Genomic DNA, 57,671 nt, shown 5'->3' on the forward strand with positions numbered 1-57,671 from the left:
AAGCCGTAACGCGGCCGTTCGGCGATCAGCGACAGCAGGCACAGATCGAGCACTCCGCGCAGCAGCTGACTACGACGCTGGTCACCGGTAGCGGGCAGCCCCTTTGTCATGCGGTACAAGATAGTCAGTCATTGTCATGCGCCGCAAGATACTTGCGGCGCATGACAAGGCTCCGACGGTGCAGGTACTCGTGACAGGTCTGGCTCCGCACATGATCGGCCGGACAAGTCCTAGGGCTCGGGCTCGACCCAGGCCAGCCCGTCCTCCGACGCCACCAGACCGCCGGGCCGCAGCGGCGCCTCCGACTCCAACGGCCCGCCGAACAGCCCGCGTTCCTGTAGGACGGTTCCCTCCTGGAACACCTGCCGGAAGGTCTCGGACTCGTAGAGGGGATTGCGCAGGTCGTCGGCGTCGGGGAGGCGGCGCACGGCTCGCTCGAAGTCGTCGGCGGCCGCGGTGAGCCGTTCGCCCGCGGGCCCGGCGCCGGTGAGCGACGCGTCGCCGGAGGCCAGACCGCCCACCAGCTCGACGAATGCCTGGAGTTCCGTCGTGCCGACGTTGGTGACCTTGCGGGCCTTCCAGAAGTACGACCGTTCGTCCTGGTGCATGTCGTAGAAGGAGACCAGGAACTCGTGGAACAGGCCGTACTCGTGCCGGTAACGGGCCTCGAACTCGGCGAACAGCCGGGTCTCGTCCGCGCTTCCGGCGAGGCAGCTGTTGATGGACCGGGCGGCGAGCAGCCCGCCGTAGGTCGCGAGATGGACTCCGCTGGACAGTACCGGGTCGACGAAGCACGCCGCGTCTCCGACGAGTGCCATGCCGGGCCGCCACAGCCGTGACTTCCAGTACGACCAGTCCTTGCGGACGCGGACCTGGTCGTAGGGCGCCTCGGTGGCCTGTGGGACGCCGTCGAGGAAGCCGCGTACCTCCGGGCAGGCGTCGATCAGGCGGCGCCAGGCGGTCGCCGGGTCCCGCTGGACGGCCTCGGCGTTCTCGCGGGCGACCACGGCTCCGACGCTGGTCAGGTCGTCCCGGAGGGGGATGTACCAGAGCCAGCCCTCGTCGAAGGCGGCGCAGAAGATGTTGCCGTCGTTCGGTGCAGGGAGCCGCTCGCCGCCGGCGAAGTAGCCGAACACGGCGATGTTGCGGAAGAAGTCGGAGTAGATCCGCTTTCCGCCGACGTGCGGGTGGATCCTGCTGCCGTTGCCGGAGGCGTCCACGACGTACCGGGCGGCGGCCTCACGGGGCTCACCGTCGGGGCCGGTCCAGCGCACCCCGCGGATCCGCTCCTCGTCGGCGAGTACGCCGGTCACCCGGCAGCCTTCCCGTACGTCGACGCCGACCCGGCGGGCGTTGTCCAGGAGGATCGCGTCGAACCGCGACCGCTCGACCTGGTAGGCGAACGACGTCGGGTCGGCCAGCCGGGGCGACAACGCGAAGGAGAACTGCCAGGGGTCCCGGTTGCGGCCCCAGCGGAACGTGCCGCCGCGCTTCGGCTTGAAGCCCGCACGCGCCATCTCCTCCTCGACGCCGAGGATCCGGCACACTCCGTGCACCGTGGAGGGGAGCAGGGACTCGCCGATCTGATACCTGGGGAACGTCTCCTTCTCGACGAGGAGGACGCGATGGCCGTGCAGGGCGACGGCCGCCGAGACGGTGGCCCCGGCCGGGCCGCCGCCGACCACGATGACGTCGAAGTCCTGCGTAGGCTCGGTGTAACTCACCGGACTCCCTTCGCCGTTCGGGCGTCGATCCACGTGCGGATCGCTGACACGGTTGTCTCCGCGTGTTCCCGCATCATCGTCAGATGGTCTCCGGGGACGTCCACGACATCGTGAGCCGCGGGCCAGGACGTCCGCCAGCCGTCCGCGTCCGCGGCGGCCGCCATGGCGGGCGTGGGCCGCTGCGCGCGCACGAGGAGCGCGGGCGTGACGATCGGCTCGGGGGACCAGCCGAGGAAGATCCGGTTGTAGGCGCCGATCGCGGCCAGAGTGCCGTCGTCGTCCCCGGTGACGAGGGGTTGTCCGGTGTCCTGCGGCGGTGGAGCGGCCAGGGACAGCAGCCAGTCCTTGTCGCTGTTGTCCGGCGTGATGTGGTAGGTGTCCAGCAACACCAGACCGGTCGGTGCCCGGCCCGTGTTCTCCAACTGGTGCGCCACCAGATGCGCCACATTGCCGCCCGCCGACCGTCCTACGACCACGAAGGGCCGGTCCCCTACGTGCCGCAGCACGTTCTCGGCCTGCGTACGCGCCAGCGCAGCGGGGTTCTGCGGTATGGAGGACCCGGCGCCGATACCGGGGTGCGGGAACTCCAGGACTTCCAAGGGCTCGGGGTTGTCCTGGAAGGCGCGGTGGAACCGGGGGAAGTCTCCGCCCTCCGACATGGGCGACGGATGGTAGGCCGGGAAGTAGACAACCGTCGGCCTTCCGGAGCCGGAGCCAGAACCGGAGCCGGAGCGGCCGGGGGAACGGCGGATCGGGGGCAGCGCGTGCTCGCGGCCCCGAGCGGCGGTGAAGGTGGGCAGCGCCCAGGACGCGGTGACGAGCAGGTGCATCGCCGCCACCGGTTGTCCGGCGGCACTGACCGATCGGAACAGCGACGAGAGGGTGTATGCGGGCCGCTCGGGCTCCGTGGCCCCTGCGCCCTCGGCGGCGCTTGTGGCCTCGGGGGCCGCCGCGGTGGCCGGTTCGCCGTCCAGCAGGCCGAGCAGGTGGCGTGCCAGTTCCTCGGCCGTGCGATGCTCGAACACCACCGCGGCCGACAGCCGGAGCTTCAGCGCCATGCTCAGCCGGTTGCGGATCTGCACGGCCGTGAGGGAGTCGAACCCCAGGTCGGCGAGGGACTTGCCGGCCGGGAGCGCGTCGGCGTGTGGGTAGCCGAGTACCGCCGCCACGTCGGCCCGCAGCAACTCCACGAGCGCCGCCTCATGTTCTCCCGGGGGCATGGCGGCCAACCGCTTCCGCCAGGCTCCCGGCTCCAGCATCTGCCCAGGGGAGCCGGCGGAGCCGCCGGAGGCCGCGGTCGCGGCGGGTGGCCGGTATTGCCGGACGAGTCCGCGCAACGGCGGTGGCAGGTACCCCGCACCGGATCGAAGCGCCGCCCGGTCCAGCGGTATCGGTGCCAGGACCGGCTCCGTCGAGCGCAGCGCGGCGTCGAACAGGGCCATGCCTTGCTGTGTGGACACCGGCACCAGCACCTCACGCGACGGGCGCTGCGGGTTCTGCCCCGCCGCCATGCCGCCCGTGTGCTCCCACGGGCCCCAGGCCAGCGAGAGCGCGGGCAGCCCCTCGGCGGCGCGGCGGTGGGCGAGGGCGTCGAGGAACGAGTTCGCGGCCGCGTAATTGCCCTGGCCCGGCCGGCCCAGCAGTCCGGAGACGGACGAGAACAGGACGAACGCCGAAAGATCCATGTCCCGGGTCAGTTCGTGCAGGGCCCAGGCCGCGTCGGCCTTCGGACGCAACACGGCCGCCATCCGTTCGGGGGTCAGCGAGTCCAGCACGCCGTCGTCCAGGATCCCGGCGGCGTGCACCACAGCGGTCAGTGGCGGCTCGCAGCGCTCGATCACCTCGGCCAGCGCGGCACGGTCGGCCGCGTCACAGGCGACGATGCCGACCCGTGCCCCCAACTCCTCCAGATCGCCGCGCAGTTCCGCCGCTCCGGGTGCCTGCGGACCACGGCGTCCGGTCAGCAGCAGATGCCGTACGCCGTGTTCGGCGACGAGGTGGCGTGCCAGCTCCGCGCCCAGCGCGCCCGTGCCTCCGGTGATCAGAACCGTGCCCTCCGTGTCGAAGGCAGCCCCCGCGCCAGAGGTACCTCCGGCGGCGGCCAGTCGCGGAACCGTCACCCGTCCGCCCCGCACCCGGAGTTGCGGCTCACCGGTGGCGACGGCCGACGGCAGCACCCGAAGCGACTCGGGCCGCCCGTCGACATCCACCAGGACGACACGACCGGGCAGCTCCGACTGCGCCGTCCGCACCAGCCCCCAGACCGCCGCGCCCGCCAGGTCCGGCACCGGCCCGGTGGCGTCCCGCGTCACCACGACCAGCCGTGAGCCCGCCGTGCCCGGATCGTCCTGCCAGTCCTGGAGCGTCTTGAGTACGCGGCCCGTCAGCTCGTGAGTGGCGGAGAGCGGATCGGACCCACGGGCGATGGCGGTGACGGCGACGACTTCGGGATTCACGCCGCCGGGCAGGAACTCGGCGAGGTTCAGCTCGTCCGGCCCGTGCAGCGTCCAGGCGCGCTCACGGGCGTCACCGGAGCCGTCTCCGGGGAGGTGGAGGGCGGCCCACTCCGGGTACAGCAGGGCCTTTCGTACGATGTCCTCCGTCGTGTCTGCCCGGTCGGCCGGGAGCTCCCGGGTGGCCAGCGAGTCCACGCGTGCCACGAGCCGGCCCGACGGGTCGGCGAGGGACACCGAGACCGTGTCCGGGCCCGACGAGGTCACCCTGACCCGCAACTCCGTGGCTCCCGAGGCATACAGGCTCACCCCGCTCCACGCGAACGGCACCCGGACCGTGCTCGTGTCGGTGGACCCGGACAGCAGCGGCGCGTGCAACGCGGCGTCGAACAGCGCCGGGTGGAGTCCGAAGCGGCCCGCTTCCGATGTGTGCGAGGCGGGCAGCCGGACCTCCGCGAAGACGTCGTCGCCGCGCCGCCAGACCGCGCCGACCCCCTGGAAGGCAGGCCCGTAGGCGAGCCCGGCGTCGGCGAGGGCGGCGTACGCGCCGGTGAGGTCCACCGCCTCGGCGCCCTCAGGCGGCCAGTGGGTCAGTTCGTCCTGCCGGGTCTGGTCGTCATGTACGGTGCGACGACCTCGGCCCAGTTGCCCGGAGGCATTCCGGATCCACGAGGCGTCCTCGGCGGACTCCTCCGGCTTCTCCGGCTCGTCCGGTCGGGAGTAGACGTCGACGGGCCGCCGACCCGAGTCGTCGTCCCGCGCACCCACCACGACCTGTACCCGCACCCCCGCGGAACCGCGCAGGGCGAGCGGCGACAGCATCACGAGTTCGTCGACCGCGTCGCAGCCCACCTCCTCGCCCGCCCGCAAGGCCATCTCCACGAACACCGTCGCCGGCACGACGACCCTCCCGGCGACGACATGGTCGGCGAGCCACGGGTGGGCCGCGAGGGACAACACCCCGGTCAGCAGCGTCCGCTCGGTGCCCGGCACCGGGAACGCCGGGCCCAGCAAGGCACCGGCGCCGGTCGCTGTCGGCCGCGGCGCGTCCAGCCAGTAACGCTGCCGCTGGAAGGCGTACGTCGGCAGGTCCACGCGGCGCGCGCCGGAACCCGCGTACACCGCCGCCCAGTCGACCGCGGCCCCGGCAACGTGCAGCCGCGCCACGGCCGACAGGAGCGTCTCCGGTTCGTACGCACCGCCTCGTGTGGCCACGGCGAGAACGGGGCCCCTCGTGGGCGCGTCGGCCAGACAGTCGGTGGCAGCCGCGGTGAGAACGGGTCCGGGACCGAGCTCCAGGTAGGCGGAGACCCCGTCGTCCGCCAGCCGGCGCACGGCGTCGGCGAAGCGCACGGGCATCCGGGCGTGCCGGGCCCAGTAGTCGGGCGAGCACAGTTCCGACGGCTCGGCGACTCGGCCCGTCACGGTGGAGACGATCGGTATGCGCGGCGGCCGGAAGTTCAACTCTCGTGCTATGGAGAGGAATTCTCCGAGCATCGGCGCCACCAGAGGCGAGTGGAAAGCGTGACTCACCCGCAGTCGTACGGCCCTGCGCCCACGCGCCTCGAAGTCGGCCGCGACCGCGAGCACCGCGTCCTCAGCGCCCGAGATCACCACCGAACGGGGCCCGTTGACGGACGCGACGGCCATGTCCGCCGCCTGCGCCTCGGACTTCGCCAGCGCCGCGACGACTTCCTCTTCGGTCCCGTCCAACGCCACCATCGCTCCACCGTCGGGCAAGGCCTGCATCAGCCGGCCGCGTGCGGCGACGAGCGCGGCAGCGTCGGGCAGATCGAGTACGCCGGCGACGTGCGCGGCCGTCAGCTCGCCGACGGAGTGGCCCACGAGGCGGTCGGCTCGCACGCCCCACGACTCGAGCAGCCGGAACAACGCCACCTCGAAGGCGAACAGTCCGGCCTGGGTGAAGTCCGTACGGTCGACCAGAGCCGCTTCCGGCGAGCCCGGCTCGGCGGACAACACCTCTCTCAGCGGCCGGGGGAGACGGTCGTCCAAGTGCCCGCAGACCTCGTCGAAGGCGTCGGCGAAGACGGGGAAGGCGGCGCGCAGTTCGGCGCCCATCCGGTGGCGCTGGGCGCCTTGTCCGGTGAACAGGAAGGCCGTACGGACCTCCGGGTCCGCAAGTCCTCGAACGACTCCCGGTGCATCCCGGCCCTGCGCGAACGCGTTCAGCGCGTTCAGCATGCGGGTCCGGTCACCGGCGGGGACGAGTGCGCGATGGGTGAGGGTGGAGCGCGACACCGCCAACGAGTAGGCGACGTCGGTGGGGGACAGGCCCGGCCGGTTCACCGCCTCGGCCGCGAGCCGTCGGGCCTGGGCGCGCAGGGCGGTTTCGTCGGCGGCGGAGAGCAGCCACGGAAAGGGCGGAGCCGCGGGTGTCTTCCGGGAGCGCGCCACATCCGGGGAGCCCGTCGCATCCTGGGAGATCGCCGCTTCCTGGGAGATCGAAGTGAAGCCCGCCGTCTCCGTGGAGCCCACGGCTTCCGGCCAGCCCGTGGCCTCCTGCGAGTCTGCCACTTCCGGGGAGTCTGCCGTCTCCGTGGAGCCCGCCGTCTCCGTGGAGCCCACCGTTTCCGGCGAGTCCGCCGCCTCCTGCGAGTCTGCCGTCTCCGTGGAGCCCGCCGCCTCCTGCGAGTCTGCCGTCTCCGTGGAGCCCGACGACTCCGTGGAGCCCACCGCTTCCGGCGAGTCCGCCGCCTCCTGCGAGTCTGCCGTCTCCGTGGAGCCCGCCGTCTCCGTGGAGCCCACCGTTTCCGGCGAGTCCGCCGCCTCCTGCGAGTCTGCCGTCTCCGTGGAGCCCGACGACTCCGTGGAGCCCACCGCTTCCGGCGAGCCCGCGGCCTCCCGCGGGTCTGCCGCCTCCGGAGAGACCGCCGACCCCCGTGAGGCCACACTTCCCTTCTCCGGCGCCTCTTCCAGAACCACATGCGCGTTGGTCCCGCCGATCCCGAAGGCCGAGACCCCCGCCCTCCTGGGCCGGTCCGAGGCCGGCCAGGGCCGTGGGGTGGTCAGCAGTTCCACGCGGCCGGCGGACCAGTCGACGTGCGGTGTCGGCGAGTCGGCGTGCAGCGTTCGGGGCAGTTCGCCGTGCCGCATGGCCTGCACCATCTTGATGACCCCGGCGACACCGGCCGCCGCCTGCGTGTGTCCCAGGTTGGACTTGACCGATCCCAGCCACAGCGGCTGCTCCCGGCCCTGTCCGTATGTGGCCAGGAGGGCCTGCGCCTCGATGGGGTCGCCCAGCCGCGTGCCCGTACCGTGGGCCTCCACCACGTCCACGTCACCGGGGCGCAGCCCTGCGTCCGCCAGCGCCCGTGTGATCAGCCGCCGCTGTGCCGGCCCGTGGGGCGCGGCGAGCCCGTTGGACGCGCCGTCGGAGTTCACGGCGGAGCCGCGGAGAACCGCCAGGACCGGATGGCCGTTGCGCCGAGCGTCGGACAACCGCTCCAGAAGGACGAGGCCCACACCCTCGCCCCAGGCCGTACCGTCGGCCGCCGCCGAGAACGACTTGCAGCGCCCGTCCGGCGACAGCCCGCGCTGCCGACTGAACGCCAGGAACGGCTTGGGCGTCGCCATCACCGTGACCCCGCCGGCCAGGGCCAGCGAGCACTCGCCGGAGCGCAGTGCCCGCGCCGCCCAGTGCAGCGCCACCAGCGAGGAGGAGCACGCGGTGTCGACCGTGATCGCGGGACCGCGCAGGCCGTACACGTACGAGATCCGCCCGGAGGCCACGCTGCCCGCCGAGCCCAGCCCCAGGTGCGCCTCCAGCTCGTGGTAGCCGGTGAAGCGGGCGGAGTAGTCGGCGTACATCACGCCCACGAACACGCCGGTGTCGCTCTCGCGCACCGACGCCGGGTCGATCCCGGCCCGCTCCCACACCTCCCAGGACGTCTCCAGGAGCAGCCGCTGCTGCGGATCCATCGCGAGTGCCTCGCGCGGCGAGATCCCGAACAGCCCGGCGTCGAACTCCGCGGCCCGGTGCAGGAATCCGCCGTGTCGCGTGTACGACGTGCCGATCCGGTCGGGATCGGAGTCGTAGAGGGCGTCCAGGTCCCAGCCGCGGTCGGCCGGGAACTCCGAGATGGCGTCCCGTCCCCGCGACACCAACTCCCACAAGTCCTCAGCAGAGTTGACGTCACCGGGATACCGGCAGCCCATGGCGACGATGGCGACGGGATCGTCCTCGGCGGACGGGGCCTGTCCGCCGTATGCCTGCGGCCGCCGTACGGGCTCGCGCTCGAAGAGCGCCGTGCGCAGGTAGCGGGCCACCTCGGCCGGCGTCGGGTGGTCGAAGACCAGCGTCGACGGCAGGCTCAGACCGGTCTGCGCGGCGAGCCGGTCCACCAGTTCGACGACGCCGACCGATGTCATGCCGAGGTCGACGAACGGGCTGTCCGCGCCGGGCGGATCGCCCGGGGTGTGCCGGCAGACCTCGGCCGTTTCGCTGAGCACCGTTTCGCGTAGCGCGCGCTCCTGGCCGGCGCGCGAGAGGGGCAGGAGCCGCTCACGCAGGCTGGTACCCGCGGCGTCGGCCGCGGCCGGGGCGGGGGCGACCAGCTGATGCCGGGCGATCTTGCCGGACGCGGTGCGCGGGACGGCGGCGATCTCGCGGATCTCGGTCGGCACCTTGTAGTCGGCCAGCCGGGTCCGGCACTCGGCGAGCACCTGCCGTGCGTCGATCCCGTCCGGACCCGGTACGACGAAGGCGACCGGCACCTCGCCGAGCACGTCGTGCGGCACACCCACGACCACGGCCTCGGACACGCCGGGACACTGCGCCAGGACCTGCTCGATCTCCGTCGGGTGGATGTTCTCGCCGCCGCGGATGATCAGCTCACTGACCCGGCCGGTGAGCCGGAGATGGCCGTGCTCGACGCGGCGGCCGAGGTCGCCGGTGCGGTACCAGCCGCCCCGCAGCGCGGCCGCCGTCGCCTCGGGCTGCTCGTGGTACCCGGTCATCAGGCTCGGCCCCCGCACCCAGACCTCGCCCTCGGCGCCGTCCGGGACGGTCTCGCCGCTCCCCGGGTCGACGACGCGCACGTCCATGCCGGGAACGGGCGGACCGCAGGAACCGTCGACCCTGGGCCCCCCGGGACGGTTCACCGCGATCATGCCGCAGGTCTCGGTACTGCCGTACGCGTCCAGCAGCGGCGCCCCGAGGGTCTCCTCCACGGCCGCGCGCAGTGCGGGGCCGCTCGGGGCCCCGGCCACGACGCACATCCGCAGTGCCGGCGCGGTCTCGCCGTCCGAGTCGAGCATGTGGTGATACGTCGCGGGCACGCCGGCCATCATGGTGAAGGGCCCGCCGAGCCCCGCGTGCGCGGTGCGCAACTCCCGCCGCAGACCGCCCGGCGGCAGCAGTTCACCGGCGATCCGGGCGCTCGCCCCCACGGCCGTCACGCCCAGGATCGCCAGCGAGTGGCTGAAGCTGTGGAAGAGCGGTAGCGGCCAGAGCAGCCGGTCGTCGGGCGAGAGGCCGAAGATCGGGGCGTAGCAGGCGGCCACGGACCACAGCGCGGCCCGCTGCGTGGACAGCACGCCCTTGGGCCGGTGCGTGGTGCCGGAGGTGTAGAGCATCCAGGCCGGATCGTCGAGGCCGAGCATGTCGATCTCCGCGGGCCCGTCGCTCTCGGCCGCCCTCCGAAACAGCTGGGCGCCCTCCGGCACCGGGCCTCTCCCGGTGACCAGGACACCCAGGCGGTCGTACGACGGTCCCAGGCGTCGTAACTGTGCGAGGTGCGGGGCGTCCGTGATGACGAACGCGGCACCGCTGTCCTGGAGGAAGTGGGCCAGCTCGCTGTCGGAGGACCGTGGATTGAGCGGCACGCCGACCATCCCGGCCCGCAGGACGGCGAGGCAGCTCTCCACCATCTCCACGCAGTTGCCGAGGCAGATCGCGACGCGGTCGCCGCGGCGCAGTCCTGTCCGGGTGAGGTATCCGGCCAGCGAGCGCGTGCGCCGCTCCAACTCGGCGTAGGTGACGCTCCGCGCGGAGTCGGAGTAGGCGACCCGGTGCGCGGCCACCTCGGCGTGCCGCCGTAAGTGCTCCGGCACCGGCCGGACGAGCTCGTTACGCCTCATGTCTCCGCCTTCCACGTCCATCGGGCCGTAATGATGTTGAGCGTAGAGGTTGCCGACCGTCGAGGGGGCTACCCGTACGACCCGCCGCAGCGGCCTACGGCAGCAAGGAGGTACCACCATGGCCGTCAACGGAGCACACGTGACCACCGTCCGGAGTCCTGTCCCCGAGCAGGAGCTCTCCGGGATCGTCGGCCACCGCTTCATCTACACGTACGCCAACGGCTGGCAGTACGAGATGTACGTGAAGAACCCGACCACGATCGACTACCGGATCCACTCCGGCATGGTGGGCGGCCGCTGGGTCAAGGACCAGCGGGTCGACCTCGTCCAGCTGGACGACGACCACTACAAGGTCTCCTGGAACGAGCCCACCGGCACGTCGGTCTCCGTCAACGTCATGCCGGGCAAGCGCCGCCTGCACGGCGTGATCTTCTTCCCGCGCTGGGTCGAGGAACACGGCGAGCTCACCGTCCTCTACCAGAACGACCACCTCGACGAGATGCGCAGGTACCGCGACGAGGGCCCGACCTATCCGGTCTACGTAGTCCCGGAGTTCGCGGAGATCACCCTCTTCGAATACGTGGGCCCCGACGACGAGACGGTCATCGCCACGGCCCCCGGAGACCTGCCGCAGGGCTGGTCCGACCGCACCAACTGACCGAGGCCCGCACCGACTGACCGAAGCCGCACCGACTGACTGAGGCGAACGGGTCGGCTTCCCCGTCACCACGTCACACGCGAGGAGGAGCGCGCCGCCCGGGAAGTCCTGGCGCGCTCGCGCTCGGATCAGACCTGGCCTAGATCAGGACGAGGAGGCCGTCGCCGCCGAGGTGAACCCGCCTCAGTGGTGGTGGCCGTGCCGACCGAGGGTCTCCACGGGGGTCGCGCCGGGGCGCGTCCACTGCGGTACGGGGCGGCTGGTCGGACCCCAGGTGGGGTTACCGTCCGCGTCCGAGCGCCAGGACCAGCACGGGCCGCGCCCCTCGGGCCGGCCCTCGGGGTTGTCCTCCCACGCCTCGCCGCGGCCGTAGGGCGTCATGTCGAGCAGGCCGAGGGAGCCGTTGACCCGCTCGTTGCCACGGCCCGTCGTGGAGTAGGTGAGGAACACGCGGTCGCCGTCGCGCAGGAAGCAGGTGAGGTAACCCATGTCGCCCCCGACCGGCGCGTCGACGTCGCGCACCGAGTACCAGGGCTGCGTGTAGCCCATGAACTCGACGTAGGAGGCCACCTCCGCCCACCGGCCCGTGGTCAGGACGGCGAACGAGACGCCGCGGGCGTTGAGGTAGACGGCGTCCTTCAGATGCCAGGCCGTGGTGGTACAGCCCTCGCACTGCCCCTGGTGCGGCGCGCCGTCGTACCACATGTGCTTGTAGACCACGAGCTCGTCGCGGCCCTGGAACAGGTCGAGGAACGGGACCGGCCCGTCGGGCCCGACGACCTCGACCGTCCCGTCGAACTCCACCATCGGCAGCCGGCGGCGGGCCGCGGCGAGGGCGTCGCCCTCGCGGGTGTGGGCCTTCTCGCGGACCAGGAGCTCGTCCCGCGCGGCCTGCCAGGTGGCCAGGTCGGCGACGGGCGGACGGCCGCGCCGTGCGGTGGTGGGGTCACTCGGCGTGGTGGCCATGGCGTCCTCCGGGTGGCTCGTGCGGGGCAGCGTCGTACGGCGTCGTACGACGCTCACCAGAACAGACTCAAGACGCGGCCGGAACTCATCGCGGCACTGGCGCGTAGCGCGCGGCCCGTCATTCCTTCGGGTGGCTATTTTGCTCCGGACGCGGGAAATGCCCTGGTAGCTGTCACGATGAGTGATCTGCGAAGGCCGGTCGTGATCAGGGGGCGCCGGCACCACAGGAGGTTCCTCGTTGTCCCGTCGTCAGCTTCCCGCACAGCATGTCGATGACCAGACGCAGACCCCGGACCAGACACCTGATACGCCGACGGAGATCCTTCCGGTGACCGCGGGACAGCGCGAGGTCTGGCTCGCCGAGCAGCACTCCCCGGACGTGAGCCCGGCCTTGCGCCTGGGCGAGTACCTGGAGATCCACGGACCGGTCGATCCACCCCTCTTCGAGGCGGCACTGCGTCAGGTCGTCGCCGAGACCGACGCGCTGCGGGTACGCCTCGTGCCCGGCGAAGACGGCCCGGTGCAGATCCTGGAGCGCGAACTGCCCTGGTCGCTCTCGTTCGTCGACGTCTGCGACGAGCCCGACCCGGAGGCGGCCGGCCGCGCGTGGATCACCGCCGACCTGGCCCGGCCCATGGACCTGGCCTCCGGACCACTGTTCAGCTACGCGCTGGTCCGGCTGGCCCCTGACCGGTTCTGGTGGTACCACACCTACCACCACGCCGCCGTGGACGCCTTCGGCTACGCGCTCGTGGCCCGGCGGGTCGCCGAGGTCTACACGGCCCTGGCCCTGGGGGACGAGGCCGGCCCCTGTCCCTTCGGCCCGTTGTCCGCGCTGGTCCAGGCCGACCGGGACTACCGCGAGTCCCGGGAGCGTGCCGAGGATCGTGCGTACTGGATGCGGGAGCTGGCGGGATGGACGCGCCCGCAAGCGGCGTCCCCCACCGATTCGGCGCACGGGCCCGTTCCGCGGACGGACCTGCTTCCGCTGCCGCGCCCGCAGGTGCTGAAGGCGGCGGCCGCGCGCGCGGGAGTCTCCCGCTTCCGTTTCGTGTTCGCCGCCGTGGCGCTGTACGCGCATCGTCTGACGGGCGCGCGGGACGTCGTGGTCGGCCTGACCGTGGCCGGTCGGGTGGGGGAGGCCTCCCGTGCCACGCCGGGGATGCTGGCCAACAGCGTTCCCGTACGCCTCACCGTCCGGCCCGACATGCCGCTGCGGGAGCTGCTCGCCCAGGTCGACGAGCGGATGCGCGAAGCGGTGGAGCACCAGCGCTACCGCGCCGAGGACCTGCACCGCGACCTCGACCTGACCCGTGGTCCGGGCGTGGCGTTCTCGCCGATGGTCAACCTCATCGGGTTCGACTACGACATCTCCTTCGCGGGCCACACGTGCACGGCGCACAACCTCTCCTTCCCGCTGGCCGCCGACCTGATGATCATGGTGTGGGACCGCCGGGACGGCTCCGGTCCGCACATGAGACTGCACGCACCACCCGGCGCGCCCGGCGCGGCCGAACTCGCGGAAACCCAGCGGCGGTTGCTCGACTTCCTCGCGGACATGGCCGATTCGGACCCCGATCTCCCGGTCGGCAGGCTCGATGTTCTGACGGCCGGCGAGCGACATGACCTGCTCGCGATGGGGGACGCCACCGCCGCGGGCGTGCCCGCCGTCTCGATTCCGGCGCTGTTCGAGGAGCAGGTGCGCCGGGCACCGGAGGCGACCGCGGTGGTGTCCGGCGGCATGACCGTGACGTACGGGGAGCTGAACGCGCGCGCGAACCGGCTCGCGCACGCGCTGACGGCCCGTGGGATCGGCGTGGAGGACATCGTCGCCCTCGTCCTGCCGCGCTCGGTGGATCTGATCGTGGCCGAGCTCGCCGTGCTCAAGGCCGGGGCAGCCTACCTGCCGGTGGACCCCGAATACCCGGCGGCACGCAGGGAGTTCATGCTCGCCGACGCCGGCCCGGCCTTCGTCCTGGACGATCCGCGGACCGTGGCCGAGCTGTCGGAGGGACAGCCGGGCACCGACCCCGGCATCACCGTGGACCCGCGACACCCGGCGTACGTCATCTACACGTCTGGCTCGACCGGGCGGCCCAAGGGCGTGATGGTGCCGCACACGGGCATCGCCTCCCTGGTCGCCTTCCACACGGAGCGTCTGGAGATCACACCCGGCAGCAGGTTCTCGCAACTGGCCTCGCCCGGCTTCGACGCCTCCACGTGGGAGATGTGCGTCAGCCTGCTGACCGGGGCGACCCTCGTACTCGCCCCCAGAACCGATCCGCTGTCGGTCCTCACCGACCCCGACGCCCGTATCACCCATGCCTTCGCGCCGCCGTCGGCCCTGGCGGTCGTGGCCGAGAGGGACAGCGCCGTTTCGACGCTCGTGGTGGGCGGAGAGCCGGTGCCGCCGGCGCTGGTGCAGCGGTGGGCTCCGGGCCGTCGCTTCATGAACGTCTACGGACCGACGGAAACGACCGCGATCGTGACCACGAGCCGGCCGCTGCCGCCCGCCGGCACGACCCCGCCGATCGGGGAGCCGCACTCCGGCAGTCGTGCCTACGTGCTGAACGGCAGCCTGCAACCCGTACCCGTGGGGACGGCCGGAGAGCTGTACCTCTCCGGTGTGTCCCTGGCACGCGGCTATCTGCGCCGGCCGGCGCTGACGGCCGAGCGGTTCGTCGCCGACCCGTACGGGCCTCCCGGGACACGGATGTACCGGACGGGTGACGTGGTGCGCTGGCGGGCGGACGGGCAGCTGGAATACGTCGGCCGCGCCGACCGCCAGGTCAAGATCCGCGGCTTCCGCATCGAGCAGGACGAGGTCGAGGCCGCGCTGATCGCGTGCCCGGGCGTGGCGCAGGGCGCGGTGCTCGCCCGCCGCCACCGGCAGCAGGGCGATCTCAGGCTCGTCGCCTACGTCGTGGCGGACGGGAACGGGACCCGGCCGCAGTCGCTGCGTGAGCACCTGCGCGAGCGGCTGCCCGACTTCATGGTGCCGTCGGCGTTCGTGATGCTCGACGAGCTGCCGCTGACCCCGAACGGAAAGACCGACCGCGACGCCCTGCCGGACCCGGACGACGACACCGGCCCGTCGACCGGGCGGGCACCGCGCACACCGCGGGAACAACTGCTGTGCGAGCTGTTCGCGGAGGCGCTCGGCCTGCCGCGGGCCGGGGTGGACACGAACTTCTTCGACGCGGGCGGGCACTCGCTGCTGGCGCTCCGCCTGGTGTCCCGGATCCGCGCCGTGCTCGGGGCGGAACTGAACCTGGGCGAGCTGTTCGAGGCGCCCACGGTCGCCCTCCTGGCAGCGCGGCTGGACCGAGCGGACGGGGCACGCCCGGCGCTGACCGTCCAGCAACGGCCGGACCTCACCCCCCTGTCGTTCGCGCAGCGGCGGCTGTGGTTCCTGCACCGAGTCGAGGGACCCAGTGCCACCTACAACATTCCCCTGGTGCAGCGCCTGACCGGCGAGCTCGACCGAGGAGCGCTGGAGCGCGCGCTGGGGGATGTGGTGGGCCGGCACGAGAGCCTGCGCACGGTCTACTCCGACGTCGGCGGTGAGCCCTTCCAGCGCATCCTGGACACGTCCGCGGTGCGTACGCCGCTGCCCGTCACCGAGGTGGACGACGAGGAGGCGCTGCACGCGCGGTTGCTGGACGCCGTCCGCTACCCGTTCGACCTGGCCGTCGAGACGCCACTGCACGCCGAGCTGTTCGCGCTGGGGCCCGCCGAGCACGTCCTGGTGATCGCGGTCCACCACATCGCCGCCGACGGCTGGTCCATGGCCCCGCTGGCCCGCGACCTGGCGACCGCCTACACAGCCAGGAGCCACGGCGAGGAGCCGGCCTGGGAGCCACTGCCCGTCAGGTACACCGACTACGCACTGTGGCAGCGTCGGCTCCTGGGTGACCACGACGAGTCCGACAGCCTCCTCAGCCGCCAACTGTCCCACTGGACCACCACGTTGGCGGGACTCCCCGAGGAGCTCACGCTTCCCTGCGACCGGCCCCGCCCGGCCGTCCCGTCCCACAGCGGCGCCCGGGTCCGCCTGCGCATCGACGCGGAACTGCACACGGCGCTGAGCGAGCTGGCGCGCCGGTCGGGCGCGAGCCTCTTCATGGTGCTGCACGCGGGACTGGCGGCGCTGCTGACGAAGCTGGGCGCGGGCACCGACGTGCCGGTCGGCACCGTGATCGCCGGCCGTACGGATCAGGCCCTGGACGACCTGGTGGGCTTCTTCGTCAACACGCTGGTGCTGCGGACCGACACCTCGGGCGATCCCGCCTTCACCCGGCTGCTGGACCGTGTCCGCACCGCCGCACTGGCCGCCTACGCGCACCAGGAGGCGCCGTTCGAGCAGGTCGTGGAGGCGCTGAACCCGACCCGGTCACCAGCCCGCCACCCGCTGTTCCAGGTCGCGCTCTCCCTCGACGCCGACGAGGCCGCGGTGTTCGGGCTGCCGGGACTGGAGAGCTCCAGAATGCCGGTGCCGACCGGGACCGCCAAGTTCGACCTGGACATCGGCGTCTACGAGAAGCGCTCCGCGCAGGGCGATTGCCTCGGCCTGGACGGCACCGTCGACTACGCCACCGACCTGTTCGACCACGGCACGGTCGAGGACCTCGCGGCACGCTGGGTGCGCCTGCTGGAAGCGGTCGTCCGGGACCCGGACCGACCGATCAGCCGCATCGACGTCCTGTCCGGCAGCGAACGCCGCGACCTCCTCGGCGACACCGGCCGGCCCGTGGCGGAGGGCACGATTCCGGAGCTCTTCCAGGCACAGGTGCGTGCCACGCCCGACGCGGTCGCCGTCGTGGCGGACGGCGCCACCCTGACATACGGGGAGTTGAACGCGCGGGCGAACCGGCTCGCTCACGCACTGGGCGCCCGCGGCGTCGGCCCGGAGGACGTGGTCGCCCTCGCCCTGCCCCGCTCGCACGATCTCGTCGTGGCCGTGCTCGCCGTGCTCAAGGCGGGGGCCGCCTACCTGCCGCTCGACCCGGAGTACCCGGCCCCGCGTCTCGCGGCCATGGCCGAGGACGCACGGCCCGCGCTGCTGCTCGCGAACACCACCACCGCCCGGATTCCGGGTACTCCGTCCCTGCTGCTGGACGCGCCGGAGACCGCGGAAGAGGTGAACGGCCTGCCGGACAGTGATCCGGTGACCCGGCTGTCGCCCGACCATCCGGCCTACGTGATCTACACCTCGGGATCGACCGGGGTGCCCAAGGGTGTCGTCGCGTGCCACGCGAGCCTGGTCAACGTCGCGGCCCAGTACGGGGGCCAGGTCTTCGGACCGGCGGCCGAACGCCTCGGAAACCGGCGTCTGCGGGTCGCGCTGACCGCCTCGGTGTCCTTCGACGCCTCGTGGAGCCAGCTCGCCGCCCTGACGGCCGGTCACGAGCTGCATGTGCCCGACGCCGCCACCTGGGTGGATGCCGACCGGTTCATGGCCTGGCTGATCCAGCGCCGGATCGACTCGGTCGACGTCACGCCCTCGTACATGCGCGTCCTGTACGACCGCGGCCTGTTCACCGAGCGGCGATGGCGACCGAGCGTGGCCGTGCTCGGCGGCGAGGAGCTGCCGGACCGGCTCTGGAGAGAACTGCGGGCGGTGGACGGGCTGGCGGCCCACAACATGTACGGGCCGACCGAGTGCACCGTCGACTCGCTCCAGGCGCGGCTCGACGCCGCCGCGCACCCGGTCCTCGGCCGGCCGGTCCCCGGCACCCGCGCGTACGTCCTGGACGCGGCGCTGCGACCGGTGCCGCCCGGGGTGACCGGCGAGCTGTACGTGGCCGGCGCCGGACTGGCGCGCGGTTATCTGCGCCGCCCGGGCCTGACGGCCCAGCGGTTCGTCGCCGATCCTTACGGCCCGCCGGGGGCGAGGATGTACCGCACCGGCGACCGGGCCCGATGGCGCCGCGACGGACAACTCGTCTTCGCCGGGCGGGCGGACGACCAGGTCAAGATCCGCGGCCACCGCATCGAACCCGGTGAGATCGAGTCCGTCCTCTCCTCGCACCCCCGGGTCGCCCACGCGGCCGTCCTCGCCCGCGACGACCACCGCGGAGAGACCCGCCTGGCCGCCTACGTCGTACCCGTCGCCGGCACCGGGATCGATCCGGCCGAGCTGCGGTCCTTCCTCCGGGAGCGCGTGCCCGTCCACATGGTGCCGTCCGCGTTCACGGTGCTCGACGCCCTGCCGCTGACCTCGAACGGCAAGCTCGACCGCCGTGCCCTCCCCGCGCCGGACTTCACCACCGGCGCCGGCGGCGGCCGTGCCCCCGACACCTCCGAGGAGCGGGCCCTGTGCGACCTGTTCGCCGAGGTACTGGCCGTGCCCGCGGTCGGCGTCGACGACGACTTCTTCGCCCTGGGCGGCCACTCCCTGCTAGCCACCCGCCTGGCGAGCCGGATCGGCGAGACCCTGGCCGTCCCCTTCAGCCTGTCGGCGCTCCTGGAGGCACCGACCCCCGCGGGCCTGGCCAGGCGTCTCCGTGCGGGCGGCCCGGACACCACGACGTCGTGGGTGCCCGACACAGAGGCGAAACTCGCTCCCGCCCTGCGCTTCGCCCCCGCCCCGCGCGTCACCTCCGACCCCCGGCGAGCCGGTGACCCACGCGAGGTCCTGCTGACCGGAGCCACCGGATTCGTCGGAGCCTTCCTCCTGTCCGAACTCCTGCGGAGGACAACCGCACATGTGCACTGCCTCGTCCGCGCGCGGACCGACGCCGAGGCGCGCGAGCGGCTGGCCGGAGTCCTGCGGACCTACGGCATCACGGCGACGGTGGACGATCCACGCCTGCACATCGTGCGCGGGGACCTGGCCGCCGCCGGTCTCGGTATCGGCCGGACACACTGGGCGCGGCTGCGCGAGACGATCGACACGATCGTCCACAGCGGCGCGTACGTCCACCACCTCTCGCCCTACGCACGGCTGAAGCCCGCCAACGTGGAGGGCACCCGGACCCTGCTGCACCTGGCGGGCGAAGGCCGTCCGAAGGCGTTCCACCACCTCTCCACCCTCGGAGTGTTCCGACCCGGCCAGGAGTCCCGGCTGGTCACGGAAGACTCGCCGATCGACGGTGAACGGCACCCGTTCGGGAAGGGCTATGCGGCGAGCAAGTGGGTGGCCGACCGGCTGGTGGAGCGTGCCTTCGAGCGGGGAGCCGGCGGTGGCATCCACCGCCTCGGCCGCATCTGGGCCCATTCCTCGACCGGTGCGGTCAACCGGGACGACATGTTCTCCCGGCTGCTCACCAGCTGCGCGGCGCTCGGCTGTCATCCGGTGGATCCCGCACTGGAGGAGACCCTGCTGCCCGTCGACGTCCTCGCCGCCGCTCTCGTGGAGCTGCTGCGCGACAGCGACGGGACCGGCCGCGTCCACCACCTTCACGACACGCGCAGGATCGGACCGGGCGCCTTCATGGCCGCCTACGACCGCACGCACGGGACGCGCTCGGAACAACTCCCGCTGACCGACTGGCTGCGACGCCTGCGTCGCGCGACCGAACGGGGACAGGAGCTGCCGATCCTGCCCTACCAGGCCTACCTGGAGGAGCATGCCGGGAAGGAGCAGGCCGCACAGGGGCCGACCCTGGAGTTCGGGAACGACAGGACGGTCCGGCGGCTGCGGAAACTGGGCGTGGTGATCCCCGAGATCGGCGATGCCGCGATCTCCGGCTACTGGAGCTTCATGGAGAGCAGTGACTGACGCGATGGCCTTGCTCGAAAGTCCCCCGGGCGACCGCCCGACGACACGACGTACCCCCACCAGAGCGAGGATGCGGCCACGCTCGATCGTTCCCGGCCGTCAGCGCTGGGAGGTGGACCTCCTGCGCGGCAGACCCGCCTCGGCGCGGTTGACCGAGACGTCACTCCTCGAGACCCCGGGCATCGAGGAAGTGCACGCCAGCCCGGTCACCGGCCGGGTGCTGGTGAGGCACGACCGCACCCTCACTCCGCGCGAGGCCGCTCGGTTGCTGCGGCAGGCGATCGCCCGGACGCTGGCAGCCCTGCGCGCCACCGCGGCGAACCTGCCGTGGCCCGACACCACCGCACGGCCCGGCGTGGGCGTGCCGGAGGACCGGGGTGACGGCGCGGGCGCCGGACGCTGGCTGCCGAGGATCCTCGGGGCCTCGGGTGCCGTGGCGGCGGCCATCGTCGGCGGGCCCTTCCTCCTGACGCTGCTCAGCAAACCCCTGCTCACCCTCGGACTGACCGCCGTCGCCACGACAGCCGTGGTCCGAAGAGCGTGGCGCAGGTCCGACAGCGCGAAACAGCCGGCGGACGAGGCCGCGGCGCGCCGCCGCCCTTTGCGCCGCATCATCGGCCCGCACAAGCGCAAGTTCGCTCTCGCGGCACTGCTCTCGGGACTCTCCCAACTGGCGGAGATGGCGCTGTTCGCCCTCAGCCCCTCGATCGTGCTGCTGGTCGCCAAGGGCGGCAGCGCGACTCTCGCCAAGTACGGGGTGGCCGGAGTCACCGCCCAGTTGTCGCTTCTGGTGGGCGCCGCCGGAACGGCCTGCCTCGCCATGGCGGCCTTCGGCTACGGGGCCAGTGTCGTCTGGCGCCAACTGGCGCAGACCATCGAGGACGACTGGCGCACCCGTACCTACGAGCACGTCCAGCGCGTGGCACCGGCCGACCTGGAGAAGGAACGCGTCAGCAGGGTCAACGCCGTCCTGTCCGAGGACATCGGCCAGATCAGCACCTTCGTCGGCACCAACATGAACGACGTCGTCCAGATGTGCGTCAGCCTGGCGCTCCTCATCCCGGCCTTCCTGCTGCTCGCTCCGCAGATCGCCTGGATCGCCCTCGCACCGATCCCGCTCGTCGCCTGGCTGTCCTTCCGCTTCCACGAACGCGCGGTGGCCGGCCACGCCGCCTCCGACGCCCGTCGAGCACGGTTGAACGGCCGCGTGACCGAGAACCTCCACGCCCACACCACCATCAAGTCCGCCGTCACCGAAGAGCACGAGATCGCCCGTATCACCGAGCTGAACCGCGAGTGCAGCGAGGCCGACCGCGCCGGCGGACGCAGCTCGGCGATCCCGCCGCAGATCCTGCGGCTGGCCGGTGGCTCGGCACTGGTCGGCACGGTGCTCCTGGGCGGCAGGGCCGTCCTGCGGGGCACCCTGTCGACCGCGGCCTTCGGCCCGCTCATCGAGATGCCGGGCATGGCCATGCTGAAGCTGTCCCGACTGGGCAGCACCACCGACCAGTACCAGCGCGCGGTCACCGCCCTGGACCGGGTGGAGCGGCTGCACGACCTCCCCCTCGAACCGTTCGCCGAGGGGCGCCCGATGCCCAGACAGCAGGTCAAGGGTGAGATCGAACTGCGGAACGTGACCTTCGCCTACCCCGGTCGGCCGCCGGCCCTGCGCGACACGTCCCTGGTCGTCCCACCCGGCCGCACCACCGGAATCGTCGGTACCAGCGGCGCCGGCAAGACCACCATCGCCAAACTGCTGATGCGCTTCCACCACCCCGACCACGGACGGGTGTTGCTCGACGGCGCCGATGTGCGCACCCTCGCGCTGCCCGACCTGCGCCGCGCCATCGGATACGTCACCCAGGAGCCCTTCCTGTTCGACGCGACGATCGCGGAGAACATCCGCTACGGCACCTTCGACGCCACCGACGAGCAACTCGTCACCGCTGCCCGCACAGCAGGCGCCGACGCGTTCATCGACAGCCTGCCCGACGGCTACGCGACCCGCGTCGGCGAACGGGGCGCCGCGCTGTCCGGCGGGCAGAAGCAGCGCATCGCGCTGGCCCGGACCATCCTGCGCGACCCCCCGGTCATCATCCTCGACGAGGCCACCTCCGCCGTCGACAACGAGACCGAGGCCATCATCCAGCAGGCCCTCCAGGTGTTCGGGACGGACCGGACGATGGTCGTCATCGCCCACCGGCTGTCCACCGTGCAGCACGCCGACCAGATCTACGTGATGGGACCCGGGGGAGTGGTGGCCGAACACGGCACGCACGAGGGGCTCGTGACACGCGGCGGCACCTACACCACCCTGTGGCAGCTCCAGGCCGGCAGTCCCGCACCCGCCTGACGGACGGCCATCAGCCGCTTGTCATTCGTTCGGGTGGCAGCGGCGGACAGCGTCCCGAAAACCGCCACTGACCTGGCAGGATGGCTGTCTGATTCCCCGCCTGTCCGATGATCGGCGCCAACCGGTCACTCGACATCGCTGATGTGCGGGTGACCGACCCCAGGCCCTCGCCGTGCCCGCTCCGATCGAGGAGCGGGCACGCCGAGCCCTGTACCGCGCGGGCGCGCTCATGACGCCCTTCCGTTCCTCCCCACTCGACCCGCCGACGCCTCGCTCACCCGGACCCGGCCACGAGAACCAGGAGAACCGACATGACGCATGCGACCAACCCGTTCGAGGACGACGACGCCCGTTTCCTGGTGCTCGTCAACGACGAGGGCCAGCACTCGCTGTGGCCGGTCTTCGCCGACGTACCCGAAGGATGGGCCGTCGCGCACCCGGAGGACACACGTCGGGCGTGCCTCGACCACGTCGACCGGGTGTGGACCGACATGCGGCCGCGCAGCCTCGCCGAAGCGACGGACGGCGGAGCGTGAGACCCACCGGGCGGCACCCGTCCGCGCCCCGGCGGGCGAGTGCCGCGTCCGCGTCCCCACCGCGCACGACCGGGGAGCCCGCCCCCGGACTCCGCCAGGTGAACCCCCCTCATCCCACGAGCCGTTAGGACACCGCACGTGTTTCTCTCGGAATCCTGCGCCGTTCTCGCCCGCCATCCCGCCCTGAAGGACTTCGCCTCCTCCGTCACCGACTTCCTCGACATGCACCTGCCCGAGCCGGTCACGGAGGAGGCGGCCCGGCCGCCGTGGCTCGATCTGCGCAAGCGCGCCGCCCAGGCCGGACTGACGGGGTTCGACCTACCGCGCGCCAAGACCGGGCCGGCGCACGCGTGCGGTGTCGCGGGGGACCGGGCGACCCGGACTGTTCCCCCGCACCTCGAACGAGTGGCCCAGGGGCTGGCCATGTTCCTCGCCGGGCGCCGGGACTGTGACGCGCGGGAGATCTTCAGCTCGGGACACGGCGCCATGGCCGTGCGGTACGGCAGGCCCCTCGTCGCCCGCACGGTCCATGACAGGATCGTGGGCTGCGGAGAGCTGGCGGGCGTGGCGTCGAGCGAACCGCACTCCGGTTCCGATCTGCGCGGCTTGCGCACCGTAGCGGTCGACCAGGGCGACCATCTGCTGCTCTCCGGCACGAAGGGTCTGGTGAATCGCGTCGAGGAGGCCACCGGGTTCGTCGTCTTCTGCAAGGTGGTCGGAACCGAACAGGCCGCCGGGCAGGACGCCGACGGGGCGTGGCTGCGCGAAGTCCCGCTGTCAGCGCTGTGGTTGCCGACCGCGACCGCCGGCGTCCTCACGGAGACCACCGTGCCCCTCGGGCTACGCGGCTGGAGCCTGGGCCATCTGCACTTCGACAACGTGCGCGTCGGCAAGGAACTGCTGCTCGGCAGGCCCGGCGACGGCCGCCGCATCTTCGACAGCCACTTCTCCGGCTGGCGTCTGATGATGGCGATGGTCTGCCTGGGTGCGGCGACCGCGGCGATCGAGGAGACGATGGCCCGGGCCCGCCGCCGCAGCGTAGGCCGCACGTCCCTGGCGAACGTCCCGTCCGTCGTGTCCCGGCTCGGCACGGCCGCGGCCGAGGTCCAGGCGGCCACGGCCTGGTGCTTCTCCCTGCTGGAGCGGATCGAGCGGGACGGAGAGGATGTCGACGTGGCGGCCTGCTCCGCCGCCAAGGCCCTCGCCACGGACGTGTCCTACCGAGCTGTCGACATCGGCCTCCAACTGCACGGCAGCGAGGGCTACACCCGCCGCACCCCCATGGAGAAGCGCCTCCGCGACATTCGTGGCCTCCGTATCGCCGACGGCCCCAACGACACCCTCTACGGCGTCCTGGCCCACTCCCTGCTCACCGACTCCCGGCCGGCCGTGCCCCTGGTGGCCCAGCGGCAGGCATGACGCCTTTCGCGCCTTTCAGGAAAGCTTGCTCCTGAGCATCGCGAGATAGAAGGGGAGTTTCTTCACGGCCGCTTTCGGCACCACGTAAACTTCCACATCGCCGTGCAGGTGATCGCTGATGGTGAGAGTGCATTTCCCGTTCGCATGGCGTACTTCAGCGGAATACAGCACTTCCTCTGATGTGGGCTCAGCCCCAGCAACGGCCTCGTCAGTTGCTGTCTTTTCCACATTCACTCCCGGCTCAGTTTTCTCACGTGGAGGCGGACAATTACAGCGTGCCTGTCTCGCACGGTAGGTCACGGGGAGACGGAAAAGATCAACGTCGGGCAGTGTGCACACGAACGGGTGAACGTCATGAGATGCCCTGGTGAGAGAGTTTCTGGGGGGCTAAGCTCGGATTTCCAGAACACTGTCCGATAATTCCGGCAAGCTGCGAGAAGGGCTGTACTGACAATGCTTCCTGTGATTCCCGTATTCCTGGTGGGGGTAGCGTCGGCGCCTCTCCTGAAGAAGCTGATCAGGCCGGTCGTCCGAGGAACTGTGAAGTCCTCCGTAAAGCTGGCGATGGACGCCAAGCGAGTCGCCCACGAGATCAACGAAGACCTGAGCGACATTGCCGCGGAGGCGACGGCCGAGGCGTTCGCCGCCGATCTTCAGGACGGGTCGGACGTGCCGCGCCAGACCACGAAAAAGGCCCGCCCGAGCAGCGCCGCGACCGCGTGAGAGAAACGGGCGATCGACAATTGATGCGCTGACCTACAAGGACGAGGCAACCACGCAGCAGCAGGCGGCGACATGGGGCTTCGGCCGGGTGTGGACTGGCGCACGGCACGGCACCGCCGAGTCCCTGGACTCGATCTACCCGGACGTCCTGGCCGTGCTGGAGGAGCCGCGTCTGACAGCGGACGGTGTCTACACCTTCCGGACCCACCGCATCGTCAACAACGACGTCGTGCCGCAGCTCCCGCCGGAGCCCTGGGAGACCGGGCTGGACCGGGCCCCGGCCGGGCGGGGCCTGCTGCTGCACGGGGCACCCGACCGGACCTGGGCGGCGACCGGCACGCTCTGCTGTCGCTGCCGGTGGGGCAGCGCGAGGCGGACCTGTTCGCCCTGTCGGGCAGGGCGCGCGGTTTGCGCTCCAGCAGCAGCGCCAGCTCGCCAACGGAGTGCGGGGCCTCGCCGTCGTAGTCGGGGTTGTTAAGCGTGAACTCCCGCTCGACGTCGCCGCGCACCGGCGTCCTGGCCGCGCTGGTCCCTCCGGGCGGCGGCTACGCGGATGAGCCCGACGAACCTTTCGTACAGCTCCCACACTTTCAGCAACACCTCGGCGAGACCGATGCCGTGCTCGGCCGCCACCGCGGCGACCAGGTTGACGTGCCCCTGGCCGTTCGCTTGCTCCTTCAGCAGGCTGCCCAGCTCGTTGATGATGGTGCATCCCGTCCGGGCCGGGGCACTCCTCCGTCATGCGGCGGATGTCGCGCAGCGCGACGGCCGCCTCACGGCTGAAGAACGGCATGCGTGGGTGGTCCGACCAGCCGAATCCGACACTCCGGCACATCCGGCCACAAGCCCTGAAGCGGGGCGCATCGGATCACACGGAGCACTCCTGTCGCTGCCGTCGCCACCTCGGTGGTCAACGCGCCTGTCCCGTAACGTTTTTGCGCACTGGCGCGACAAGGCATCAGCACCTGGTCTGCCGGGCAGGGGAGACGTTGTTCCGGTCCGTGTCGAACACCTCAGGGAGCTTTCGTGTCCGCAACCGGCAGGGATGCAGCCGCCACATCGGAGAGAGGGGACGACGACACCCCGCTGAGGCGGGTTATAGGCCCCAAACTGCTGATTCTGTTCGTGATCGGTGACATCCTCGGCACCGGCATCTACGCGACCACCGGTCAGGTCGCCGGCAAGGTCGGCGGGGCGCTGTGGCTGCCGTTCGTCATCGGGTTCGTCGTGGCGATCCTGACAGCCGCCTCGTACGTCGAGCTCGTCGGCAAGTACCCGAAGGCGGCCGGAGCCGCGCTCTACACCCAGAAGGCGTTCCAGGTCCCGTTTCTGACGTTCATCGTCGCCTTCATGGTCATGTGCTCGGGTCTTTCCTCGGCGAGCGCGGCGGCCCGCGCCTTCAGCGGCGACTACCTGTCCGAGTTCACGGACTTCTTCCCGCCCACCCTCGTCGCGATCCTGTTCATCCTCGCCCTGGCGGCCCTGAACCTGCGCGGCGTGTCGGAGTCCGTGAAGACCAACGTGGTCCTCACCGTGGTCGAACTGACCGGTCTGCTCGTCATCCTCACGATCGGCGCCTGGGCCGTCCTGACCGGTGACGGCGAACCCTCCCGGCTCGGTGAGTTCCAGGCGGAGGGCAGCGGTTACGCGCTGCTCACCAGCGTGCTGGGGGCCACGGCCCTCGGCTTCTTCGCCTTCGTCGGTTTCGAGGACTCCGTCAACATGGCCGAGGAGACCAAGGATCCGGTGCGGACGTTCCCGCGCGCCATCTTCATCGGCGTCGCCGTCACCGGCACCATCTACGTCCTGGTCGCCCTGGTCTCCTCGCTGCTCGTCGACTACCGCGTGCTGGAGGACTCCAGCGGCCCGCTGCTGGAGGTCGTCAAGGCCGGCGGGATCGACTTCCCGCCCAAGCTCTTCGCCCTGATCGCGCTCTTCGCGGTCACCAACTCGGCACTGATCAACATCATGATGGCGTCCCGCCTGTGCTACGGCATGGCGAACGAGCGCATCCTGCCGCGTGCCCTGGGCCGCGTACTGCCCCGGCGCCGCACCCCGGTCGTCGGTATCGTCTTCGTCTCGCTCCTCGCCATCGGCCTGGTCTCCACCGGGGAGATCGAGGGCCTCGGCGACACCACGGCCTTCCTCCTGCTGTGCGTCTTCGCCGTGGTCAACGTCGCCGTCCTCGTCCTGCGCCGCGACCGCGTCGACCATCAGCACTTCCGTACGCCGACCGCCCTGCCGGTGCTCGGTGCGATCACCGCCCTGATCCTGGCCAGCCCGTTGTCCGACCGGCCCGCGGAGGTCTACATCCGGGCGGGCGTGCTGGTGGCCATCGGCATCGGGCTGTGGGTGCTCAACAAGGTGGTGCTGAAAGTACGCGGCGAGGCGTGAGCAGGACGACGCCGGGCGGTGCGCCCGAGCACGGGCACCGGGCCACCACGGCTCCCGCGCGACGGCGGCGGGATCGTGATGGCCCGGCAGGGGGGTGTTTCGCGGTGGTTCAGCGGAAGCGGCCGGTCAGCGGGTGAACGTGACCCGGTGTTCCTTCAGGGCGCCGCAGTTGGAGCCGTACACCTGCACGTACACGTTCTTGATGCTGCCGCCCCAGTCGACGCAGTGGCCCTTGCCGTAGACGTAGGTCGGTCCGGCGAAGGACGAGAAGCGCCCGACGTCCTCGTGGCTTTCCTCGGTGTCGGGGACGTAGATCCACGCGCCCATGTCCACGGCGGTACCGGGGTTGTTGCGGATGGTCGTGACGCAGTTCTGCCCGTTGGCGGCGTTGTACGTCAGGTAGACGGTGCCCAGGGAACCGACGGCCGCGGAGTTCACCGTCTTGTAGGCGCTGCCGCAGACCTTCTGCGGAGTGGTGTTGGGCGCGGCGGAGGCGGGTGACGCCAGGGCGGTCGTGGTCCCCACCGTCAGCGCCGCCAAGGCCGACGCGGCCAGGACGGAACGGGTGAATCTCATATTTCCCCCTTGCAACTCTTCGAGGTGGTTGCTCCTGCATGATGTGACCCGTTGGGCATTCAAAGGGTTGTGCGTCAGTTCGCAGGAAAATTCGGTGAGTTGGGGCGCGAAAGCGTGAGATTCCCGTTCGTGGCGGCCGCCTGAGGCGGGAACACGGGCCGGGCTCCTGGTCCCGCCTCGGCAAGGGCCCCAGGATGCCCACGCCCCGTCACCTTTACTCACGGGTCGCTCATGGCACACGTGAGATGCAGAGGATCTGCTCAGGGGTGTCACACATGCTGCACATCCCCCTTCCAAAGTCTCGTTAGCGTTACGGCTCGATCCCACGTGCGAACGTGACCAGGCCGCGGTCGGCAAGCCGTCGGCACAGCAAGATCGGGAAGGCCACATGGACTACTGCTCCTCGTGCCGTAGGCACCTCAACGGCGCCTTGGTCTGCCCGGGGTGCGGCGCCTACGCCCCGGACATCGACCCCTCCGCCGCCGACGGCCGTACCGGCCCGGCCGCATGGGAGCACCCGGCCGCCTCCGGCGCATGGCGCGACGGGAACGTGTGGGACGACGGGAGCGTGTGGGACACCCACCGCGCCGGCACGCGTGAGCTCCCCCTCGCGTACACCGGCTCGTCCGGCGGCCACGAGTCCCTGGGCACCGACCCGTCCGACGGTCACGAGAGCCCGGACACGGACCCGTCCGACGGACACGAGGCCGCCGGCGTCAACGGGTCCGACGGCTACCAGGCACCACAGCAAGGGCGTGCGGCGCGGCGTCGTCAGATGGCCCGCTGGAAGAAGAGCCAGCGCCGGGCCGTGGTGGCGACCGCCGTCGCGCTCGTCGGAGGCGGTCTCACCGTCGCCGCCATGAAGGGCGACTCGACGAACGGCGTCCAGTCGGCCACGGCGCCCGAGGACACGACCATGGGCGGCACCGGGGGACAGGCGCCGACGTACACCGAACCGACGTCGCCCCGGCGCGACACCCCGCGGTCCTCGCCCACGCCCACCGATCCGCCGCACACCGACCGCACCTCGCGGCGCGCGCAGCAGCCCCGGACCACCGCTCCCCGCAGCACCCCGGCGGACCCCCGGACGGACGCGGCCGCCGAGCCCCGCGAGCTGCCGAAGACGACGCAGCCGAGGACCACCGTCCCGAACACCGTCGGCACGGTCACAGGCAACTCCGGCAAGTCCACGTCGACGGAGACCGAGCAGACGACCCCGCCCGCCGCCGACACCGGCTCGGACACGCAGCCCGCGTCCCCCGAGACACCGCCGTCCGAGGCGAGCACCACTCCGCCTCCCTCGAACTCCGAGTCCGGCTCCGGATCCGACTCCAAGGAGCTCTGCCTGCTCGTCATCTGCCTGGGCTGAGACGCGCGCGGGCGGAAGTCGAAAACCGGAGGCCGAAAACCCGTGGCCCGCACCGCGGCCCCCTCGTACCTTCGGGCGCATGGCAGACGAGTGCTTCCGGCATCCGAGGCTCGCCGCGGTGTACGACCCGCTCGACCCCGACCGCGCCGATCTCGAACCGTACCTGCGCATGGCGGAGGAGTTCGGGGCGCGCCGGGTGCTCGACATCGGCTGTGGCACGGGCGTGTTCGCGCTGCTGCTGGCGGAACGCGGCGTCGACGTCGTCGGCGTCGATCCCGCCGGGGCATCCCTGGAGGTGGCGCGCGGCAAGCCCGGCAGTGAGCGGGTGCGGTGGATCCACGGCGATGCGACGACCCTGCCGCCCCTGACCGCCGACCTGGCGACGATGACCGGCAACGCCGTCCAGGAGGTCGTCGATCCCGAGGACTGGGGGAGGACCCTGCGAGGGGCCCGTGAAGCGCTGCGGCCCGGCGGCCGTTTCGTGTTCGAGACCCGGATTCCCGCCCGCCGCGCCTGGGAGGAGTGGAACCGCGAGGCCACGCACACCGTGACGGACGTCCCCGGTGCCGGCGCCGTCGAGTCCTGGGCCGATCTGCTCGACGTGAGCGGGCCGCTGGTGACGTTCCGGTGGACCTACGTCTTCGCTTCGGACGGGCAGGTGCTGACGTCGGAGTCGACGCTGCGCTTCCGCGAGCGGGACGAGGTCGAGGCGGAACTCGCCGCGCAGGGCTATGTGGTGGAGGACGTGCGCGACGCGCCCGACCGGCCGGGCCGGGAGTTCGTGTTCGTCGCACGGCGTCCGAGAACAGCCGGCTGACGCGGGCCCTGCCGCCTCCGCGCAAGCGGAATCCGCCCGTACAATCCTCGCGACCAAATCGGGGGCGTCATCAGCGGGGGAGTCCGCGTGGAAACCATCATCGTGCAGTTGCCCGGACCCACACAGTGGGGTGCGGACGAGACGGGCAGGCCCGACCTGATCCATCTGGGGCCCGGGGACATCGCCGACTTCGGCCGCGGCACGCCCGGCGGCGCGGGGGTGCGCATCGTGCTGACCGACCCCGGGATCTCGCGCCGGGCCGGGCAGCTGGAGGCGGCCGGGGACTACTGGCGGCTGTCCAACTTCAGCCGCAGCGTGTCGTACGTCGTGGAGAACCTGGAGGGAGCCGGCGAGTACCTGACCGTCGCCCCGGGGCGGCTCGGCGCGCCCGTGCCGTTCGAGTTCTCGCGCGTGGTGCTCCCGGCCCTGTCCGGCACCGCGACCTTCAAGGTGTTCGCGCCCCAGCACGCCTACCTCGGTGAGCAGTCCGCGGAGGGCGGCGGTGAACAGACCGTCCACCCCTTCGCCCTGGACCCGACGTCGAAGTACTTCCTCGTACTGGTGGCCCTGTGCGAACCCCGGCTGCGCGACCCCTCCGACACGGCGCTGCCCGGAGTCGGGCAGATCGTGGAGCGGCTGCGGCCGCTGGAGTCCTGCCGGGACCTGACCCGCTCCGCCGTCAACTACCACATCGACTACCTGGCCTTCGCCAAACTGCGCCTGGACCTCGGCGAGGAGACCGCGACCGGAGCCGACGGCGGCCGCACCGGAGCCAAGCGCACCCGGCTCGCCTCCGTCGCCCTGCGCTTCGGCCTGGTGCGCGAGGAACACCTCGGCCTGCTGCCGTCCCGCGGCGCCGGCCGCCTCACGCCGCAGGAGGCAGACGCATGACGGGATCCGACGCCCCGGACGACCTGGAGATACCCGGGCCGCCCCGCCTTCCGGAGGGTTTCCGGATCGAGGGCTGGGAGGTGGGCGCGGTCGTCGGCTCCGGCGGCTGGGGGACCGTCTACGAGGCCCGTACCGTCGCCGACGGCACGCCCGCGGCCGTGAAGGTGCTCCCGACCGGTGCCCTGGGGCCAGGGCAGCGCGCCGCGCTCGGCGAACTCGTCGAACGTGAGGTCCGGTTCAGTGCCGAGGCCGATCACCCCCACCTCGTGCGCACCCACGCCGTGTGCACCGTCGAGGCACCGGAACTGCCCGCCCTGGACGGTGCCATCGCGCTGGTCATGGACCGCGCCGAGGCCAGCCTGAAGGACGTCCTGGACGCGGCCCGAACCGGCGGGCCGATCGACGGCGCCGACCGCGTCCTGCGCGGAGTCGCCGCCGGACTCGCCCACATGCACGACGCCGGCTGGGTGCACGGCGACCTCAAACCCGCCAACGTCCTGCTGGGCCCGGGCGGGCAGGTGTGGCTGGCGGACTTCGGGCTGGCCGCCGAACTCGACGGCACGCACGCCCATCTGCCGCCACTCGGTACCCTCGACCACCTGCCGCCCGAGTGGTGGTCCCAGCGCACCGGTACCCAGGGCGCCGTGGTCCGGCCCACCGCCGACATCTGGGCCTTCGGCGTCCTCGCCCACCAGGTGCTCACCGGCGGACTCCACCCCTTCCCGGGGGCCACGGCCCGGGCCCGCTCCCTCGCAGCCCAGGCCTACGCACGCGGCACCGCACCCCTGCGGCTCGACGGCGGCCTCGGCGACGACATGCGCCGGCTGATCGCCGACTGCCTGGCGCCGGACCACACCACCCGGCTCCCGCACACGGCCCGTGACATCGCCGCCCGGGTCGAGGACCTCACCGGCGGTCCGCGCCCCGGTCGGCGACGCCTGGTGCCGGCCGTGGCGGCCGGGCTCGTCGTCCTGACCGCCGCCGCACTCGCCGGGACGGCACTCCTCGGCGGAGGCGGCGACACCCGGGACGACGACCGTGACCGAGGGGCCTCCGCCGCCGTCACCGGCGCGCAGAAACCGGTGCCCGGTGAGATCCCGGAGGACTCCGACGTACCCGAGGCGCTGCGCCCCGTCATCGCCCGCGCCGCCCACCGCTGCACCGACGAGGAGATCACCCCCGCCCTGCTCGCCGCACTGCTCAAGGCCGAGAGCGGCTTCGACGCCGACGCCGCCCGCCCGGAGAGCGAGGAGTACGGCATCGCCATGTGGACGCCGTCGGTGTTCCGGGCCTGGGCGGTGGACGGGGACGGCGACGGCGACAAGGACCACATGTCGCCGCCGGACGCGATCGCCACCATGAGCCTGTACGTGTGCTGGCTCGACCAGCGCTTCAAACAGGCCGGACTGCCGAAGAAGGACCTGCCCGCACTGGTCGCGGCCGGCTACCGCACCAGCGACCGCACGGTCATCGAGGAGGGCGGCGTCCCCGCACGGGTACGCCCGCACGTGGACAAGGTGCTGGGCTATCTCGCCGAGTACGAGCGCTGATCTCCGGATGTACGCGAGCGGTGGGCCGGACCCGTCAGGGCCCCGCCCACCGCTCGTCCCCCGTTCCCGTCACGGCCGCGGCGAGCCGCACTCCGGGACGTTCGGCAGCCGGTTGTCCGGCGAGCTGATGTAGATGTTGGAGATGTAGCCCCCGTACTGGGGCAGATAGGCCCACCACTCGTTGGTGTAGGGCGGCACGCTGACCACCTGGCCCCGGGTCTGGCAGCCCACCAGCACCTCGACCCCGGCAGGGAGTTGCGTGACCCGGGCGTCGCCCGTGGCCGGGCCCTTCCGTACGTTCACGAACTCGCCCCAGGTGCCGAACCAGGTCCCCGCCGGCCGCACCCCGCCCGGCACGTTCAGCGAGCGGGTCAGCCGGCCGAGATCGGTGTACGCCTTCCCGTACGACGTGCCGACCGGATGCAGCGTCAGTACGGCCACGATCGTGCGGTCGTCCGCGCCCACCGTGCCGGTGGTGTGCAGTGCCGGACGGGTGAGGTCCACGCCGGCGGCGACCCGGGCGGCGGGAGCGGCGGCCGGTTCCGCCTCGGCCGCGGCCCCCGAGGCGCCGCACGTCCCCTTCGCGTACTCCCCGGACCAGCCCTGCTTCACCGCCCAGGGGCGGTCGAACGAGCCCGCGATGCCGAAGTGCTGGTCGAAGCGGTCCGAGGCACAGCGCGTGGAGCGGCGCAGGTTGTCCATGACGAAGTCGCGGACGGGTGCGGGCGCCTTGTCCAGCATGTAGCGGTAGATCGCCACGGTGTCCCGGGCCGAGAGGGCGGTGTAGCCCCAGTAGCCCTCGTACCCGGCGGGCGGCGGCGCGGTGTCCCGCAGACCGAGCCGGGTGGTCATCCGGTCGATGATCGCCGAGCCGCCGTACTCCGACCAGTAGTGGTTCGCGGCATCGTCGTCGCTGCCGCGCAGCATCGGCTCCAGCCGCGCCCGGTCGGCCTCGGGGATCGTGTAGCCGGGCCCGCGGTTCCACAGGAAGTCCAGGGTCAGCAGCAGTTTGACGACCGAGGCGGAGCGGAACCGCGCGCTCTCGTCGACCTGTTCGGTGAACGTGCCGGTGCGGCGGTCGAAGACCGCGACGCCGGCGGTGACGCCGTCCGGGATCTGAGCGCTGGGGGCGGCCTGGGCGGCCTGGGCGGCCGTCCCCGGCCGGGGGAGTGCCGCCGCGCCGCCCGGCAGCGCAGCGACCGTGACGACGGTCGCGAGCGCCGCGGCGCCGCGCAGGAGAATGCGCATGGTTGCCCTTCCTGGTCGCGGGTGGCCCGGTGCCCGGTCGCACGGTCGTCCGGCGAAGTCGTTGGTCCCGCGCCGACACTCTAGGAGCCCGCGCGGGGCGGCCGGTCCTGACGAATGTCAGGGCTCGCCGTAACGCGACGACCTGTGGCTTTCGACCCTGATAAGTGTCAGGTGTCGCAGGTGTGGTGACGCCCGTACGGTCACGACCGGAACACCCGCCGACACACGAAAGAGGGCTCATGAGCCGCCGATCGCTCAGGACACTGCTGGCCGCCGGGGGCGCCGCCGCGGTGATGGCGCTTCTCCCCACCTCCGCCCAGGCCGCGCCGCACTCGGGCGGCAACTACGGGGCCTACGGGAACGAGGGGCAGTACCCCACGACCTCCTACTGCTCGGGCACCTTCCGGCAGATCGGGCCCACCAAGTACGCCGAAGGCATGGCCCTGAAGTACTTCTACTCCGACAAGTGCGGCTCCTTCGCCCGGATCGAGAACTCCCGGCCCGGCTGCGTCGCCGTACTCCACCGTTCCAACAACGGCGTGGGACGTGTCGACGGCTGGGTCTCCGAAAGCGTCGACCCGGGCATCAACTACGCCTACACGCAGATGGGCAACAACCTCAACGGCCGTGTCTCGCGCGCCGTGCTCTCGTGCGAGGGCCACGACCTGACCCAGACCGGCTGGTACTGAGCCGCATACACGCCACAGGGGGCGGCCGGGGTTCCGGTCGCCCCCTTCGCGCACCCATCCCACGCAGGACGACAAGAAGGAGTCAGCCATGCGCACACACATCCGGCGCGCAGCGTGTCTCGCCCTGGCGGGCGCGGCCCTGGCCCTGGCACCCGTCACCGCCCACGCCCAGGGGCAGACGCCCGCTTCCGTGGCGGACACGCAGCAAGTGCAGTCCCGGGGCGGGTACTTCCTCGGTGACGGCGTCAACATCCGCAGCCGGCCGGTGGACGGCACGATCCACGGCCAGGGCTACTTCCGCGAGACGTTCACCGCGCACTGCTGGAACGCCGACGGCCACTGGATCTACCTGACGGCCCACCGGGGCAACGTCACCGGGTGGGTCAGCGTCGACTACGTCTACTACACGGACATGGGCCCGATGGGTTACTGCTGACCGGCGACGCGCCTGCGGCGGGCCACCAGGGAGATCTGGTGGCCCGCCGCAGGCGCGTCGCCGGTCAGCAGTCCGGGACGCCGGCGATCTTCTGGCCGCCCCGGATGTACAGGTTGTTCACCCAGGCGACGTCGCTGCCCGAGAGCTCCATGACGGCGGTCCACCAGTTGTTCGTGCCGACGGCCGGGTCGTGCACCGTCTGGCCCTGCTTCTGGCAGATCGCGTCCGCCCACCACTGCGAACGGACCGCGAGCCGCGGCGAGTTGGTGGTCGGCTCCTGGCGCAGGTTGACGTCGGTGGCCCAGATGTAGACGTCGGTGAGGGTCGGGTCGCCGCCGTTGGCGACGGCCGGAGCAGCCTGGGCCGTGGTGGCGAGGCCGCCGACGGCGAGCGCGGTCACGGCGAGGCCCAGGGCGGTACGGCTGATCATTCGCTTCATGTGTCTGTCCCCCGTAGGACGATGGTGAGGATGGTGTGGCCGGAAGTGGTCATGGTCCGGGTCAGCAGCGCGCCGAGGCCGGCAGGTTGCCGTACTCGTTGCCCTTGAGGTACACGGCGCTGACGTAGCCCTCGAGGAGCTTCACCCAGACGTCGTTGCTGTAGCCGTTGTCGGTGATGCGCTCGCCGCGGGTCCAGCAGTAGGCGCCGAGCGGCTGGCCCGCCGAGACAGTGGCGAGGATCCCGTAGGAAGTGCCCGGCCCGTAGCGGACGTTGACGTTCTCGTACGGTACGACCGCGTACGGCGCGGCCATGACGCGGGCGGTGCCCTCCTCACCGGCGGCGGAGGCTGCTGCGGTCCCCGCGGTGAGCGGGCCGAGCAGCGCGAGCGCCCCGGCGCCGACGAGCGCGGCCCTGGCGAAGATGCGAGTGGACATGTCGAGTTCCCCCTGAGGTGTGGCCGACGCTCAGAACTGTAGGGAGAGCGGGGGCGACGCGGTCCCTGACAATTGTCAGGGTCGTGCGGGACAACAGGGGCGCGGGCGAGGGTACTTGGCCCTGATCGGCGTGGGCAGCGCGATACGGCCGAAAACCGCTCGACGACCGCGACCACCTCTGCCTACGATCCACCGCGCGGCATCGCGTGCCGGTCACCGGCCGGGTGAGGCATGGAGGCGCCGCGGAGATGCCCGTGGAGGCATTCAACCGTGTCAGTCGAGTTCAATCACACCATCGTCCTGTCCCGTGACCGGGAGAAGTCCGCTCGTTTCCTGGCGGAGATCCTTGGTCTGGAGGTCGGGGCACCGGCCGGGGTGTTCCTGCCGGTGACGACCGCCAACGGCGTCACGCTGGACTTCCTCACCATCGACGCCGACATCCCCATGCAGCACTACGCGTTCCTCGTCTCCGAGGACGAGTTCGACGAGGCCCTCGCCCGGCTCGTCGCGGCCCGGATCCCCATCCAGGCCGACCCGCACGGCAACCACCCGCGCAAGATCAACCGCAATGACGGCGGCCGGGGCGTGTACTTCCTCGACCCGGCGGGCCACGGCCTGGAGATCCTCACCCGTCCGTACGGCACGGATCCGTCCTCGCCGCTGAACGGCGTCACGGAGGACGTGCCCGGGGCCGTCTGAGCCGGCCGGGCCGGGGGCGGGGGCGACGCCGCTCCCGGCCCCGGCCCGGCGGACCGGGGCGTTCAGCCGCCGTCCTTCAGCGCCAGGGGAGCCGGCTCGGGGCCGGGGCCCGGTGTGTGGTCGCGGCGGGGGAGCAGGGCGGGGGTGAAGAGCAGGAAGACGCCGGCGAGGGCGATGGCCGTACGGGGGCCGGCCAGGTGGGCCAGCAGGCCCCACAGGGCGGTCACGGCCGCCGTGGTGGCCTTGCCGGTGGCCGACCAGGCGGACAGGGTGCGGATGACCCGGTCCGCGGGGGTCCGTTCGAGGCGGTACGTGGCGAACACCGGGTTGAACACGGCACAGCAGGTGATCAGCCCGAACTCGACCACCATGACCAGCGCCAGCCCGGCCGCACCTGGGCCGACGAAGGCCAGCCCGAGCGACCAGCCCGCCCGCAGCACCCCCGCGCCGAGCATGACCCGGTGCCGTCCGAACCGCGTGACGAGCCGTGGTGCCAGGCGCGAGCCGAGCAGACCGCCCGTGCAGGGCACCGCGAAGGCGAGCGCGTACTGCCAGGGGGCGAAGCGCAGATCATCGACCATCAGGACCATGAGCGGGGGAGAGGCCGCCATGATCAGGGAGTTGGCGAGGACCGTGTTGAAGAAGAGCGGGCGCAGCGCCGGGTCGGCCAGGATGTACCGCCAGCCGTCGAGCAGGTCGCCCACCCGGGGCCGGGCGGAGCCGGACGCGGGCCGCACCGGGAGTTTCTCGTCGCCGCCGATCGCCCGGAGGCCGAACGCCGAGAGCAGATAGCTCACCGCGTCGGCCACCACGGTCGTCACCGGACCGAACAGCCCGATCGCGGCCCCGCCCAGCGGCGGCCCGACCATGCTGGCCGTCCAGGTCGTCGCCTCGAACCGCCCGTTCGCGAGGAGCAGGTCCTGCCGCGGCACCAGCCCCTTCAGGAACGCCCCGGCCGCCGCGTTGAAGGTGATGTCGGACGCCGCGACGGCCACCGACACCAGCAGCAGATGGCCGAAGCTCAGCCGGCCGAGGGCGTACGCCACGGGGATGCTCAGCAGCACCGCGCACCGGACCAGGTCCGTCGCGATCATCACCGGCCGTTTGCGGCGGACCTCCACCCACGGCCCGAGCGGCACCGACACGGCCGCGCCGACCGCCGGCCCCACCGCGGCCAGCAGCGACACCTGCGTCGGTCCCGCGTCCAGCACCAGGACCGCCATCAGCGCGAAGGCGTCGAACGCGAGCCAGGTGCCGGCCGTGCTGACCGCGTACGCGCCCCACAACCACCCGAACCGCCGCCCCAGCGACCGCCTGCCCGCCATACCCGGCGCACACTCCCAGCTCCCGCGGACAACCCGGTGTTGACCGGCAGCCATCCAAGCGGGGACCGGGACGCCCGGGCAAACAACCGTCCGTCACCCGCGCCACAACCAACCGTTGTGACACGAAGGCACGGGCGGTCCACCCGTAAGCCGTCTCAGCGCTGGTAGAGGCCCACCAGCGTGCCGTCCGCGATGCGGCGCTTCCCGACCTCCTCGTGCACCTGGTCCGCGCGGGGCGCGTCGGGCAGGACGCACGGTTCGGACAAGGCGTAGAGCCGGAAGAAGTAGTGGTGTGCGTCGTCCCCGGGCGGGGGATGCGGACCGCCCCAGCCGTGCTGCCCGTAGCCGTTCACGAGTTCCGTGCCGCCCGGTGGGCAGTGCCCGGCCTCGACGCCGTCGCTGTGCGGGTCGATGCCGACCACGACCCAGTGCGCGAAGGTGCCCGACGGGGCGTCGGGATCCTCGCAGAGCAGGACCAGTTCGGCCGCGTCGTCCGGTACGCCGCTCCAGGTCAGCGGCGGAGAGACGTTCGGTCCCTCGTACGCGTACCGGCGCGCGATGAAGGAGTGGTCGTTGAACGCGTCGCTGCGCAGTTCGATGCCGGTCATGCGCCCCGGAGTACCCCCGCGGGACCCGGACATGCGGTTCGGGACCGATCGCCTCGGGTACCCGTGAGCCGTCGGAGATAGGGGATGGAGGATCATGAGGATGTCTCCCCTGGCAGAGGACTCAGCGGCACAGCCCCGGGAGGACCGCCGCGCCCCCGCTCGCACCGCACGGCTGCGCAACCGCATCCCCGAACCCGACGAGGAACCCGACCTCCTCGGCCAGTACCTCACGCAGATCGCGGCGACACCGCTGCTCACGGCGGAGGACGAGGTCCGGCTGGCGCGGCGGATGCAGGCCGGCGTACGGGCGCTGGAGGAACTGGAACGAGCCGACGCCGGTGAACTCGATCTGACGCCGGAGCGGCGCCGGGAGCTGGAGGAGGCCGCCCGGGACGGGCAGGCCGCCAAGGACCACATGGTCCGAGCCAACCTCCGGCTCGTCGTGTCGATGGCCAAACGGCACGCCCACCGGGGGCTGCCCCTGCTGGACGTCATCCAGGAGGGCAATCTGGGACTGATCCGGGCCGTGGAGAAGTTCGACCACACCAAGGGCTTCAAGTTCTCCACGTACGCGACCTGGTGGATACGCCAGGCGATCGAGCGGGGCCTGGCCGCGCACGCGCGCACCGTGCGCCTGCCGATGCACGTCGTCGAGCAGCTCCAGAAGGTGGCCAAGATCGAACGGCGTCTGCGACTCGACCTGGAACGCGAACCGAGCATCGAGGAGGTGGCCCGGGAGAGCGGCCTCGCCGCCGACAGGATCGGCTGGCTGCGTCGCGTCGGCCGGCAGGCCGTCAGCCTCGACACGCCCGTGGACGAGACCGGCGAGACCGTGGTCGGCGACCTCATCCCCGACACCGAGGTGCTCCAGGCCCCGGAGGTCGCCGAGTACCAGGCCCTCGCCGAGGAACTGCGCGAGGCCGTCGGCACGCTGGCGCCCCGCGAGTCCATGATCCTCAGCCTCCGCTACGGCCTGCACGACGGCCACACCCGCACCCGCGAGGAGGTCGCCCGCCGCGTCGGCCTGACCCGCGAGCGGGTACGCCAGCTGGAGAAGCAGTCCCTCGCCCGGCTGCGGGCGCCCGAGAACCGGGAGCGGCTGGTGGCCTGGGCGGGCTGACCTCCTGACTCATGCGGCGCTGCCGGACCGGCAGACCGAGTCGCCACCGGTTCCACTGGTTCCACCGGCTCATCCGCGCGTCACCGCCAGTGAGCCGTCCGTCTCCAGCGTCACCCCCACCCCGCCGCTGATCCGGTCGAGCGTCGTCCGCAGCCACGCGCGGTCCGCCCGGGACGCGGGCTCCAGGCGCATCCGGCGCGCCCGCAGCGGCACCATGCGCAGCCCCGCCAGCCGGCCGCTGTCCGCCTCGACCGAGGCGAGGAACGCCAGCCGCAGGTCGTCGCGGTACTCCTCGTAACCGGAGATGCCTTCGTAGTCGTCGACGAAGTCGCCGCAGCCGTACAGGATCAGCCGGTCCCGGTACACCTCCAGCGGGCGCGGGTGGTGCGAGGAGTGGCCGTGGACGACGTCGACCCCGCCGTCCACCAGGGCGTGCGCGAAACGGACTTGCTCCCGGGGCACGCGGAACCCCCAGTTCGTGCCCCAGTGCACGGACACGACGACCACGTCACCGGCCTGTCGGGCCCGCCTCACGTGCCGCAGCACGGTGTCGGCCGCGGCGGGCGAGAGCTCGGGCACGTACCCCACACCGGGCAGGTCCGCCGTCGCCGCCCAGCCGGGCGGGATGCCGCTGGTGCGCGCCCCGAGGGCGAGGACCAGCAGCCGGCGGCCGCCGGGGAGGGGGACGGCGGCGGGTGCGTACGCCTCCCCGGTGTCACGTCCCGCACCCGCCGTCCGCAGTCCCGCCCGGGCCAGCGCGTCCAGGGTCTCCAGCAGGCCCGGGCGGCCGAAGTCCAGGACGTGGTTGTTGGCGAGGACGGTCACGTCCGGCCGGGCCACGGCCAGGGCCGGCAGGTTGGCCGGGTGCATCCGGTAGTGGATCTCCTTGTCCGGGGCGAACGTGTCCCTGGACGTCACCGACGTCTCCAGGTTCACGATCCGGGCGTCCGGGGCTGCCTCGTCCAGCACCCGCAGCGCCTCGCCCCACGGCCAGGACGGCTCGACGGGCGCCGGCACCGGGCCGTGCGCCGACTCCGCCAGCCGGACGTAGGACCGCGCGTCCTCGACGTACGCCTCCCGCAGTGCCGGATCACCGGGGTGCGCCAGGATCTGGTCGACGCCGCGCCCGAGCATCACGTCACCGCACAGGAACAGCGTCACGATGCCGCCGCCCACACCCCCACGGTAGGCGCACCCCGGCCGGCGGGGTCACGCGTCGACCGTCACCTCACACGACCACCCGTACGGACCCGGCCCGATCCGCATCTCGTTCCACACGACGGCCGTCGGAACCGCCCCGGTGATCTCCACGTCCGCCAGGCCGGTGACCGCCAGCCGTACGTCCAGGCCACCGTCGGCTTCGTCCGCTTCCACGTCCACGGGCACCTGGCCGTACTCCTCCAGCCGGAAGATGATCTCATCCAGCAGCGAGGCGAGCAGGTCGTCGTCGCTGGCTTCGGCCAGCCGCACCCGGTCCACGGCGGTCGGACGCACTCCCGAGACGTCCGTGAAGCACTCCACCATCGCCAGGACGGCCTCCGCCAGACAGTGCTCCCGGCACGCCGCCCACGCCTCGATCCGGATGTACTCCGGATGCGGCACCGCCCGGTGCCCGCACTCGCCCGCCTGCCGTCCCTGCCCGTCGTCGCCCCTGTCACCGCCCATGAACATCGACTGCCCGAGGCTCGCGCCCCCATGCAGCGACCGGCCCGGCTCGTGGATCAGACGGGCTCGTCCGCGAGGTACGGCGGCGCCGGGTCGTACTGGATGTAGCGCCGTACGGCCCGCGCGTGGTCCCGCCCGTGCAGCCGCCCGACCAGCCACAGCGCGCTGTCGATGCCGGCCGAGACGCCCTGGCTGGTGATCAGGTTGCCGTCCACGACGTAGCGGGCGTCCCGGACGACCGTCACGTCGCCGAGTGCCTGGAGAGTGTCCTCGTGGCTCCAGTGGGTGGCCACCCGGCGTCCGCGTGCGGGCCCGGCGGCGTGCAGGAGGAACGTGCCCGTGCACACGCCGTGCACCCACGCGGTCTGTCCGGCCGTCTTCCCGATCCAGTCGGTGACCACCGGGTTGTGCGGCTGGACGTCCCGCGCTCCCAGGCCGCCCGGCACGTGCAGCACGTCCAGGGGAGGATGGTCGTCGAGGGTGTGGTCGGGCAGGACGCGCAGGCCCTTGTTGCAGCGCACGGGCCCGGGGTGCTCGGCGATGAGCACGGCCGAGTCGACGCCGTCACGGAGCCGGGCGGAGACGGTGAAGACCTCCCAGGGCCCCACGAAGTCGAGCTCCTCGGCGTCCTCGAAGACCAGCAGGCCGTATGTCGTCATACGGGTTCCCCTTTATGTGAGACGTGGGTGAGCGTTTCTACGAGGCGTGGTGCGCGTCGGCGGGCTCGGCCGTGGAGCGGAAGCGGGCGCGGTAGTCCGACGGCGCGATGCCGAGCCGGCGGTGGAACGTGCGGCGCAGGGTCTCCGCGGTGGCGAAGCCGTAGCGGCGGGCGATGGCCTCGACCGGTTCGTCGCCCTCGGTGAGGGCGCGCTGGGCCGCCTCGACGCGCACCCGCTCGACGTACGCGGCCGGCGGCACGCCCAGTTCGGCGGTGAAGCGGCGCTGGAGGTGGCGCGGGCTCAGCCCGGCGTGCGCGGCGAGCCCGGCGATGTCGTGCCTGCCGCCCGGATCGGCGTGGATGGCGGTGACGGCGGCCCGCACCGGGTCCGTCGCCGGCTGCCGCGACCACAACGCCACACTGAACTGCGACTGGCCGCCCGGCCGGCGCAGGAACAGCACCAGCTGCCGGGCCACCGCGTGCGCGACGTCCCGGCCCAGGTCGTCCTCCACCAGGGCGAGCGCCAGATCCATCCCGGCCGTCACACCGGCCGACGTCCACACCCGCCCGTCCCGGACGAAGATCGGCTCGCAGTCCACCCGCACCTCGGGGTGCTCCCGGGCCAGCTGCTCCTCACGGGCCCAGTGCGTGGTGACCCGGCGCCCGTCCAGCAGTCCCGCCGCCGCCAGCAGGAACACCCCGCTGCACACCGAGGCCACGCGCCGGGCACCGGCCGCCGCGGCGGCGATCCAGGAGACCAGCGCCTCGTCCTGCCGGGCCCGGTCGACACCCCCTCCGCCGACCACGACGAGCGTGTCGATCCCGGCCGGGCCCAGGTCCGCCACGCCGTGCTCGGCGTGGACGAGCAGCCCGCTGCCCGACCTGACCGGCCCCGCAAGGGGCGCCACGACCTCGCAGCCGTAGGTGTCACCCGCGCTGCGGAACACCTCGTGCGGGCCGGTGAGGTCGAGCGGCTGGAAACCGTCGAAGACGACGAAGACGATGCGGCGATCGGTCACGTCTCCACGCTCCTCCGGCCCGCCGTATGGCGTCAACGACACACATCCCACGGATCGCGCCATGCCGGAGCCGGGACGGCTGCCGAAGTGTGGGTAGCCGGGCGGAAGGACCCGGCAACCGCGGTGCGAACGGCCCCGGAAGTCCGGGAATTGGAGGAGAGGAGGCCTCCGATGATCTCCCAGACGGTCACCGTGCCCGCCGACGGCGCCGCGCTCACCGGCGATCTGACCGTGCCGTCGGCCGCCCGCGCCGTCGTGCTGTTCGCGCACGGCAGCGGCAGCTCCCGGCACAGCCCCCGCAACCGCGAGGTCGCCGCCGGCCTGCGCACCGCCGGACTCGGCACCCTGCTGATCGACCTGCTCACCGAGGAGGAGGAACGGCTGGACGTCCGCACCGCCGAACTCCGCTTCGACATCCCCCTGCTGGGCCGCAGGCTGGTGGCCGCGATCGACTGGCTGGCACAGTCGCCCGGCACCCAGCGCCTGCCCGTCGTCCTGTTCGGCGCCAGCACCGGCGCGGGCGCGGCCCTGGTCGCCGCCGCCGAACGCCCCGACCGGGTGCCGGCGGTCGTCTCCCGCGGCGGGCGGCCCGACCTCGCGGGCGACGCCCTGGACGCCGTCCGGGCTCCGGTACTGCTGATCGTGGGCGGCCGGGACCAGCAGGTGCTGCGGCTCAACGAGGAAGCGGCCCGGCGGCTGCACGTCCCGCACACCCTCCACGTGGTGCCCGGTGCCACGCATCTGTTCGAGGAGTCGGGCGCGCTCGACCAGGTCACCGAGGTGGCCCGGCAGTGGTGCCACGACCAGCTGAGGACCGCGGCGGGCTGACGCGGCCCGCGTCAGCCCGCCACCGGCAGATCGATACGCAGCCGGGCGCCCTGCCGCAGCAGTTCCCGCTGCACGAGCCGGTACGGCACACCCCGCGGCCCGTGCCCGTGGCGCACGGTCAGCGCGGCGCACACGCCGGCCGCCTGCCCGGTCGCCATCGCGATCGGCATGACCCGGTACGACGAGTGCGCCACGTGCGTCCCCGAGATGCAGCGGCCCGCCACCAGCAGCCGCTCCGTGCCCTGCGGCACGAGGCAGCGCAGCGGGATGTCGTAGAAGCTGCCCGCGGGCACCCGCTTCAGGACCGTTCCGGAGCCGCGCGGGTTGTGGATGTCGACCGGGTAGGCGCCGTGCGCGACGACGTCCGGGAAGCGCCGGGCGGCCAGGATGTCGTGGCCGGTGAGGTGGTAGTCGCCGACGACGCGCCGGGTCTCCCGGACACCGATGTGGGTGCCGCTCTGCACCACGTACGACTCCTCGAAGCCGGGCACGCGGGTGCGCAGGAAACGGTCGATCTCCGCGAGCTGGCGCCGGGCGGTGTGCTCGGCCCGGGTCAGGTCCCACACGCTGGTGCCGAGCACCCTGTTCACACGGGTGCTGTTGACACTGACCTCGCGCGGGTGCGGCGTCGCGAAGAACAGGATGTCCTCGCGCGGCAGCCGCAGATCACCGTCGGCCCGGGCCTCCTCGACCAGGTCCCACAGACCGTGCACCCCGCGCCACTGGTCGGGATGCTCCCGCACGTACTCCGCGAAGTCCGGCCGCTCGAAGTCCGCGACCCGGAACATCAGCGTCATCGGCTGCATCAGCCCGTCCTCCGGCCGGCCGATCTCGTACGGCGCCCCGCAGGCCGCCGCGACGTCACCGTCGCCCGTGCCGTCCACCACCACGTCGGCGTCGATCACCACCGGCCCCGACTTGGTCTCGAACACCACACGCCAGCCGTCGTCGAGGCGAAGCGCGGTGGAGGCGAAGGCGTGGAACAGCATCCGCACGCCCGCCTCGTCCATCATCTCGAGCAGGACGAGCTTGAAGAGCTCCGGGTCGAAGGGAACCGTGTACCCGGTCCTGGGGGAGGGCTTCAGGCAGCCGCCGCGCCCCATGAGCCGGTCCAGCAGCCGCCACAGCACGCCCTGGACGACCGGCTCGCCCTCGCCGTGGTCGGTGGGCAGCAGCCGGGCCTCGTCCCCGGACTCGGTGAACGTGGCCTGCTTGTGCTCGTTGTGGAACGACATCAGCGGCATGACCAGTGCCGCGGTCGCGTTGCCGCCGACGAATCCGTAGCGCTCCACCAGGACGACCTCAACCCCGGCGTCGGCCGCCGCGACCGCGGCGGCGAACCCGGCCGGGCCGCCGCCGACCACCAGGACCTGCGTCCGGCCGCCGTGCTGGGCAGGCCGTTCGGGCAGGGTGACCGTGCGGGGCTCGGGCGGTTCTTGCAGGATCGGCATCGGTGTCCTCCCGCGGGCGGGGCCTCGGCGTCGGCGTCACACGCCCAGCGGACGGGGATCGGCAGTGGGCGGATGCGGTGGTTCTGCCTGGGGATCCAGGAGGGGAGCGGTGTCGACGGCCGTCCCGGTGCCGCCGTCGACCTCGTCCAGCAGGACTCCGCAGCGGGCGCAGGTCTCCAGCGCCTGCGTGGACAGGTCCCGGACGCGGGAGTGCAGCTCCTCCCGGCGCTCCGGGTATTCGTCCCACAGGCGGTCCACCTCCGCCAGCAGCAGGCCGGCCTGCTCCCGTGCCACGCCCACCAGGGCCGGAGCCCCCATCCGGCGTGCGAAGTCGAAGACCTTGCCGGAGTAGGGCAGCGGCAGCACGGGCAGCCCGGAGAGAGCCGCGAAGATCACGAAGTGCAGACGCATGCCGACCGCCAGGTCCAGGTGGCGCATGAAGCCCAGGACCTGCCCCGGGCTGTACGAGCCGTGCAGGATCCGCCCCTTGTCGGGAGCGGTCATGTGGGACAGCACGGCGTGTGCGTGCCGCACGTCGTGCCGCTCCATCGGCAGGAACACCACGTGCGCGTCCAGTCGGCGGACGAGGAAGTCGGCGACGTCGGCGAGCAGCGCGTGGTAGTCGCCCTCGTCCAGCTTCTCGGCCGCCCGGCCCGGCTCCCGCACCGACATCCCCACCAGACGCGAGTCGGTGGGCACGCCCTCGTGGCGCATCATCTCGTCGGTGAACGGCTCCGGCTCCAGCAGCAGTGCCGGATCGGCGGTGACGACGACGTCGCGTTCGACGCCGACCTCCTCCAGCACCAGCTTGGACTCCTCGTCGCGCACCACGACGTCGTCCATGTCCGCCAGCACGTTGCGCACGGCCTCCCGGTCGTCGGCCTCGCGCAGCGGGCCGGCACCGATGGCGTAGGCGAAGGTACGGATGCCGCGCTCCTGGGCGGCCCGGACGAGGCGCAGATAGCGGCGTGCCTCACCGTCGAAGAGGAGCCCGCCGCCGCCCAGGACCAGCACGTCCAAAGAGGTCAGCGCGTCCAGGACATGGTCGCGGCTGACGCCCTCCCAGTCCACCACCTCGTCGGCGGACGGATGATGCACCCGGGTGTGCTCGGCGTTCCGGCTGAAGACGACCAGCCGGGCCTCGGGCCGCTGGGCACGCAGACAGTGCAGAACACAGGTCAGGATCGACTCGTCGCCGATGTTGAAGCCGCCGTACGAACCCAGCACGCCGATGCGCGGGCCCGGCCGGGCGGGCTGCGGATGAGAAGGGGCAGTGGTCATCCGGGTGCTCCCGTCGCGTCGGAGTCTGCTCAGTGGCCTGGTGTCCGGCCGTGCGGAAAGGACCGTGCCGTACGCACGGTTCGTGCCGTGCGCACGGTCCCGGGTTGCCTGCGCCGCACCGCCGGAAACACCCCGCGTTCCGAGTGTGACGGAGGTCCGTAAGGTGCGCATTGTCCGGTAGGCGAGGTGTGCATTGTCCGGTGGACTGGGGGTACGCGGGAGCCGGACCGGCCGAGGGCCCTCTCCGTGCGGGAAGCAGAGGTGACCGTCATGCGGTTCCGTGATCGCCGGCAGGCAGGCGGGGAACTGGCCGAAACGCTGCGCGTCCGGCAGCGCGAGGGGGCGCTGCCCGATCCCCTCGTCCTCGCTCTGCCCCGCGGCGGGGTCGCCGTGGCGCGGGAGGTCGCCGAGGCGCTGGACGCCCCGCTCGACGTGCTCGTCGTACGGAAGATCGGGGCGCCCTTCCAGGAGGAGCTCGGCGTCGGCGCGATGGCCGGGGACGAGGTGCCGCTCCTCGACGAGGACGCCATGCGCCACCTGGGCCTCCGGGAGGCGGCGCTGGGGCCCGTCATCGAGCGGGAGCGCGCCGAACTGCGACGCCGCGAGGCGCTGTACCGGCAGGGCCGTCCCGCACCCGAACTGCGCGGACGCACCGTGATCGTGGTCGACGACGGCCTGGCGACCGGTTCCACGGCCCGGGCCGCGCTGCGATTCGTCCGCCGTCAGGCGCCCGAACGGGTGGTGCTGGCCGCGCCGGTGTGCTCCCCGGAGGCGGCCGATCTGATGCGCGCCGAGGCCGACGAGGTGATCTGCCTGCACCAGCCCGCCGCGTTCATGGCCGTGGGCCTCTGGTACGAGAACTTCGACCAGTTGACGGACTGGGACGTCCTGGAAGCCCTGCACGCGCAGCTGTGACCAAGTGTTCACCTTACGGGTGTGGCGGAAATCAGCCACGTCGGACAACGATGTGCCATCCCCACACCTGTAACAGGAGCACCAGTGAACGTCTCGCTTTCCGTGTGGCTGCTGACCGTGGCAGCTCTGTGCCTGCTCGTCGCCGTCGACTTCTTCGTCGGCCGCAAGCCCCACGACGTGTCCGTCAAGGAAGCCGGGACGTGGACGGTGGTGTGGATCGTCCTCGCCGTGCTGTTCGGGCTGGGACTCTGGTACTTCGGTGGGAGCGGGCCCACGGGTGAGTTCTTCGCCGGTTACATCACCGAGAAGTCGCTGAGCGTCGACAACCTCTTCGTGTTCGTCCTGATCATGGGCAAGTTCGCGGTGCCCTCGCAGTACCAGCAGCGGGTGCTGATGGTCGGCGTCCTGATGGCCCTGGTGCTGCGGGCCGGTTTCATCGCGGCCGGCGCGGCCATCATCACCGCCTTCTCCTGGGTGTTCTACCTCTTCGGCGCCTTCCTCATCTGGACCGCCTGGAAGCTGATCCAGGACGCCCGCAAGCAGGACCACGAGGAGGAGTACCAGGAGAACAAGCTGCTGAAGATGGCGGAGCAGCGCTTCGGCGTGGCCGACCGCTACCACGGCACGAAGCTGTTCATCACCGAGAACGGCAAGCGGATCATGACCCCGATGCTGGTCGTGATGCTCGCGATCGGCTCCACGGACGTGCTGTTCGCCCTCGACTCCATCCCGGCGATCTACGGGCTGACGCAGGACCCGTACATCGTGTTCACCGCGAACGCCTTCGCCCTGATGGGCCTGCGCCAGCTGTACTTCCTCATCGGCGGCCTGCTGAAGAAGCTGGTCCACCTCTCCTACGGCCTGTCGATCATCCTCGGATTCATCGGCGTGAAGCTGGTGCTGCACGCCCTGCACGAGTCGGGCGTCCACGTGCCCGAGATCAGCATCCCCTTCTCGCTGACCTTCATCGTCCTGGTCCTGGCCGTCACCACGATCACGAGCCTGCGGGCTTCGAAGAAGCAGGAGGCCGAGGCAGAGGAGGCGAAGCGGGCCGCCGGGTCCCGGTAGGTCCGCCCAGTCGGGGACGTCAGACGACGCCGTCCGCGCGCAGGGCCGCCACCTCCTCCTCGGTGCGGCCCAGCTCGGCGAGGATCGACCCGGTGTGCTCGCCGACCGCCGGTACGGGGTCCATCCGGGCGGGCAGGCCCGCGAGGTCGGCCGGCGGGAGCAGAGCCTCCACCGTGGCGCCCGGCACCGCGATCTCGGTCCAGCGGCCGCGGGCGGCCAGCACTGGGTGGTCCAGGAACGCGGCGACGTCGTTGACCCCGGCGCAGGCGATGCCGATGGCCTCCAGGTCCTTGAGGATCTCCTCCGAGCCGGAACGGGCGATGCGGGCGGCGACGATCGTGTTGAGCTCCTCGCGGTGGGCGACGCGGTCGGAGGCGGTGGCGAAGCGCGGATCCCCGACCAGCTCCGGCCCGCCGAGGAACTCGGTGCACAAGGCCGCCCACTCCCGCTCGTTCTGGATGGAGAACAGCACCTCCTTGCCGTCGGCGGCCTCGTACGTCCCGTACGGCGCGATGGTGGCGTGCTGGGTGCCGAGGCGCGGGGGCTGGGTGCCGCCGTGCCGGGTGTAGTAGGCGGGCTGGCCCATCCACTCCGCCAGCGCCTCGAACAGGGAGACCTCCACCGGGTGGGCCTCGCCGGTGACGGCGCGGGTGTACAGGGCCGTGAGGACGCCGCTGTACGCGTACATCCCGGCGGCGATGTCGGCGACGGAGATCCCGGTCCGGGCGGTCCCTTCGGGGGTTCCCGTCAGGGACACCAGACCGGTCTGGCACTGCACGAGCAGGTCGTAAGCCTTGCGGTCGGCCCAGGGACCGGTCGTGCCCCAGCCGGATATCGTGCACGGGATCAGACCGGGGCGGCGGCTGGTGACGGTGGCGGCGTCCAGGCCGAGGCGGCCGGCGGCGCCCGGGGCGAGGTTCTGTACGAACACGTCGGCTCCGTCGAGGAGTTCGTGCAGGATCTCGCGGCCCCGCGGATCCTTGAGATCCAGCGTGAGGGACTCCTTGGACCGGTTGAGCCACACGAAATAGCTGGAGTGGCCGTGCACGGTCGTGTCGTACCGGCGGGCGAAGTCGCCGCCGCCCGGCCGCTCCACCTTGATCACACGGGCGCCGAGGTCGGCGAGCTGCCGGGTGGCGTAGGGCGCGGCCACGGCCTGCTCCAGGCTGACCACCGTGACCCCGGCCAGGGGATACCGCTGCACGCTCATGCCTCATGCTCCTGAACCTCGTACCGGACGGCGCCCGGACAGTCTCCCCCAGCCGGACGGCGGCAGCATGGCATCACGTCTGCGGCGTGATCCAGACGACAGACGACGGACCCTATGGCCGGGCCAGCTGCCGCATGGCCAGCGCCAGTTGCAGCCGGAGCCGGCCCTGCGGGGTGCGCACCGGCCAGCCGAGCAGGTGCTCGGCGTGGGCCAGCCGGTCCTGGAGCGTCGAATGGTGGACGTTGATCTCGCCGGCCGCCGCCCGCAAGCTCGCCGTGTACGCGACCGCGTGCAGCGTCTCCGGCAGCCAGGGGGTGGTCGCCGCGGCCGTCTCCAGGGCCCGGACGTCGGGCGGCGGTTCGGCACCCGGTACGACGAGATCCGCGAGGAGGGCGATGCCGCCCAGCTCGTCGGCGTACACGACCCGCGGTCCGGGATCCTGCGGCGTGCCCTCGGCGGTGAAACGCAGGGCGGTACGCGCCTCGGCCCACGACCGGGGGAGCTCCAGCACGGGAACGGCGGGCCCGACGCCGAGCCGTCCGACGGCGTCGGCCTGCGCCCCGGCGGGTACGACTCGTGGCCGGTCGTTCAGCGGGGCGAGAGCCCGGGCGGGGGCCGCGGGATCCATGCCCAGGCGGCGAGCGGCATGCAGCCGGGCCGGTTCGGGGGCCGTGCTGTCGAGGAGCGTCTCGACCAGCGCCGGATCGTCGGCCGGGGCCCGCCCGCGAGTGCGGTCGAGAACGAGCCGTATGGCACCGGCGGCACGCTCGAGAATCACCGCGTCGACGACGCTGGGCGCGACCCGGACGTGCCCGGCTTGGCCGACGCGGGACGTCGCCCCGGCCCGGTCGGTGTCGACCACGCGAGACACCGCCCTGGCGCGGTCCGCGTCCACGGTGCCTGCTCCCGACCCGCCGGGAACCGCGTTCGTGAGGCGGGGCGCGTTCCTCGCGCGGCCGGGGTCCGCGGCGCCCGGGGCCGCCCCGCCAGGGGCGGGGTTCGCGACGGCGGACGCGGTTCCGGCATGGTCCGTGCCCAGGGGGTGGGGCGGTGCCTTGGCATGGTCGGTGACGCTGGATCCAGGCCTGGCGTGGTCGCGGGCCGCGGCGCCCGGAGCCGACCCGCCAGGCGGAGGGTTCGCGACGGCGGATGCGGTCCCGGCATGGACCGTGTCCACGGTGCAGGACGCCGTCCCGGCCCGGCCGATCTCGGCGACGCCGGATGCAGCCGTGGCGCGGTCCCGCCCCATGGCGCTCGCGGGCGACGCGGCAGGGGCAGCCTTCTCGGCGCCCGGCGCGGACCCCACAGAAGCAGCCGCCGCGCCCCCTGGCGCCCCCGCACGGCCCGTGTCCTCCACCTCGTGCGCCGCCCCGGCCCGCTCCAGCCACAGTGCCGCCGTGGCGTCCGGGGTCAGCCGGGCGGACGGCCAGGTGGGGTCGGGTGGCGCCTCGGTGTCCCGCCTCGTGCCGTCGGGCTCCACGCGGACGTGCACGCGCCGTTCGGGGTCCACCAGCCGGGCCGGGCAGCCGGCCAGTACGGCGGCACCGCGTACGAGTGCCTCCACACCGGCCCTGGACTCGGCGAGACGGTCGAAGTAGGCGATGACCCGGACCGCCGCACCGGCATCCGGATCAAGCGCGGTCAGGCGCCCGGCCAGCTCTTTCATAGGCCCATGGTGCGGCATGCGGCCGCCGAGCGGGCCTGGCATGTCGCAGGACAGGCCGCTGGGGACGGTCAGCCGGGCCCGTGCGGCAGGAGTCGGAGTGCAGGCAGGGCGAGCTGCGTGCGCGCCCCCGGCTGCTGCCGGACTCCGCGTCCGTCACGCGCTCAGCAACCTCCGCAGCCAGTTGACATGCGCCGCCCGTGCCGACTGGGAGAGCGCCGCCTGAGGCGCGAAGCCGTCGAAGCCGTGGAAGCCGCCGGGCCACACGTGCAGCTCCGCCACGCCACCGGCCTGCCAGATGCGGGAGGCGTAGCCCACGACCTCGTCGCGGAAGGTCTCCGCGGAGCCGACGTCGAGGAACGCCGGGGGCAGCCCGGACAGGTCCTCGGCACGGGCCGGAGCCGCGTACGCCGGTACGTCGGGGCCGCCGCGCCGTGGGCCCAGCAGCGCGGTCCAGCCGGTTTCGTTGGCGGTGCGGTCCCACACCCCGAGGCCCGCCATCTGGTACGTCGACGGCGTGTCGTTGCGGTCGTCGAGCATCGGGCACATCAGGACCTGCCCGATCGGCTGCGGCCCCTTGCGGTCCCGCGTGAGCAGGGCCAGGGCCGCGCACAGTCCGCCGCCCGCGCTGGCACCCGCGATGACGATCCGCTCGGGGTCGGCACCCAGCTCGGCGGCGTGATCCGCCGTCCACAGCAGCCCGGCGTACACGTCCTCGATCGGCGCGGGATGCGGATGCTCCGGCGCCAGCCGGTACTCCACGGACACCACCACCGCGTCCAGCGCCCGCGCCCACGCCAGCGGGACATCGACGCCCACCCGGCTGTTCCCGATGACCATGCCGCCACCGTGCACGTGGTAGATGACGGGCCGCGCCCCGGCGCTCGCCGGAGCGGCCGGCCGGCAGATCAGCAGCGAGATGTCGGGCTCACCCTGCGGCCCGGGCACCTGCCGGTCCTCCACCTCGAACGTCCCGCCCATCGTGAGGTCCAGATCGGCCAGCATCTGTATGCCCGGGCCCTGGCGCACCTCGGCGATCTCGTCCAGGGTGAGCCCCGGACTGATCATCTCCTTGATCAGTTCCAGCGCTCCGGCGAGTTCCGGGTCGAACGGGGGCGGAACATGCGTCATGACGTCTCCTCGTGTGAGGTCGCGGCGGCTCGTGCGGCCATGATCTGTCCCGTCGTGCCGGACCCGGGCGCCGCCGTCCGGCGGAACCTGCCCGCCGAACGGCGGGTGCCGCCCCAGTGGCCTGCGAGGGCCGCCCCCCCGATGACCGTGGCGACCCAAGATACGCGCAGGTCATGCGGGCGTGAGAGGCAGAAGCAGGGCCATGCAGCACCACGTCGTCGTGCAAGGTCGCCGCACCGCCAGGGCGTCGCCCGGCCCGGGCCGGTTCCGGGCCGGGCGGCCAGGGCGTCGTCGGCCCGCCGGGCCAGCCGCCGATCGCGCAGATCCCCTTTCCCGTCATCGCCCTGCCTCCCTACGGCCCGCCCATCGGCTGCGGGCACCGGTCGGCGTGCCGCTGGGCGTCAACGCCCCGGGCGGCGGCGGGGTGCCGTTCGAGGAGGTGACCCGGCCGCTGGCACCGGGCAGCACGCTCGTGCTCTGCACCGATGGACTGGTCGAGAGGCCCGGCACCGACATCGGGGCCCGGATCGATGTCCTCACCCACACCGTCGACGCCGCGCTGAAGGGCGCTCACACCGACCCCGACACCCTCGATCGGGCGGCGGAGCGGCTGATCAGGACCCTCATCGCGGACACGGCCGTCCATGACGACGACGTGACGCTGCTCATGATCGGTGTCCCCGCGCCGGACGGGACAGGCGCCGACGGGTGACCGGCTGGTCAACGAGGCGCATCGTGCCGTCGGCCGGCAACCGGGACCGAGGGCTGTCGCACCGCAACCGCAGTGGCTGAAAATGTGTCTCTCACCGCGCGGCCCGGTCGCTTCGCCAAGGGGTGGGGCTCGAACGGCACGGCGGCCTTGGGGGGCTGGGATGAACACATGGGCGGTGCCCGGATACACCGAGTCACTCGAGCTCGGATCGGGGGCGAGCGGGCGGGTCGTACTCGCCGTGCACGAGGAGACCGGCGTGCCGGTGGCCGTGAAGTATCTCAGCGAGTCCCTGCGCACCCGGCCGGGCTTCGTGCACGACTTCCGGGCGGAGGCGCGGCTGCTCGGCGGGCTGGAGAGCCCGTACGTCACGGGGTTGTACGAGTACGTGGAGAGCCCGGACGGCGCCGCCATCGTGATGGAACTGGTCGACGGGGTCTCGCTGCGTACGCTGCTGCGACGGGAGGGCCCGCTCGCGCCCGAGGCCGCGCTCGTCATCCTCAAGGGATCGCTGCTCGGTCTGGCCGCCGCGCACCGCGTCGGCGTCGTCCACCGCGACTACAAGCCGGAGAACGTCCTGGTCGTGCCGGACGGATCCTCCAAGCTGGTCGACTTCGGCATCGCGGTGGACGCCGGCGCCAGCGCGGGTGTGGCCGGAACCCCCTCGTACATGGCCCCGGAGCAGTGGACCGGCGCACCCGCCTCTCCCGCCGCCGACGTGTACGCGGCCACGGCCACCTTCTTCGAGTGCCTGACGGGTCGCAAACCGTACGCGGGCGACAACCTCGCGGAACTCGCGCTGCAGCACGTCGACGCGCCCGTCCCCGCGGAGGAGGCTCCCGAGCCGGTGCGGGAGCTGGTGCGCCGCGGTCTGGCCAAGGACCCGGAGGAACGGCCCGCACAGGCCGAGGCGTTCGTCAGGGCACTGGAGGCGGCCGCCGGCGCCGCCTACGGCCCCGACTGGGAGGAACGCGGCCGGGGCCGGCTCGCCGCGCTGGTGGCACTGCTGCCGCTGCTGCTGCCCACGGCCCGCAGCGCACCCCGGACCACCACGGACACCGCGCGCACGGTTCTGAGCCGGGAGACGGGCCAGGGCCGGGCGCAGGCGTGGCTGCCCGGCCGGGCCGGATGGCTCGTGTCGAGTGCCGCCGTACTCCTCGGTGCCCTCTTGACCTACGGACTCCCGTACGACCCGGAGGCTGCCGCGCAGCGGGCGGCGCAGGCCCTGGCCACCACCGGCGCGCGGCCCGGCGGCGCGGACCCGGCAGCGCCCACCGCCCCGACGCCCTCGTCCTCGTCCTCGTCCCCGTCCTCCACCCCCACCGCGTCAGCCGGCCTGTCGCCGTCACCCAGCCTGTCGCCCTCGGGTCCGGCGGCCACCGGCACCGGTGGGCCCTCGGCTTCCGCCGGCCCGGCCGGTGAAGAGGAGACGACGGCGCCCGGTGGGCCGACCACCGCGGCGACGCCGACGACCACCGCCCCCACCTCGCCTGCCGCTCCCGCCGTCAAGGACGTCGTGGTGTCGGACTTCCGGCAGACGGGGCCCACCACCGCGACGGCGACGATCGACATCACCACGGACGGCACCGGGCCGGTCTCCCTCACCCTCTCCTGGTTCACGGGCGACACCGCGGGAGAGCCGGGCACCCCGGACGGTGCGCCCCAGACCTTCGAGCGCGGCGGCGCCACCCAGTACACGCTCACCGTCGACCACACCTTCCAGAACGTCGGCTGCTACTGGGCAGTGCAGGCCATGACGACCCCGGCCGCCGCCGGCGGCGGAGCCTCCCAGCAACTTCTGACCAGGCGGTGCGACCTCCGATGACCGCCCGAGACGACGACCGGACTCCCGCGCCCGCCGACGAGCGGACCGAGGTGCCGGGGCCTGCCGCCGAGCGCACCGAGGTGCTTCCACCCGCCGAGGAGCCCGCCTCCACCCTCCACCTCGGCCCCACCGGCGACCATGCCCCGGGACGCGAACCCGGTTCAGCCGACGCCGAGTACAGCGCCACCGTGCTGGCCAGCCACTGGATCCAGAGACCGGGACCGGACGAGACCCGCGTCGAGCCGCCCGTCGAGGAGGCCTCGGCGACGTCGCGGCCTGCTGCGCCCGATCGCGTCGAAGGCACCGTGCTGCGCTTCGGCCCGGGCGTGACCGCGGCCGTCGCGCACCGCGCCCACCGGACACTCCCCGCCCCTCCGCCGCCTCCCGCGCCCCCGCGCCGACGCCTGCGCAGACACGCTCTGCCCGCGCTGGTCGTCATGTGCGTCCTGGCGTTCCTCGCCTGGCAGCGCCTCGGTCCCTCCCTCGCGGTCGGCACGGTGGCGGTCACGGCCAGGCCCACGGTGCTGGAGTGCGACGGCACCGCGCACATCGTCGGCCTCGTGACCACGAACGGCCGACCCGGCACCCTCTCCTATCGCTGGATCCGAAGCGACGGCACCTCCTCGGGCGTCCTGAACGAAGTGATGGCCCGGGGCCAGAGACAGGCACGCCTTCACCTGCTGTGGACCTTCCAGGGCAAGGGGCACCGCACGGCCCGGGCCGAACTGCGGATCCTTTCCGCGACTCCTCGCACGGTCACCACCCACTTCACGTACGCCTGCGCCTGACCGCGCAGACCAGCCGGTCGCTGCCTTCGCGCCCGTCTCATGAACCTCGCAGGCGAGGACCGCATGTTCGATTTGAGTGCGCCCGGAATGAGCAGGCCATAGCCCCCGACACGGCCGTCCAGGAGCTGTGACCGCATCGATGGCCCGGGCGGCAGGGGGCCGGCCAGGCGTCTCGGGCTGAGCCCGAGCGCCGTGTTCAGGCCATGTGACTTCCGCACGCGGCCTCAGCGGCACGCGGCCCCCGACCGAGCCGCCGGCCGGCCGCGGGAGATTACTCGCGTTCCGCCGCCGTCGACGACCCGGACCTGGAGCGAGCCGCATCCGCAGCGCGTCCACTCCGTGCGGCCCGTCGCGGTGGCGTGCCGGGACAGCACCTGGAACGGCTCGCCTCCGTCCGGCCAGCCGCAGTGCGGGCAGACGGTGCCGGTGGTGCTGATCATGTCTTGACTCCTCGTACGTCGTGGCTGGTTGACCGTCGCGACACAGCCAGGATGCGTCGAAGGATCCGTACACGTCCAGGTTGACTTTGTGGACGTGATTGTGAAGCGTGGGCTTCATGATTGACCTGCGCCGACTGCACGTCCTGAGGGCGGTCGCCCACTACGGCACGGTCACCGCGGCCGCCCGAGCCCTGCACTTCACCCCGTCCGCCGCCTCCCAGCAGATCCGGCAGCTCGCCCGTGACCTGGGCGTCGACCTGCTGGAGCCGCAGGGACGCGGGATCCGCCTCACTCCGGCCGCCGAGAGTCTGCTCGCGCACGCCGACGCCATCCAGGCCCGCTGGGACCAGGCGGAACTCGATCTGCGGGCGGACCACGGGGCGCCGTCCGGGGTGCTGCGGGTGACGGGCTTCCCCGTGGCCATCTCGGTCCTGCTGGCGCCGATGGCGGCCCGGCTGGGGGAGCGGCACCCGCGGCTGTCCGTACGGATCACCGAGGCGGGCGTCCCGGAGAGCTTCGACCTCCTCTTCGAGGGTGACATCGACCTGGCGATCGTCGAGTCCACCCCGCACAATCCGCCGCTGAGCGACACGCGGTTCGACCAGCAGCCGTTGCTCGACGACCCCTTCGACCTGGTCGTCCCCGACGGGCACCGGCTGGCCGGGCGGGCCCGGGTCGATCTCGCGGAAGCGGCCCATGAGCCGTGGATTGCGCCGGTGGAGGAGAGCGCCTGCCGCCCGCACGTCCTGTCCGCCTGCGGCGCGGCCGGTTTCACCCCCGGCGTCGTCCATCACGCCCTCGACTGGAACGTCGCCGCCCACCTCGTCGCCCACCGCCTGGGTGTCGCCCTCATCCCCCGTCTCGCCCATCTGACCCCGCATCTCCCGATCGCCCGCATCCGCTGCGAAGGCAACCCCCACCGCAAGCTCCTGACCTGCACCCGCGGCGGCGGCCACGCCCGCCCGGCGGTGGCGACGGCCCTCCGGGAACTACGGGAACTGGCCCCCACGGCAGTCGCCTGAAGCGACTCAGGGGCGCGGGGAAGTGGGCGAACAGCCCCCACGCACCCGCAGACGGCAGCGGTCAGGCCCCGGGCGCCCCCACCCGCAGCGCGTCCATGACGAGGTCCAGCAGGCGGTTGGCGCGTGGTTGCCAGTCGGTGTGCGGGTCGATCGTCCAGATGCCGCCCACGGCGAGGAAGAGGTCGTCCGCGGTGATGCCCGGGCGGATGGTGCCGGCCTTCTCGTTGGCGCGGAGGAGGAGTTCGGCCGCCTCGGTCAGCGGCGTAGGGGACGGCTTCGCCGGTTTCCCCGGCGCGCCGGTGGCCTGGCGGATCGCGTCGGCCAGACCGGCCTTCGTCATGGCGAACTGCGCGCAACGGTCCAGCCACTCGCGCAGCGCCTGGTCCGGTTCCCGGCTCTCCAGCAGCGGTGCCGCGGTGTCGGCCACCTGCTGCATCTCGTGCCGGTAGATCTCCATGACGAGCGCCTCGCGGCTGGGGAAATGGCGGTAGAAGGTCCCCTGCCCGACGCCCGCCTTCTTGGCGATCGCGCTCAGCGGAGCGTCCGCCGCACGCGTCAGTTCCACCAGTGCGACTTCCAGGATGCGCTCGCGGTTGCGCTGCGCGTCCGAGCGCAGAGGAGCGTCCTTCTTGTGCCGCACTCGCCCTCCTCGCGGTTCTTGGCCGAAACCCGGCCCTTGTTAAGCGGACAGTTGTCCGTTACGTTTCCGGGTAACGGACAAGTGTCCGCTTGCCTCATCGTACCGGC

General features: G+C 72.4%; 42 protein-coding genes and 2 pseudogenes. 22 read left to right on the top strand and 22 right to left on the bottom strand.

All coding sequences use genetic code 11. The annotated features are described in order from the left end of the window. Positions 1-230 precede the first annotated feature (230 nt). Both ABFX81_RS32365 and ABFX81_RS32370 read right to left on the bottom strand, forming a co-directional pair. Positions 231-1,724 (bottom strand): tryptophan 7-halogenase, encoded by a 1,494-nt coding sequence (locus tag ABFX81_RS32365; protein WP_086852963.1) that lies wholly within the window; start codon positions 1,722-1,724, stop codon positions 231-233. Further along, positions 1,721-10,276 carry an SDR family NAD(P)-dependent oxidoreductase gene (locus ABFX81_RS32370; RefSeq protein ID WP_346139061.1) on the bottom strand — a complete coding sequence of 2,852 codons (8,556 nt, stop codon included), beginning with the start codon at positions 10,274-10,276 and terminating at the stop codon, positions 1,721-1,723. The genes ABFX81_RS32365 and ABFX81_RS32370 overlap by 4 nt, the downstream gene beginning before the upstream one ends. Before the next feature lie 118 nt (positions 10,277-10,394). Here ABFX81_RS32370 and ABFX81_RS32375 point away from each other — a divergent pair, with 118 nt between their 5' ends. Next, positions 10,395-10,934 (top strand): phenolic acid decarboxylase, encoded by a 540-nt coding sequence (locus tag ABFX81_RS32375; protein ID WP_086846890.1) that lies wholly within the window; start codon positions 10,395-10,397, stop codon positions 10,932-10,934. A 183-nt stretch (positions 10,935-11,117) separates the two neighbouring features. Here the strand turns inward: ABFX81_RS32375 and ABFX81_RS32380 are convergent, their stop codons facing one another. Further along, on the bottom strand, positions 11,118-11,900 hold the full coding sequence (locus ABFX81_RS32380; RefSeq protein ID WP_086846892.1) for a DUF899 family protein: 783 nt from the start codon (positions 11,898-11,900) through the stop codon (positions 11,118-11,120). A 328-nt stretch (positions 11,901-12,228) separates the two neighbouring features. Between ABFX81_RS32380 and ABFX81_RS32385 the strand changes: the two genes are divergently transcribed. The 4 genes from ABFX81_RS32385 to ABFX81_RS32400 all read left to right on the top strand — a co-directional run bounded on the left by ABFX81_RS32385 (position 12,229) and on the right by ABFX81_RS32400 (position 23,931). After that, a complete protein-coding gene (locus ABFX81_RS32385) occupies positions 12,229-19,623 on the top strand; it encodes a non-ribosomal peptide synthetase (RefSeq protein WP_346139062.1) in 7,395 nt (2,464 codons plus the stop codon). A gap of 70 nt (positions 19,624-19,693) precedes the next feature. Further along, positions 19,694-21,976, top strand: coding sequence for an ABC transporter ATP-binding protein/permease (locus tag ABFX81_RS32390; protein WP_346139063.1), 2,283 nt, complete (start codon positions 19,694-19,696; stop codon positions 21,974-21,976). Between the two features lie 311 nt (positions 21,977-22,287). Beyond that, the gene (locus ABFX81_RS32395) at positions 22,288-22,512 is read left to right on the top strand and encodes an MbtH family NRPS accessory protein (RefSeq protein ID WP_086855259.1); all 225 of its coding nucleotides are present in this window, start codon (positions 22,288-22,290) and stop codon (positions 22,510-22,512) included. Positions 22,513-22,650: 138 nt separating this feature from the next. Continuing rightward, complete coding sequence (locus ABFX81_RS32400; RefSeq protein WP_346139064.1) at positions 22,651-23,931, top strand: acyl-CoA dehydrogenase family protein; 1,281 nt, start codon at positions 22,651-22,653, stop codon at positions 23,929-23,931. A 15-nt stretch (positions 23,932-23,946) separates the two neighbouring features. Here ABFX81_RS32400 and ABFX81_RS32405 read toward each other — a convergent pair whose 3' ends face one another. Beyond that, positions 23,947-24,159: a hypothetical protein gene (locus ABFX81_RS32405; RefSeq protein ID WP_346139066.1), complete on the bottom strand. Its 213-nt coding sequence runs from the start codon at positions 24,157-24,159 to the stop codon at positions 23,947-23,949. Between the two features lie 252 nt (positions 24,160-24,411). Here ABFX81_RS32405 and ABFX81_RS32410 point away from each other — a divergent pair, with 252 nt between their 5' ends. Continuing rightward, complete coding sequence (locus ABFX81_RS32410; protein WP_346139127.1) at positions 24,412-24,654, top strand: DUF5132 domain-containing protein; 243 nt, start codon at positions 24,412-24,414, stop codon at positions 24,652-24,654. A 1,026-nt stretch (positions 24,655-25,680) separates the two neighbouring features. Further along, entirely contained in the window at positions 25,681-27,048 is a 1,368-nt protein-coding gene (locus ABFX81_RS32415) for an amino acid permease (RefSeq protein ID WP_086855256.1), read from the top strand. A gap of 126 nt (positions 27,049-27,174) precedes the next feature. On the opposite strand, the gene ABFX81_RS32420 is transcribed toward ABFX81_RS32415, so the two are convergent. Continuing rightward, positions 27,175-27,624, bottom strand: coding sequence for a spore-associated protein (locus tag ABFX81_RS32420; RefSeq protein WP_086855255.1), 450 nt, complete (start codon positions 27,622-27,624; stop codon positions 27,175-27,177). Positions 27,625-28,012: 388 nt separating this feature from the next. Between ABFX81_RS32420 and ABFX81_RS32425 the strand changes: the two genes are divergently transcribed. The 4 genes from ABFX81_RS32425 (at position 28,013) to ABFX81_RS32440 (ending at position 32,251) form a co-directional block, all read left to right on the top strand. Continuing rightward, the gene (locus ABFX81_RS32425; RefSeq protein ID WP_346139067.1) at positions 28,013-28,993 is read left to right on the top strand and encodes an SCO2400 family protein; all 981 of its coding nucleotides are present in this window, start codon (positions 28,013-28,015) and stop codon (positions 28,991-28,993) included. Positions 28,994-29,072: 79 nt separating this feature from the next. Beyond that, positions 29,073-29,810 (top strand): methyltransferase domain-containing protein, encoded by a 738-nt coding sequence (locus ABFX81_RS32430; RefSeq protein WP_086855395.1) that lies wholly within the window; start codon positions 29,073-29,075, stop codon positions 29,808-29,810. Positions 29,811-29,897: 87 nt separating this feature from the next. Next, positions 29,898-30,701 (top strand): serine/threonine protein kinase, encoded by an 804-nt coding sequence (locus tag ABFX81_RS32435; RefSeq protein ID WP_086855396.1) that lies wholly within the window; start codon positions 29,898-29,900, stop codon positions 30,699-30,701. Next, a complete protein-coding gene (locus ABFX81_RS32440; RefSeq protein ID WP_086855397.1) occupies positions 30,698-32,251 on the top strand; it encodes a protein kinase domain-containing protein in 1,554 nt (517 codons plus the stop codon). Before ABFX81_RS32435 ends, ABFX81_RS32440 begins: the two co-directional genes overlap by 4 nt. A gap of 69 nt (positions 32,252-32,320) precedes the next feature. Here the strand turns inward: ABFX81_RS32440 and ABFX81_RS32445 are convergent, their stop codons facing one another. Then, positions 32,321-33,499: a hypothetical protein gene (locus tag ABFX81_RS32445; RefSeq protein WP_346139069.1), complete on the bottom strand. Its 1,179-nt coding sequence runs from the start codon at positions 33,497-33,499 to the stop codon at positions 32,321-32,323. A gap of 239 nt (positions 33,500-33,738) precedes the next feature. On the opposite strand from ABFX81_RS32445, the gene ABFX81_RS32450 reads away from it, so the two are divergent. Both ABFX81_RS32450 and ABFX81_RS32455 read left to right on the top strand, forming a co-directional pair. Next, positions 33,739-34,188 (top strand): hypothetical protein, encoded by a 450-nt coding sequence (locus tag ABFX81_RS32450; protein ID WP_086855619.1) that lies wholly within the window; start codon positions 33,739-33,741, stop codon positions 34,186-34,188. An 88-nt stretch (positions 34,189-34,276) separates the two neighbouring features. Further along, positions 34,277-34,624, top strand: a complete 348-nt coding sequence (locus ABFX81_RS32455) for a hypothetical protein (protein ID WP_086855618.1) — start codon at positions 34,277-34,279, stop codon at positions 34,622-34,624. Positions 34,625-34,688: 64 nt separating this feature from the next. Here the strand turns inward: ABFX81_RS32455 and ABFX81_RS32460 are convergent, their stop codons facing one another. Beyond that, positions 34,689-35,063, bottom strand: coding sequence for a peptidase M23 (locus tag ABFX81_RS32460; RefSeq protein WP_150478963.1), 375 nt, complete (start codon positions 35,061-35,063; stop codon positions 34,689-34,691). A gap of 61 nt (positions 35,064-35,124) precedes the next feature. Beyond that, a complete protein-coding gene (locus ABFX81_RS32465; protein ID WP_086855616.1) occupies positions 35,125-35,499 on the bottom strand; it encodes an SH3 domain-containing protein in 375 nt (124 codons plus the stop codon). 270 nt (positions 35,500-35,769) lie between these two features. Between ABFX81_RS32465 and ABFX81_RS32470 the strand changes: the two genes are divergently transcribed. Then, positions 35,770-36,198 (top strand): VOC family protein, encoded by a 429-nt coding sequence (locus ABFX81_RS32470; RefSeq protein WP_086855615.1) that lies wholly within the window; start codon positions 35,770-35,772, stop codon positions 36,196-36,198. A gap of 62 nt (positions 36,199-36,260) precedes the next feature. Here the strand turns inward: ABFX81_RS32470 and ABFX81_RS32475 are convergent, their stop codons facing one another. Both ABFX81_RS32475 and ABFX81_RS32480 read right to left on the bottom strand, forming a co-directional pair. Next, a complete protein-coding gene (locus tag ABFX81_RS32475; protein ID WP_346139070.1) occupies positions 36,261-37,523 on the bottom strand; it encodes an MFS transporter in 1,263 nt (420 codons plus the stop codon). 155 nt (positions 37,524-37,678) lie between these two features. Continuing rightward, entirely contained in the window at positions 37,679-38,131 is a 453-nt protein-coding gene (locus ABFX81_RS32480; RefSeq protein WP_086849899.1) for a YbhB/YbcL family Raf kinase inhibitor-like protein, read from the bottom strand. A gap of 100 nt (positions 38,132-38,231) precedes the next feature. On the opposite strand from ABFX81_RS32480, the gene ABFX81_RS32485 reads away from it, so the two are divergent. Next, positions 38,232-39,251, top strand: a complete 1,020-nt coding sequence (locus tag ABFX81_RS32485) for a sigma-70 family RNA polymerase sigma factor (RefSeq protein ID WP_086849901.1) — start codon at positions 38,232-38,234, stop codon at positions 39,249-39,251. Between the two features lie 69 nt (positions 39,252-39,320). On the opposite strand, the gene ABFX81_RS32490 is transcribed toward ABFX81_RS32485, so the two are convergent. Genes ABFX81_RS32490 through ABFX81_RS32505 form a run of 4 tightly spaced genes read right to left on the bottom strand, consistent with a single transcriptional unit; the run spans position 39,321 to position 42,593 of the window. Next, entirely contained in the window at positions 39,321-40,427 is a 1,107-nt protein-coding gene (locus ABFX81_RS32490) for a CapA family protein (protein ID WP_086849902.1), read from the bottom strand. Positions 40,428-40,460: 33 nt separating this feature from the next. Further along, positions 40,461-40,916 carry an archease gene (locus tag ABFX81_RS32495; protein ID WP_086849922.1) on the bottom strand — a complete coding sequence of 152 codons (456 nt, stop codon included), beginning with the start codon at positions 40,914-40,916 and terminating at the stop codon, positions 40,461-40,463. Between the two features lie 56 nt (positions 40,917-40,972). Continuing rightward, positions 40,973-41,575 carry a DJ-1/PfpI family protein gene (locus ABFX81_RS32500; RefSeq protein WP_086849904.1) on the bottom strand — a complete coding sequence of 201 codons (603 nt, stop codon included), beginning with the start codon at positions 41,573-41,575 and terminating at the stop codon, positions 40,973-40,975. Positions 41,576-41,612: 37 nt separating this feature from the next. Continuing rightward, complete coding sequence (locus ABFX81_RS32505) at positions 41,613-42,593, bottom strand: DJ-1/PfpI family protein (protein WP_086849906.1); 981 nt, start codon at positions 42,591-42,593, stop codon at positions 41,613-41,615. Positions 42,594-42,764: 171 nt separating this feature from the next. Between ABFX81_RS32505 and ABFX81_RS32510 the strand changes: the two genes are divergently transcribed. Then, positions 42,765-43,421 (top strand): alpha/beta family hydrolase, encoded by a 657-nt coding sequence (locus tag ABFX81_RS32510; RefSeq protein WP_086849908.1) that lies wholly within the window; start codon positions 42,765-42,767, stop codon positions 43,419-43,421. Positions 43,422-43,432: 11 nt separating this feature from the next. On the opposite strand, the gene ABFX81_RS32515 is transcribed toward ABFX81_RS32510, so the two are convergent. Together ABFX81_RS32515 and ABFX81_RS32520 are read right to left on the bottom strand one after the other, a co-directional pair. Next, complete coding sequence (locus ABFX81_RS32515; RefSeq protein WP_086849910.1) at positions 43,433-44,872, bottom strand: FAD-dependent oxidoreductase; 1,440 nt, start codon at positions 44,870-44,872, stop codon at positions 43,433-43,435. Between the two features lie 36 nt (positions 44,873-44,908). Next, complete coding sequence (locus ABFX81_RS32520) at positions 44,909-46,153, bottom strand: polysaccharide pyruvyl transferase family protein (RefSeq protein ID WP_086849912.1); 1,245 nt, start codon at positions 46,151-46,153, stop codon at positions 44,909-44,911. Between the two features lie 270 nt (positions 46,154-46,423). On the opposite strand from ABFX81_RS32520, the gene ABFX81_RS32525 reads away from it, so the two are divergent. Together ABFX81_RS32525 and ABFX81_RS32530 are read left to right on the top strand one after the other, a co-directional pair. Continuing rightward, positions 46,424-47,068, top strand: coding sequence for a phosphoribosyltransferase family protein (locus tag ABFX81_RS32525; protein WP_086849924.1), 645 nt, complete (start codon positions 46,424-46,426; stop codon positions 47,066-47,068). Positions 47,069-47,152: 84 nt separating this feature from the next. Next, entirely contained in the window at positions 47,153-48,136 is a 984-nt protein-coding gene (locus tag ABFX81_RS32530) for a TerC/Alx family metal homeostasis membrane protein (RefSeq protein ID WP_086849914.1), read from the top strand. Between the two features lie 19 nt (positions 48,137-48,155). On the opposite strand, the gene ABFX81_RS32535 is transcribed toward ABFX81_RS32530, so the two are convergent. From ABFX81_RS32535 to ABFX81_RS32550, 4 genes and pseudogenes are all read right to left on the bottom strand, one after another. Continuing rightward, positions 48,156-49,346: a CoA transferase gene (locus ABFX81_RS32535; protein ID WP_086849916.1), complete on the bottom strand. Its 1,191-nt coding sequence runs from the start codon at positions 49,344-49,346 to the stop codon at positions 48,156-48,158. A 112-nt stretch (positions 49,347-49,458) separates the two neighbouring features. Then, positions 49,459-50,145, bottom strand: a pseudogene (locus tag ABFX81_RS32540) (helix-turn-helix domain-containing protein); the annotation flags it as partial. 566 nt (positions 50,146-50,711) lie between these two features. Continuing rightward, positions 50,712-51,012: pseudogene (locus tag ABFX81_RS32545) on the bottom strand (helix-turn-helix domain-containing protein); the annotation flags it as partial. A gap of 153 nt (positions 51,013-51,165) precedes the next feature. After that, positions 51,166-52,140, bottom strand: a complete 975-nt coding sequence (locus ABFX81_RS32550; RefSeq protein WP_086849918.1) for an alpha/beta hydrolase fold domain-containing protein — start codon at positions 52,138-52,140, stop codon at positions 51,166-51,168. A gap of 202 nt (positions 52,141-52,342) precedes the next feature. On the opposite strand from ABFX81_RS32550, the gene ABFX81_RS32555 reads away from it, so the two are divergent. From ABFX81_RS32555 to ABFX81_RS32565, 3 genes are all read left to right on the top strand, one after another. Next, positions 52,343-52,852 carry a SpoIIE family protein phosphatase gene (locus tag ABFX81_RS32555; RefSeq protein WP_086849920.1) on the top strand — a complete coding sequence of 170 codons (510 nt, stop codon included), beginning with the start codon at positions 52,343-52,345 and terminating at the stop codon, positions 52,850-52,852. 160 nt (positions 52,853-53,012) lie between these two features. Next, a complete protein-coding gene (locus ABFX81_RS32560; protein ID WP_346139071.1) occupies positions 53,013-54,674 on the top strand; it encodes a serine/threonine-protein kinase in 1,662 nt (553 codons plus the stop codon). After that, positions 54,671-55,462 (top strand): hypothetical protein, encoded by a 792-nt coding sequence (locus ABFX81_RS32565; RefSeq protein WP_346139072.1) that lies wholly within the window; start codon positions 54,671-54,673, stop codon positions 55,460-55,462. The genes ABFX81_RS32560 and ABFX81_RS32565 overlap by 4 nt, the downstream gene beginning before the upstream one ends. A 224-nt stretch (positions 55,463-55,686) precedes the next feature. On the opposite strand, the gene ABFX81_RS32570 is transcribed toward ABFX81_RS32565, so the two are convergent. Beyond that, positions 55,687-55,902 (bottom strand): hypothetical protein, encoded by a 216-nt coding sequence (locus ABFX81_RS32570; RefSeq protein WP_086855367.1) that lies wholly within the window; start codon positions 55,900-55,902, stop codon positions 55,687-55,689. A gap of 116 nt (positions 55,903-56,018) precedes the next feature. Here ABFX81_RS32570 and ABFX81_RS32575 point away from each other — a divergent pair, with 116 nt between their 5' ends. Further along, positions 56,019-56,924, top strand: coding sequence for a LysR substrate-binding domain-containing protein (locus tag ABFX81_RS32575; RefSeq protein ID WP_086855371.1), 906 nt, complete (start codon positions 56,019-56,021; stop codon positions 56,922-56,924). A 61-nt stretch (positions 56,925-56,985) separates the two neighbouring features. Here the strand turns inward: ABFX81_RS32575 and ABFX81_RS32580 are convergent, their stop codons facing one another. Next, positions 56,986-57,564: an SbtR family transcriptional regulator gene (locus ABFX81_RS32580; protein WP_086855368.1), complete on the bottom strand. Its 579-nt coding sequence runs from the start codon at positions 57,562-57,564 to the stop codon at positions 56,986-56,988. Positions 57,565-57,671 lie beyond the last annotated feature (107 nt).

The organism is Streptomyces coeruleofuscus (assembly GCF_039532725.1).
Lineage (GTDB): Bacteria > Actinomycetota > Actinomycetes > Streptomycetales > Streptomycetaceae > Streptomyces > Streptomyces coeruleofuscus.

Bases quoted from the DNA above. Each gene is read 5' to 3' on its own strand.
- ABFX81_RS32370 (WP_346139061.1), bottom strand. From the start codon at position 10,276: ATGAGGCGTAACGAGCTCGTCCGGCCGGTGCCGGAGCACTTACGGCGG.
- ABFX81_RS32375 (WP_086846890.1), top strand. From the start codon at position 10,395: ATGGCCGTCAACGGAGCACACGTGACCACCGTCCGGAGTCCTGTCCCC.
- ABFX81_RS32380 (WP_086846892.1), bottom strand. From the start codon at position 11,900: ATGGCCACCACGCCGAGTGACCCCACCACCGCACGGCGCGGCCGTCCG.
- ABFX81_RS32390 (WP_346139063.1), top strand. From the start codon at position 19,694: ATGCGGCCACGCTCGATCGTTCCCGGCCGTCAGCGCTGGGAGGTGGAC.
- ABFX81_RS32395 (WP_086855259.1), top strand. From the start codon at position 22,288: ATGACGCATGCGACCAACCCGTTCGAGGACGACGACGCCCGTTTCCTG.
- ABFX81_RS32420 (WP_086855255.1), bottom strand. From the start codon at position 27,624: ATGAGATTCACCCGTTCCGTCCTGGCCGCGTCGGCCTTGGCGGCGCTG.
- ABFX81_RS32425 (WP_346139067.1), top strand. From the start codon at position 28,013: ATGGACTACTGCTCCTCGTGCCGTAGGCACCTCAACGGCGCCTTGGTC.
- ABFX81_RS32430 (WP_086855395.1), top strand. From the start codon at position 29,073: ATGGCAGACGAGTGCTTCCGGCATCCGAGGCTCGCCGCGGTGTACGAC.
- ABFX81_RS32440 (WP_086855397.1), top strand. From the start codon at position 30,698: ATGACGGGATCCGACGCCCCGGACGACCTGGAGATACCCGGGCCGCCC.
- ABFX81_RS32445 (WP_346139069.1), bottom strand. From the start codon at position 33,499: ATGCGCATTCTCCTGCGCGGCGCCGCGGCGCTCGCGACCGTCGTCACG.
- ABFX81_RS32450 (WP_086855619.1), top strand. From the start codon at position 33,739: ATGAGCCGCCGATCGCTCAGGACACTGCTGGCCGCCGGGGGCGCCGCC.
- ABFX81_RS32455 (WP_086855618.1), top strand. From the start codon at position 34,277: ATGCGCACACACATCCGGCGCGCAGCGTGTCTCGCCCTGGCGGGCGCG.
- ABFX81_RS32460 (WP_150478963.1), bottom strand. From the start codon at position 35,063: ATGAAGCGAATGATCAGCCGTACCGCCCTGGGCCTCGCCGTGACCGCG.
- ABFX81_RS32465 (WP_086855616.1), bottom strand. From the start codon at position 35,499: ATGTCCACTCGCATCTTCGCCAGGGCCGCGCTCGTCGGCGCCGGGGCG.
- ABFX81_RS32475 (WP_346139070.1), bottom strand. From the start codon at position 37,523: ATGGCGGGCAGGCGGTCGCTGGGGCGGCGGTTCGGGTGGTTGTGGGGC.
- ABFX81_RS32480 (WP_086849899.1), bottom strand. From the start codon at position 38,131: ATGACCGGCATCGAACTGCGCAGCGACGCGTTCAACGACCACTCCTTC.
- ABFX81_RS32485 (WP_086849901.1), top strand. From the start codon at position 38,232: ATGTCTCCCCTGGCAGAGGACTCAGCGGCACAGCCCCGGGAGGACCGC.
- ABFX81_RS32495 (WP_086849922.1), bottom strand. From the start codon at position 40,916: ATGGGCGGTGACAGGGGCGACGACGGGCAGGGACGGCAGGCGGGCGAG.
- ABFX81_RS32500 (WP_086849904.1), bottom strand. From the start codon at position 41,575: ATGACGACATACGGCCTGCTGGTCTTCGAGGACGCCGAGGAGCTCGAC.
- ABFX81_RS32510 (WP_086849908.1), top strand. From the start codon at position 42,765: ATGATCTCCCAGACGGTCACCGTGCCCGCCGACGGCGCCGCGCTCACC.
- ABFX81_RS32515 (WP_086849910.1), bottom strand. From the start codon at position 44,872: ATGCCGATCCTGCAAGAACCGCCCGAGCCCCGCACGGTCACCCTGCCC.
- ABFX81_RS32520 (WP_086849912.1), bottom strand. From the start codon at position 46,153: ATGACCACTGCCCCTTCTCATCCGCAGCCCGCCCGGCCGGGCCCGCGC.
- ABFX81_RS32525 (WP_086849924.1), top strand. From the start codon at position 46,424: ATGCGGTTCCGTGATCGCCGGCAGGCAGGCGGGGAACTGGCCGAAACG.
- ABFX81_RS32535 (WP_086849916.1), bottom strand. From the start codon at position 49,346: ATGAGCGTGCAGCGGTATCCCCTGGCCGGGGTCACGGTGGTCAGCCTG.
- ABFX81_RS32550 (WP_086849918.1), bottom strand. From the start codon at position 52,140: ATGACGCATGTTCCGCCCCCGTTCGACCCGGAACTCGCCGGAGCGCTG.
- ABFX81_RS32555 (WP_086849920.1), top strand. From the start codon at position 52,343: ATGCAGCACCACGTCGTCGTGCAAGGTCGCCGCACCGCCAGGGCGTCG.
- ABFX81_RS32560 (WP_346139071.1), top strand. From the start codon at position 53,013: ATGAACACATGGGCGGTGCCCGGATACACCGAGTCACTCGAGCTCGGA.
- ABFX81_RS32565 (WP_346139072.1), top strand. From the start codon at position 54,671: ATGACCGCCCGAGACGACGACCGGACTCCCGCGCCCGCCGACGAGCGG.
- ABFX81_RS32570 (WP_086855367.1), bottom strand. From the start codon at position 55,902: ATGATCAGCACCACCGGCACCGTCTGCCCGCACTGCGGCTGGCCGGAC.
- ABFX81_RS32575 (WP_086855371.1), top strand. From the start codon at position 56,019: ATGATTGACCTGCGCCGACTGCACGTCCTGAGGGCGGTCGCCCACTAC.